Genomic DNA, 57,134 nt, shown 5'->3' with positions numbered 1-57,134 from the left:
AGCGCTGGAAATAGTCTTCCAGACATGCCGCCAGCGTGTCGCCTTCCAGACCCACTACGCCCTGGTAGCGTTCACCTTCTTCTGGCGTGATGGTGATGACCAGATAACCGTTGCCGACCAGCGTTTTCAGATCCGCATTTTCAGGAATATCGCCCTGAACGCGGGCGACGCCACGCATCTGTTGGTTGTTGTTTCCGTTGATCACCGCCAGGCTCATCGGGCCGTCACCCTGCAGTTGCACGGTGATATCACCCGCAAATTTCAGCGTTGCGGTGAGCAGGCTGGTTGCAACCAGCAGCTCGGCCAGCACGGTTTTCACCGGCTGCGGATAACTATGATTCTCGAGGATCTGTTGCAGGGTTTCCGATACGGTCACCAGTTCGCCGCGTACGGCAAAGTTTTCAAACAGATAACGGTGTAATTGGTCATGTTGCGGCATAATCATCTCTCTTGCAGGTGACAGTCACTCACTGTCGCCGTGTTTAAATCGTAACAGGTCGCGGCGTTCTTTTTTATCCGGGCGCCTGTCCGGGTGCGGCATGGTCAACGCATTAAGCTTACGCGCCAGCGCGACTTTTTCGCGTTTTTCTACGCTTTCTACCGTCTCTTCATACAGTGCGACGGCTTCGCTTGCCGGGCGGCGTTGCTCGGTAATCGCTTTGATGATGACCGTGCGCTCGTCATTACCCTGGCGCAGCGTCAGGGTGGCATTCAGCTCGACAATTTTACTCGGCTTACTGCGCTGCCCGTTATAGTGCACCTTACCGCCTTCCACCATTTCACGAGCGATAGCGCGGGTTTTATAAAAACGTGCAGCCCACAGCCATTTATCCAGCCTGACCTCAACAGAGGGTTTCTCTTTCATGGTGACTCCTTCACATCAGCGAGGGGATCAATCGGCGGTAGTCATTCAGTGACGGATGGCGAGTATACTGCTTTTCCGCGATACCGGAGTCGGGATTGGTCACGCCGAGGCAGTAACGAATGCCAAATTGGGCGGCGGCGTCGAGGATCGGCTCGCTGTCATCGATAAACAACGTTTTCTCCGCGTTCATCCCCGTCTCTTCAGCCACAGCGTGCCATAACCGCTGATCCTCTTTGGGATAACCAAATGTGTGGGTAGAAAGTAATAAATCAAGGTGTGAGGCCAGACCGGTATGCTCCAGCTTCACCGCCAGGTTGTGTGGGTGCGCATTGGTGAGCAAAATACGGCGTTTACCGCTTGCTTTTAACGCATCCAAAAACGGAACGGTATCATCGCGCAGAACGGCGCGCGGCCCTTGTTCTGTCGTCATGGCGCAGATATCCAGTCCCAGCCGTTCGCTCCAGTAATCCAGACAGTACCAGTTTAACGTATGCTGTACGTCTTGATACTGCTGGCGGATAAATTCCTGGGCTTCTTGTGGAGAGATACCGTGCTGCGCGCCGTAGGTTTCCGGCACCAGTTTTTGCCAGAAATAGTTATCAAACGCGAGATCAAGCAGCGTGCCGTCCATATCCAGCAAAACGGTATCCACGTCCTGCCAGGCGATATCAATGTGCATGGGTTCTCTCCTGAGTGAAGCAATGTGCGCGACAGGGTAGCATACCCTGTCGCACGAGCGTGTTATCAGATGAGGCTTTCAGGGGAGGCGATCAGTTTCGGATTCAGGCAGCTTTCGTAGTATTCCTGAATTTCAGTCATGCGGGTGCGATTGCGCTGATAGCGTCTGAACGCCTGTACGCCGTTGTAGATCGCACTGCCCAACATGGCCAGCATCAGCAGCGTCGTACCGAGGTAGCGCCAGAGACCTGAGCGGTCTGGAATACGGTGCAGGCTGATATGCTGCGTTCCGTTGGCGTCGGTATAAATACTGGTGACAATCCCTTCAGCGCTAAACGGCGTTTGCATGAGCATTTGGGCCAACCGCTGGAAGGCAGCCCATTGCTCCTGAGCCGGGTGGTCATACAGTGAAACGGCGGGGTAAGTCTGGTCAACCAGATCGCTGCCTTCGTCACTGATAATCAGGAATCCTCCCGGCGCGGGGCTGTTTAGCGACTGGGCAGCACGCGCGGTTTCACGCGAAATAAACGGCGCGGTTGAGGTGGTTACTAGATTATCCAGTGACTCTGCGCTAACGGGGCGCAACAGAACATTGACGCCATTGAGCTTTCCGGCGTTGGCGCGTTTAACCAGCGCATTCCAGTCTTTGCTATTGCCGAGGTTCACCAGGGCATTTTTCAGGCGTACACACTCATCTTCGGCGGAGCACAGGTCAGCCGTTTTCAGCACGATGTCACCGAAGTCATCCAGTAACACCATGCCAGATTTTTGAATCGCCGAGCGTAACGAGGCGCTAACACGCGAATCATCTTCCGGTTTGGGGTGCAATTGTCGGCTGATGGCCTGATTGAGCGCCGTCGCTTTATTGACGAGTTCGGACTCTGGCAGCGGTAAGGTCCTGGCGTCATTCCAGATAATTTGAGAGCAATCAAAGGGCATGAACGGGGAACCCGTCTGCGCGGTCCAGCTCCCTGGCGTATGGATATTGCACATGCCTTTACCGCTCAGATGCAGAGTATCACCCACGCGAACGCCGGCCTCTTCGAGTTTTTTCACACTAGTGGCTTCAATGGTTTGGGCTCCTTTCATCCACGACAGCGTGAATTTGATGGGCATATCCAGTGGGATCCAAAACAGCAGCATCAGCAGCACCAGCAGGGAACCGCCGGAGATGACCAAACTGCGCAACCAGTGCTGTAGCGGGAAGTTTTTGACCTCGTCATGCAGAGATAAAAAGCGGCCCTGACGTACAACGTGGCGATCCAGATAGATATCAATATCGGTTTGCTGACCGAGATCCTGTGCGATGTAAGGCTGCCAGTGAGCCGGGTAAATCAGGTCAATGATCCCCAGTGAGATATTGTTGATTTGTTCCTGGTTGTTTTCACCGAATAGCCCCCAGCGACGCGGGGTGCCTCTTAAACAGTGGATTTCCCGTAGCGCGGTTTTAGAGGGCGGTGCAAGCAATCCCCAGAGACCCGCGGCCGACAACAAAATAGCGCCGCCAGCCATCCACGGAACAAACACATCTGGCGTTATCAGGCAGAAGAAAAACAACAGGAAAGAGGCGACAATCAGCACTGCCTCACGAAGACCCGCCGGACGGCTCAACGCATACTCTTCATGCGTTTCCTGGCGAATGTTCAGCAGTTCAATTTGTTCACTCTCTTCACCGCGGATCGATGCCTGAGTGGAGGCGGTGTGCTGCAATGCATAGCCACGCGTCTCTTGCATGTATTCCTGCAGCGTGTGACCGTTCAGTGAGATAACCAAAGGCAGCTTATCGGTATGGATCAGTTCAACGTTATTTTCGTCATTGATGTACTGTTCCCAGAAAGGCGGCAGATGAACCTCAACCGAGTCGAGATAGTATCGCCATTTATTGGGATCGTCGGTGGTAATGCCGTAACGTGTGATCGAATGCGTCAGAACGATAACGTTGTTGCTCTCGGCATTGAGAGTGAGTGACACAGGCGCGGCACTGGCGCCTGTCGGTCCTGGCACTTGCTGGATTTGGCTGAGATTGTCGAGATAGTTCTCAACGGCGCTGCGCTCTTCGGGCGTCAGCTTACGCGTGGCTGCCTCCGGGAAGGCATTGATCCAGGGCAGGCTCCGCCGCCTGGCGCGTGCTCTGAGTAGCCATCCTGCCAGTAGACAGCAGGCCAGCAAAGCAGCTAAAAAAATCAGAATGGTGCTCATGCTTTCCCCATCTTACTAAGTCTGTCAGGTGTGGTCAGTCGCACCCTGTCCAATAAACGTGATTTTGTGGTTGGCTATCGGCAAGTGTGGAGTTGAACTTGAGCATTTTTAAGCGCATCCCATTGAATGCAAATCATAGCAAAACCACCAAATGCGGAATATCAGCAAATTCCTGGAGTTATTTCAACCTATTGACTTTTAATTTGAAATAAGAATTAATTTTAACTGCGTTGCATAAATGTAAATAAATGGCAATTCACATTGCCGAAAGCGTGCTGCATATCGCACAATGGCGTCAGATTTCACTGCAAAGACTCTCACGATGAGCAAATCATTACAAAAACCCACCATTTTGAAAGTAGAAACTGTCGCACAATCGCGCCTGTTCAACGTTGAAAGCGTGGACCTTGAGTTCAGCAATGGTGTGCGACGTGTCTATGAGCGTATGCGTCCATCCACCCGCGAAGCGGTAATGATTGTACCTATCGTTGATGATCACCTGATTCTGATCCGTGAATATGCGGTGGGAACGGAGTCCTACGAACTGGGGTTTTCCAAAGGGTTGATTGATCCCGGAGAGAATGTGTTTGAGGCCGCGAACCGCGAATTAAAAGAAGAGGTTGGCTTTGGTGCGCAGGATCTGACGTTTTTAAAGAAACTGAGCATGGCACCTTCCTATTTTTCAAGCAAAATGAACATTGTGGTGGCTGAAAGCCTCTATCCGGAATCGCTGGAAGGCGACGAACCCGAACCGTTGCCGCAGGTGCGCTGGCCGCTGGCGCATTTGATGGACCTGCTGGAAGAGCCGGACTTTAATGAGGCGCGTAACGTGAGCGCTCTGTTTCTGGTGCGCGAGTGGTTGAAAGGGCAGGGACGTCTGTAGGCCGTCATTCGGCAGCGCAATGCAGCAAAAATAAAAAAGGCGCCGAAGCGCCTTTTTTGATCAGAACAGTTCCTGCGACTCACCATTATCAATAATGGTTGTTCCCACCTCATGCACCGCGTGCTGTGTTGGCTGGGTACCTTCGATGAAATACTCTTCGCGACTGTTACCGCCATTGGCCAGTTGACCCGTACTGCGATCGATATTGACCGTTACAATCCCTGGCGGCGGCGCCAGCGGCTGCTCAGGTACGCCTTCCAGAACGGATTTCATAAACGCATCCCATGCTGGTTGCGCACTCTTCGCTCCGCCTTCATAGCCGGAGATCTGATCTTTTATCGCGCCGGACGCCGTCGTGCGTCCCAGATCGCGGCGGTGATCGTCAAAACCAATCCACACAGACGTCACGACGCCGGGGCCGTATCCGGAGAACCATGCATCTTTCGAGCTGTTGGTGGTACCGGTTTTACCGCCGATGTCCCGACGCTGCAGGTCGCGACCCGCTCGCCAACCGGTGCCCATCCAACCGGGTTCGCCGAAGATATTGGTGTTCAGCGCGCTTTTTATCAGGAACGCCAGCGGTGTGTTAATCACATGTGGGGCATATTCCTGTGTACCGCTTTGAGCAACTAACGCCTGGTTTGCCTGTTCAAGCTGTGGCATCGGCACAGTGGCGTTTTGCTGCTCCTGAGAAACGGCGACATCTTCGACGTTGCTGTTCTCCAGGACGTTCGATTTTTGCGTATCGCCATAAATGACCGGGATATCACACTCCGGGCAGGCAATTTTCGGCTTCGCTTCAAATATGACGCCGCCCTGGTCGGTTTCAATCTTACTGATGAACCAGGGATCGACCAGGAAGCCGCCGTTTGCCATCACGGCATAGCCTCGCGCTACCTGCATCGGCGTGAAGGATGCGGAACCCAGCGCCAGCGATTCGGTATGTACGATGTTTTGCGCCGGGAAGCCAAAGCGTTGCAGATATTCTGCTGCGTAATCGACACCCATTGCGCGCATGGCACGTACCATGACCACGTTCTTCGATTGACCGAGACCCTGACGTAAACGGATCGGACCGGCGTACTGCGGCGGTGAGTTTTTAGGGCGCCAGTCAGAACCGGCACCGGCATCCCAGCGTGAAATGGGGACGTCGTTCAACATGCTCGCCAGCGTTAAACCTTTATCCATCGCGGCGGTATAGAGGAACGGCTTGATATTCGATCCCACCTGGCGCAGCGCCTGGGTGGCACGGTTAAATTTGCTCTGGTTGAAGTCAAAACCACCGACCAGCGCCATTACCGCACCGTTTTGCGGATTAATGGAAACCAGCGCGGAGTTAACATCCGGCACCTGCGCCAGCCACCAGGCATCACCCACCTGACGAACCCAGACTTGCTGACCCGCTTGTACGGCATCGGTCACTTTACGCGGCGTGGGGCCTTGTAGTGTATCTGAGCGGTACGGGCGCGCCCAACGAACGCCTTCCATGCGCAGTGATACCGATGTGCCATCTGCCAGCGTTGCCGTGGCTTCTTGTGGAGTGGCGCTGGTGATCGCCGCCGGGAGCAAGGGTCCATAAGTAGGCAGCGCTTTCAGCGTGTCGGTAATTTTTTTGCTGTCCCAGGCGGTTTCACCCACTTTCCACAAGACATTTGCCGGGCCGCGATAACCGTGGCGCATGTCGTAGTCCAGTACGTTATTGCGTACAGCTTGTTGAGCTGCCTGTTGGACTTTGCGGGTGATCGTGGTGTAAATGCGATAGCCATCTTCATAGGCATTTTCACCGTAGCGGTTGTACATTTCCTGGCGCACCATTTCTGATAAATAGGGGGCAGAAAACGCGATTTCCGGTGCATGGTAATTTGCATCAATCGCTTCGTTACGCGCCTGATCGTACTGGTTCTGGGTGATATACCCTTCGCTCAACATACGCGACAGAACCACGTTACGTCGCGCTGTGGCGCGATCCATGGAATACAGCGGGTTAAACGTAGAAGGGGCTTTTGGCAGACCGGCAATGACCGCCATTTCACTCAGGCTGAGCTGGTCAACGGTTTTACCAAAATAGACCTGCGCTGCAGCACCGACACCATAGGCACGGTAACCGAGGTAGATTTTGTTCAGATAGAGTTCGAGGATCTCATCTTTGCTCAGAAGTTGCTCAATGCGGATAGCAAGGAATACTTCCTTAATTTTACGCATCAGCGTCCGTTCTGGACTGAGGAAGAAGTTTCTCGCCAACTGTTGAGTAATGGTACTCGCCCCCTGGGACGCATGGCCAGAGAACAGCGCTACGCTTGCCGCACGGAAGATCCCTACAGGGTCCACACCGTGGTGCTCGTAAAAGCGGCTGTCTTCCGTGGCGATGAAGGCTTTCACCATGACGGGCGGCATTTGGTTGAGCGTGACCGGAATTCGACGTTTCTCGCCATACTGCGCGATCAGCTCACCCTCCGCGCTATAAACCTGCATCGGAATTTGCAAACGCACGTCTTTTAACGTCGCGACGTCAGGTAGTTGCGGCTCGATATAGCGATAGAGACCATAAATCGAGCCTGCTCCCAGCAGGATGCAACATACTGCAAGGATCAATAAATACTTTACGAACTTCACTGGAGATTTCCCATTTAGTGTCATTTGGGCAGTTTATAAACAAACGCGCGGTAGTATAAAGGCAAGCCAGACGCATTGATATACCCGTTAGAGTGACGGGTGATAAGGAGATCATCAGCTATGGCTTTCCGGTTCTGGCAAATAGGCCTGCATATTCAGCCACAGGAGATATTGGCGGTTGCCGTTATTCGCGGCGCATCGGGTTGGCTTTTACAACGCTGGTGGCGTATACCGCTCGACCAGCTCGTCCTCAAAGAGGGTTACATTTGCAATCCTGAACAGCTTGCCGCGACACTTCAACCGTGGAGCCGGGAGCTTCCTCATCAGCACGCCATTCACCTCTCATTTCCCTCCAGCAGAACACTACAAAGAAGTTTTCCGCGCCCTGCGATGGCGTTGCGGGAACGAGAACAGACAGCATGGTTAACCGGTTCGATGGCGCGTGATCTGGACATGGATCCAGACTCCTTACGTTTTGACTATAGCGAGGATACGTTAAGTTCGTCGTTCAATGTGACTGCTGCGCAAAGCAAGGAGGTCTCGACATTACTGACACTCATGCAAACGCTAAAGGTGCGGGTGACTGCTGTTACGCCGGATGCCTGTGCGTTACAACGATTTATTCCGTATTTAGCGTCAGGCCAGCAGTGTCTGGTATGGCGTGATAACGTGCAGTGGTTGTGGGCGACACGCTATGCCTGGGGGCGTAAAACCGCCGAAGAGATTAGCAGCCTTGATGCTCTCGCCGCCGCTTTGTCTATGCCTCCCGACACGCTGGTGATGTGTGGCGAAGACGGTTTTGATGCCTGGAAAGCCGTGTCCGTTCGCCAGCCCCCCATTCCGCCGCAAGGGTATGCTTTTGCTATCTCACTCGGCCTTGCGATGGGGGAGATGCGTTGATGAACCCAGCGATCAATTTTATGCCCTGGCGTCGTTCCCGACGGATGGCGTGCCTGCGATGTTGGGCTGTTTTGTTCGGCGGTTCGCTGTTGTTACTCATCGTTATAGCACTGAGTATTTACAGTGTTACGGGGCTGGATGCCCGAACCAACACGGTTCTACTGGAAGCAGAACAAACAAGGGCCGCCGCGCTAATAGTGAGAAAGCGGGGGCTGGAACAACAGCATCAGCAGCGCCAACAGGTATTACAGCGACAAATGCTGCGCGCCCAGATGCGTCGCTGGCAATCGGTTCTTGACGTGATTTCGCACCAAATGCCTGAGTCGGCGTGGTTCACCAGGATGACCTACCAACAGGATACGCTTGAGCTGGAAGGAAATGCGCTGACCTTTTCCGCCTTACGTTCGCTGGAAGCGATGTTGCATCATCTGCCGATGTTCGAGTTAAGCAACACCGGTGCAACACGACAGGACGCTCAGGGGCGCTGGCAATTTCACTATCAGTTAAAAAAGAGCGTGATGCATGAACGCTCTCTTTGATGCCTGGTACGCGCTGGCGCCCCGAACCCGGCTTCTCTGCTGGAGCGCCGGGAACGTCTGCCTGGGAGGCCTGCTCTTTATTTGCCTGTTTTATTTGAATGGACCAGCGCTTCGCGGACAGCGTGACGCGTTGGTTGTGCAGCGGGCCGCCGTGCAACAGCAGTGGAGAGCACAGTACCGCCTGATGACGTCGGTCGGTGAAGCCAGCATTGCTCCAGATGAAAAACGTCTACCTTTTTCTCCGCTGGATTTTCAGGCGTCGCATCGACGTCTTGTTCACTGGTTGCCATCTGCCGAAGGCGGTGAAATGGCGTTGACCTCGACCTGGGAGGCAATTCCTGACGTTTTTGTTCGACTGGCGGAATGTGGAATGAACGTTCGTCGGTTTTCACTGAACGTGGAAATGTCGGCGTTACTACTGACGCTGGAACTGGAGCGTCTGAATGAGCGGTAAACGCTGGCTGTTGGTGTGCCTTTCTCTGTTGACGCTGACCGGTATGCGTGATCCTTTCAAACCACCAGAAGACCGCTGCAAGACAAGTGAACTCTTGCAATGGCGTTTTCAGGGGGCAGTAAGTCAGGGCGAAAAACTGATCGGTATCGTCAAAGACAGTCAGCAGAAATGGCACCGGGTGGAACATGACGAGTCGCTGGATAACGGGTGGAGAGTCTCCCAACTGACCACGCAAACTTTAACGCTCGCACTGGGGGAAGACTGTGAGCCATCACAGTGGCAGTGGCAACGACAAGGAGAAAGGGATGAAGCAATGGATAGCCGCCGCGATGATGGTCATGATGCAGGCAGCGCAGGCGGGAAAAGCGCAAAACGTAACGCTAATGGTGGATGACGTTCCGGTGGCTCAGGTGTTGCAGGCGCTGGCTGAACAGGAGCAGAAAAACATGGTGATCTCGCCGGATGTGAGTGGTTCGGTGTCACTCCATCTGACAGATGTTCCGTGGACGCTGGCGCTGCAAACCGTAGCGAAAAGCGCCGGACTGGTGTTACGCCAGGAAGGGGCGATTTTACATGTTCAGACGGCGGCCTGGCAGCAAGAAATGATGGCACGTCAAGAGGCTGAGCGGGTGCAGAAGCAAGCCACAATGCCACTGGAAAACCGCAGTGTTTCTTTGCAATACGCTGATGCAACAGAGTTGGCGAAAGTCGGTGAAAAACTGCTGAGTACAAAAGGCAGCATCACGGTGGATAAGCGTACCAACAGGCTATTGCTTCGCGATAACACGGTTGCGTTAGCCACGCTAGAGAAATGGGTGGAACAGATGGATTTGCCTGTCGCACAGGTTGAGCTGGCGGCGCATATTGTCACCATTAACGAAAAAAGTTTACGTGAGCTGGGCGTTAAATGGACGCTCGCGGATGCTCAGCAGGCTGGAGGTGTGGGAGACGTGACCACGATGACCAGCGATCTTTCCGTTGCAACGGCGACGACGCGCGTTGGGTTTAACATCGGACGCATTAACGGGCGACTGTTGGATCTTGAGCTTTCGGCGCTGGAACAAAAACAGCAACTCGATATTATCGCCAGCCCACGCCTGCTCGCTTCGCATTTACAACCGGCCAGTATCAAGCAGGGGAGTGAGATCCCCTATCAGGTTTCCAGCGGTGAAAGCGGCGCGACCGCGGTGGAATTTAAAGAAGCGGTGTTGGGGATGGAGGTGACACCGACGGTGTTACAGAAAGGGCGCATTCGTTTGAAGTTACGCATTAGTCAGAATATGCCCGGCCAGGTGCTGCAACAGGCGGATGGCGAAGTGCTGGCCATCGATAAGCAGGAGATCGAAACCCAGGTCGAGGTGAAAAACGGTGAAACGTTGGCGCTGGGCGGTATTTTTTCTCAAAAGAAAAAATCAGGCAAGGATAGTGTCCCGCTGCTAGGGGATATTCCCTGGCTCGGCCATTTTTTTAGCCACGATGGTAAAGAAGATGAACGACGTGAACTAGTGGTATTCATTACACCCAGGCTGGTATCGACAGAGTGAATTATGCATAAAATACAGTTGTTTTTACGCTGAACACGTTTCTGGGATTTGACGTGGGGGTGTATTTAGCATACAAGGAGTACCGATTTGAGAGTCAGTACTTTTCGTTGCTTACGCACCCGTGATTACTCTTCACCATTCAAGCGGCAAATAGTTGGCTGGTTTCGTGTTATCTGACTTCGCGATGCGTCGCTGGGTTCGGTGTTTATGAGACGGCTGGTTTGTCGCGACCGGAAATGCACGGGGCTTGGTAATTTATTCAGTTGCCAAACCAGCTTGAGTATTGAGATAATTTTCAGCCTGACTCTCGCAATATCTTATGAGGTTTCAGTTCATGTCCTGCTGCGCTGGGTATCTGCGAAGCGGGTTTATCATTAACGAATAGTCTTAGTAGTACCGAAAAAATGGCAGAGAAACGCAATATCTTTCTGGTTGGGCCTATGGGTGCCGGAAAAAGCACTATTGGGCGCCAGTTAGCTCAACAACTCAATATGGAATTTTACGATTCTGATCAAGAGATTGAGAAACGAACCGGAGCTGATGTGGGCTGGGTCTTCGATGTAGAAGGTGAAGACGGCTTCCGCGATCGTGAAGAGAAAGTCATCAACGAGTTGACGGAAAAACAGGGTATTGTGCTGGCAACCGGCGGTGGCTCTGTAAAATCACGTGAAACCCGTAATCGTCTCTCCGCGCGTGGCGTCGTGGTCTATCTTGAAACGACGATCGAAAAACAACTTGCGCGTACACAGCGCGATAAAAAACGTCCGCTGTTGCAGGTTGAAGCTCCGCCTCGTGAAGTTCTGGAAGCGTTGGCCGACGAACGCAATCCTCTGTATGAAGAGATTGCAGACGTGACCATTCGTACCGACGATCAGAGCGCCAAAGTCGTAGCAAACCAGATTATTCATATGCTGGAAAGCAACTGATTCTGGCTTAATACACACTTGCCTGCGGGTACAAGCCATTAAGGTGGATATCGCGTCATGGAGAGGATTACAGTCACTCTCGGGGAACGTAGTTACCCTATCACCATCGCGGCTGGTTTGTTTAACGAACCAGCTTCATTCTTACCGCTGAAATCGGGCGAGCAGGTTATGTTGGTGACCAACGAAACTCTGGCTCCTCTTTATCTTGATAAGATTCGCGGCGTACTTGAACAGGCGGGTGTTAACGTTGATAGCGTTATTCTTCCCGATGGTGAGCAGTATAAAAGCCTGACGGTGCTTGATACGGTCTTTACGGCCCTGCTGCAAAAACCACACGGTCGCGATACCACGCTTGTAGCCCTCGGTGGCGGCGTGATTGGCGATCTGACCGGTTTTGCTGCGGCGAGCTATCAGCGCGGTGTCCGTTTTATCCAGGTTCCAACGACCCTGTTGTCGCAGGTTGACTCCTCCGTCGGCGGGAAAACCGCTGTAAACCATCCCCTCGGTAAAAACATGATTGGCGCGTTCTATCAGCCTGCTTCCGTGGTGATAGACCTCGACTGTCTGAAAACGCTTCCTGCGCGTGAACTGGCTTCGGGTCTGGCGGAAGTGATCAAGTACGGCATTATTCTGGATGGGAAATTCTTTACCTGGCTGGAGGAAAATCTGGATGTGCTGTTGCGTCTGGATGGCGCAGCGATGGCGTACTGTATTCGCCGTTGTTGTGAGCTGAAAGCAGAAGTTGTTGCTGCAGACGAGCGAGAAATGGGCTTACGTGCTTTACTGAATCTGGGGCACACGTTTGGCCATGCCATCGAAGCCGAAATGGGTTATGGCAATTGGTTACACGGTGAAGCAGTCGCTGCAGGTATGGTAATGGCTGCTCGCACCTCAGAACGTCTGGGTCAGTTTAATGCAACTGACACACAGCGTATTATTACGCTGCTTGCGCGTGCTGGTTTACCTGTTAACGGACCCCGCGAAATGTCCGCTCAGGCTTATTTACCGCACATGCTGCGTGATAAAAAAGTGTTGGCGGGTGAAATGCGTTTAATTCTCCCGCTGGCAATAGGGAAGAGTGAAGTCCGCGGCGGAGTGTCGCACGAGGTGGTTCTTAGCGCGATTGCTGATTGTCAGCAGGCGTAACAACAAGAAAGGTCAGACCGCAATTATTGGGTCTTTTAGCTTCAGGTTAACTGCAACGTTGTAAGCATTAACCTTTGAGTGGGGTGTTAAATGGATGAATTCAAACCAGAAGACGAGCTGAAACCCGATCCCAGCGATCGTCGTACTGGTCGTTCTCGTCAATCTTCTGAACGTGGTGAGCCGCAGATCAACTTTGATGATGTCGATCTGGATGCGGACGATCATCGCCCGACACGTGCGCGTAAAGACCGCAATGAGGAGCAGGATGTCGAGCCTGAAGAAGATTACGAATCCGATGATGATGTGGTGGATGATGAAGAACGTGTAGAGCGTCGTCCGCGCAAGCGCAAAAAAGCGGTCAGTAAACCTGCTTCCCGTCAGTATATGATGATGGGTGTGGGTGTTCTTGTGCTGCTGCTGCTGATTATCGGAATCGGCTCTGCGCTGAAGGCTCCTTCAACCTCCTCTTCAAGCGAGCAAACTGCTTCTGGCGAGAAGAGTATCGATCTTTCTGGCAATACCGCCGATCAAGCGAATGCAACCCAGCCTGCGCCGGGTGCAACATCCGCTGAGCAAACCGCCGGTAATGCACCGCAAGATGTCTCCTTGCCGCCAATTTCCTCCACGCCGACCGAAGGACAAGCGCCTGCAACGACCGAAGGTCAGCAACGTGTTGAAGTTCAGGGCGACCTGAACAATGCGCTCTCGCAGCCGCAAAACCAGAGCCAGGTTAACAATGTGGTGGTTAACTCCACACTGCCGACAGAACCCGCTACGGTTGCGCCAATTCGTAACGGTAATGCGACGCGTCAGGAGACAACGGAACCTGCGGCTCGTACCACAACCACACGTCCGGAACGCAAACAGGCAGTGATTGAGCCGAAGAAAACGCAGACTACGGTGAAGAATACTGAACCGAAACCTGTTGCTCAGGCGAAACCCACTGCACCGGCAACAGCCACGAAAGCCCCTGTAGCAACATCTGCTCCGGCTGCCACGGTTGCTCCGAAAGCTACCGCCAGCACGACGTCTGCGCCTGTTCAAACGGCACAGCCTGCGCAAACTGCGCCGACGGCTGCTGCGACAACAAGCGCGGCCGGTGGGAAAAGTTCAGGCAACGTCGGATCGTTAAAATCTGCGCCGGGTAGCCATTACACCCTGCAGCTCAGCAGTTCTTCTAACTACGACAACCTGAACAGTTGGGCGAAGAAAGAGAACCTGAAGAACTTTGTGGTGTATCAGACGACGCGTAACGGCCAACCGTGGTATGTTCTGGTCACGGGCGTGTATGCCTCGAAAGACGATGCGAAACGTGCGGTGTCTACGCTGCCAGCCGATGTGCAAGCGAAAAACCCGTGGGCAAAACCGTTGCATCAGGTTCAGGCCGATCTGAAGTAATGTTATTAAAGCGCAGGATGCTGTCGGAGCTTTCTCCACAGCCGGAGAAGGTGTAATTAGTTAGTGTCAGCATGAAAAAAAATCGCGCTTTTTTGAAGTGGGCAGGGGGGAAATACCCCCTGCTTGATGATATAAAACGGCATTTGCCACCTGGTGAGTGTCTGGTTGAACCCTTCGTGGGTGCCGGGTCGGTGTTTCTCAACACCGACTTTTCTCGTTATATCCTTGCCGATATCAACAGCGATCTCATCAGTCTCTATAACATCGTGAAGTCACGCACCGATGAATATGTGCAGGCTTCCCGCGAGCTGTTTACACCTGAGACAAATCAGGCTGAGGTTTACTATCAGTTCCGCGGGGAATTCAACGCGTGTCAGGACCCATTCCGCCGTGCGGTGCTGTTTTTGTATCTGAACCGTTTTGGCTACAACGGGCTGTGCCGCTATAACCTGCGCGGGGAATTTAATGTACCGTTTGGTCGTTATAAAAAGCCCTACTTTCCGGAAGCAGAGTTATATCACTTTGCCGAAAAAGCGCAGAATGCCGAGTTTCATTGCCTCTCATATGAAGAGTGCATGGATCGTGCGGATGCAGACTCTGTGGTCTATTGTGACCCGCCTTATGCACCGCTATCTGCGACGGCGAATTTTACCGCTTATCATACCAACAGCTTCAGCCCCAGAGAGCAGGCGCATCTGGCAGAGATGGCAGAAAAGCTGGTCAGTAAGCGGATCCCAGTGTTAATTTCGAACCATGATACGCCCGATACCCGTGAGTGGTACAAAGCGGCGAAACATTTTCAGGTTAAAGTGCGGCGCAGTATAAGCAGCAACGGCGGCACGCGCAAAAAGGTGGACGAACTGCTGGCTCTGTATCATCCAGGAGTTGTAACGCCTGCGAAAAAATAATTCTCAAGGAGAAGCGGATGAAACAGTATTTGATTGCCCCCTCAATTCTGTCGGCTGATTTTGCTCGCCTGGGTGAGGACACAGCGAAAGCACTGACTGCCGGTGCTGATGTCGTGCATTTCGACGTCATGGACAACCACTATGTGCCGAACCTGACGATCGGACCGATGGTGCTGAAATCGCTGCGTAAATACGGTATTACAGCACCTATCGACGTGCATCTGATGGTGAAGCCGGTTGACCGCATTGTGCCTGATTTCGCCGCCGCAGGTGCCAACATCATTACTTTTCATCCGGAAGCCTCCGAACACGTCGACCGCACCTTGCAACTGATAAAAGAGCACGGTTGCAAAGCCGGCCTGGTATTCAACCCGGCTACGCCGCTCAGCTATCTGGACTATGTGATGGACAAGCTGGATGTGATCCTGTTGATGTCTGTTAATCCGGGCTTCGGCGGCCAGTCCTTCATTCCACAGACGCTTGAGAAACTGCGCGAAGTGCGTCGTCGTATCGATGAATCTGGCTACGACATCCGCCTGGAAGTGGATGGCGGCGTCAAGGTGGACAACATCGGTGAAATCGCGTCGGCTGGCGCGGATATGTTTGTGGCAGGCTCTGCGATCTTCGACCAGCCAGACTACAAAAAAGTGATAGATGAAATGCGCCGTGAACTGGCGAAGGTAAGTCATGGATAAATTGCAGAATATTCGGGGTGTAGCATTTGACCTCGACGGGACGCTGGTCGACAGCGCTCCGGGATTAACCGCTGCGGTGGATATGGCGTTGTATGCGCTGGAGCTGCCGACGGCAGGTGAAGAGCGCGTTATTACCTGGATTGGTAACGGCGCAGATGTGCTGATGGAACGCGCACTGGCCTGGTCTCGCCAGGAACGTGCAATGCAGCGTAAAACAATGGGTAAACCGCCTGTTGATGACGATATCCCTGCTGAAGAACAGGTGCGTATTTTGCGTAAGCTGTTCGACCGCTATTACGCGGATGTGGCGCAAGAGGGGACGTTCCTGTTCCCCAACGTCGCGGATACGCTGGGGGCATTACACGCCAGCGGTTTGCCGTTAGGTCTGGTCACCAACAAGCCGACGCCGTTTGTTGCGCCTCTGCTGGAAGCGCTGGATATCGCCAAATATTTTAGCGTGGTCATCGGTGGTGACGACGTGCAGAACAAAAAACCGCATCCGGACCCGCTACTGCTTGTCGCGAGCCGCATGGGTATTGCGCCTGAACAAATGCTTTTCGTGGGCGATTCACGAAATGATATTCAGGCCGCGGTTGCCGCAGGCTGCCCGTCTGTGGGACTTACCTATGGCTATAACTACGGTGAAGCGATTGACCTTAGCCAGCCAGATGTTGTTTACGACAGTATTAATGACCTTCTGCCCGCTCTCGGGCTTTTGCATAGCGAAAATCAGGAATTGAAAAATGACTAAGCCCATCGTTTTTAGTGGCGCACAGCCCTCAGGTGAATTGACCATTGGCAACTACATGGGTGCGCTGCGTCAGTGGGTGAACATGCAAGATGATTTCCACTGCATCTACTGCATCGTTGACCAGCATGCCATCACCGTGCGTCAGGATGCGCAGCAGTTGCGTAAAGCGACGCTGGATACGCTGGCGCTCTACCTTGCGTGCGGTATCGATCCTGAGAAAAGCACCATCTTCGTTCAGTCCCATGTGCCGGAACATGCGCAACTGGGTTGGGCATTGAACTGCTACACCTATTTTGGCGAACTGAGCCGTATGACGCAGTTCAAAGATAAATCAGCGCGTTACGCAGAAAACATTAACGCCGGTCTTTTTGATTATCCGGTTCTGATGGCAGCGGACATTCTGCTGTACCAAACCAATCAGGTTCCGGTCGGTGAAGATCAGAAACAGCACCTGGAACTGAGCCGCGACGTCGCCCAGCGTTTTAACGCTATCTATGGCGATATCTTCAAAGTGCCAGAGCCGTTCATTCCGAAATCCGGTGCGCGCGTGATGTCGCTGCTGGAGCCGACTAAAAAGATGTCTAAGTCGGACGACAACCGCAACAACGTGATCGGCCTGCTGGAAGACCCGAAATCCGTGGTGAAGAAAATCAAACGCGCGATGACCGACTCCGAAGAGCCGCCGGTTGTGCGTTACGATGTCCAGAATAAAGCGGGTGTGTCTAACCTGCTGGATATCCTCTCTGCCGTGACCGGCCAGAGCATTCCTGAACTGGAACAACGCTTCGAAGGCAAAATGTACGGTCATCTGAAAGGTGAAGTGGCGGACGCAGTTTCCGGCATGCTGACCGAATTGCAGGAGCGCTATCACCGCTACCGCAATGATGAAGCTTTCCTGCAGAAAGTGATGAAGGAAGGGGCCGAAAAGGCCAGCGCCCGCGCTTCCGTCACCCTGAAAGCGGTATATGAAGCGATCGGCTTTGTCGCGAAACCGTAATTCAACGATGCTGTTAAAAACCGGGTAAATCCCGGTTTTTTTTCGCCTGCATTTTAAGCAACCGATAAAAACTGTGAAGCGCTTCGCCGTTTGCACATCTTGCCATTGCGTTATATATTCAATTTAATGAAGATATAAATATTCAATTTAGTGAAAATATATGATGCGTCGGACATTTATCAAAAAAGAAGGGGTTGTATTAACAACTCTGGCCCGTTACCTGTTGGGTGAAAAGTGTGGTAACAGATTGAAAACAATAGATGAGTTGGCAAGTGAATGCCACTCATCTGTTGGATTAACGCAGGCCGCGCTGAAAACGCTGGAATCTTCAGGGGCAATCCGTATCGAGCGTCGGGGGCGTAATGGCAGTTTCCTGGTTGAAATGGATAACAAAACGCTGTTGACGCATGTGGATATCAACAACGTGGTGTGTGCCATGCCGTTGCCGTATACCCGTCTGTACGAAGGGTTGGCGAGCGGTTTGAAAGCGCAATTTGAGGGAATCCCCTTTTATTACGCGCACATGCGTGGGGCGGATATTCGTGTTGAATGTTTACTGAACGGTGTCTATGACATGGCAGTGGTCTCCCGTCTGGCGGCGGACAGTTATCTGGCGCAAAACGGGTTACGTATTGCGCTGGAACTGGGTCCACATACTTATGTCGGCGAGCATCAACTCATCTGTCGCAAAGGTGAGGCGGAACACGTGAAACGCGTGGGACTGGATAACCGTTCGGCGGATCAGAAAATCATGACGGAAGCCTGCTTTGGCGACAGCGACGTGGAGTTGATCAACCTTTCTTACCACGAAAGCCTTCAGCGTATTGTGAAAGGGGACGTGGATGCGGTGATCTGGAACGTCGTGGCAGACGCTGAACTGGCGATGTTGGGATTAGAGGCGACCCCGCTCACCCGCGATCCCCGATTCCTACAGGCAACGGAAGCCGTCGTACTGACGCGCGCGGATGATTATCCGATGCAGCAATTGCTGCGTGCGGTGGTGGACAAACAGGCGCTGCTCGCCCATCAGCAACGTGTGGTGAAAGGTGAGCAGGAACCCAGCTATTAAGTTAAGGGCATTTCGATGGAAAACCGACTTAACCTGCTATGCGAAGCGGGTGTGATTGATAAGGATATCTGCAGCGGCATGCTGCAGGTTGTTGAATGGTTGAGCAATGAGTGGCATCTGCCAGTTCACTCAGAACAAGGGACGATGGCGATGACGCACATGGCGAGCGCGTTAATGCGTAGCCGCCGTGGGGAAGTGATTGGGCCGTTGGATGACGAATTACTGGCTGAAATGGCGCAATCAGACCTCTGGCCAACCATTTTGTTGGTGCACCAGACATTGCTGAAAGAGTTTGCGCTGACGCTTCATGCAAATGAAGAGGGGTACCTGCTGGCGAACCTGTACGGGTTGTGGATGGCAGCAGAAGAAGGCGTTTGAACCAGATGGAATAGCACTGTACTTCACCTTAAATATTCAAAAAAATGAATATTTAAATCAGGGATTGGAAACGAGGCTTAAAGATGTTTACACACGCATTGAAACGTCAGAACCCTGCGCTTATTACCGCTGCGCTCCAGTTATGGCAACAGGGGAAGATTGTTCCCGATAGCTGGGTGATTGATGTTGACCAGGTTCTGGAAAATGGTAAGCGCCTGATTGATGTCGCACAGCAACACGGCATCACGCTGTATCTGATGACCAAGCAAATTGGGCGAAATCCCTGGCTGGCGGAAAAGTTGTTGGCGCTGGGTTACGCCGGGATTGTGGTGGTGGACTATAAAGAGGGACGAACCCTGCGCCGTGCTGGATTGCCTGTTGCACATCAGGGTCATTTGGTGCAGATCCCGTCCCGACTCGTTGAAGCAGCAGTAGAACAAAATACGGATGTCATCACGCTGTTTTCGTTAGAGAAAGCGCGGGAAGTCTCTGCGGCCGCCGTGAAAGCCGGGCAGACGCAGGCGGTGATGCTCAAAGTGTATGGTGAAAACGACTTTCTTTACCCCGGGCAGGAAAGCGGCTTCCCGCTGGTGGTTCTGGATGAGGTTGTCGCCGAAATTCAACGGTTACCGGGTCTGCATCTGAGCGGGTTAACGCATTTTCCCTGTTTGCTCTGGGATGATGCGACAGGTGAAACCGTACCGACACCAAATCTGTACACGCTGGTCGATGCGCGACATCAACTGGAAGCGTCGGGTGTCGCAATCGAACAACTGAATGCCCCTTCTGCGACCAGCTGTGCCTCTCTGCCACTGCTGGCAAAGTACGGCGTTACTCACGCAGAGCCTGGTCATGCGCTAACCGGCACCATCCCTTCCAATCAACAGGGCGACCAGCCTGAGCGCATCGCGATGCTGTGGCTGAGCGAGATCTCCCACCATTTTCGAGGTGACAGTTATTGCTATGGCGGCGGTTACTACCGTCGCGGGCATGCGCGTAATGCGCTGGTGTTTGCCCATGAAAATGCAGCGCCGGTTGAGACGCAACTGAAACCCATTGATGACAGCAGCATTGATTATTACCTGCCTCTTACGGGTGAATTCCCGGTAAGCAGTGCCGTTGTGCTCTGTTTTCGCACACAAATCTTTGTGACGCGCAGTGACGTTGTGCTGGTGTCCGGTATTCAGCGCGGCGCGCCTGAGATTGTCGCCCGTTATGACAGCCTCGGAAACCTTCTGGAGGACTAATGGCTCGATTTGTTGTGTTGGTGATCGATAGCTTTGGCGTCGGGGCAATGAAGGATGTCGCGCAGGTCCGGCCGCAGGATGCTGGCGCGAATACCTGCGGGCACATCCTGAGCCAGCAGCCGCAGCTACGTCTGCCAACGCTGGAAAAACTGGGGCTGATGAATGCGCTGGGGTACTCGCCAGGCGTGATGCAACCGTCCATATCTGCGGTATGGGGCGTCGCGGAATTGCAACATGAAGGCGGTGATACCTTCATGGGGCATCAGGAGATTTTAGGCTCGCGACCCCAGGCACCACTACGCATGCCGTTTAGCGAGGTCATTGGGCGCGTTGAACAGGCGCTGAAAGCCGCAGGCTGGCAAGTGGAGCGACGTGGCGATGGGCTGGCGTTTCTGTGGGTGAATCAGGCGGTCGCGATTGGCGATAACCTCGAAGCGGATTTGGGGCAGGTCTACAACATTACCGCCAACCTTTCCGTCATTGACTTCGACGAGGTGGTGAAAATTGGCCGCATCGTGCGTGAGCATGCACAGGTTGGGCGGGTCATTGCTTTTGGCGGCCTGCTGAAAGACAGCCAACAGATTCTGGATGCCGTTGAGACCAAAAAAGGGCGCTTCATCGGCATCAATGCGCCGCGCTCGGGGGCGTATGAAAACGGTTTTCGGGTGGTTCACATGGGCTATGGCGTTGATGCGCAGGTTCAGGTTCCGCAGAAACTGCATGAGGTCGGTGTACCGACCGTACTGGTCGGCAAAGTGGCCGATATTGTCAGCAACCCACACGGACGCAACTGGCAAAACCTGGTCGATAGCCAGCGCATTATGGATATCACGCGAGATGAATTTAACGCGGAACAGACCGTGTTTATTTGCACCAACATCCAGGAAACCGATCTCGCTGGCCATGCCGAGGATGTCGCACGTTATGCGGAACGCCTGCAGGTCGTCGACAGTAATCTAACGCGCCTTCTTTCTGATATGGGACCGGATGATTGCCTGGTTGTCATGGCCGATCACGGCAACGACCCCACGATTGGGCACAGTCACCACACCCGTGAAGTGGTGCCGGTACTGGTGTATCGGCAGGGGCTGGAACCTGCGCAGTTAGGCGTTTGCGCCACGCTGTCAGACGTGGGTGCCACAGTATGCGAATTCTTTGGCGCCGCTGCCCCGCAAAACGGCACCTCTTTTCTTTCGGCATTACGGCTTACAGGAGACGCGTTATGAGCATTGATACTTCAGGCTACACCTACGCCCACGAGCATCTGCATATCGATCTCTCCGGGTTTAAAAACAATCTCGACTGCCGGTTCGATCAGTACGATCTCATCTGCCAGGAGATGAACGGTCTGATGGCGTTGGGCGTGCGCAACATTATTGAGATGACCAACCGTTACATGGGGCGTAACCCGCAATTTATGCTCGATCTGATGCGTGAGACGGGAATGAATGTGGTGGCCTGTACGGGGTATTACCAGAATGCGTTTTTCCCGGAACATGTCGCCACCCGCAGCGTGGAGCAACTGGCCCAGGAGATGATCGATGAAATTGTCGATGGAATCGATGGCACTGAACTGAAAGCCGGGATCATCGCGGAAATCGGCTCCAGCGAAGGCATAATCACGCCACTGGAAGAAAAGGTCTTTATTGCCGCCGCGCGTGCCCACAATGAAACCGGGCGTCCAATCTCTACACACACCTCGTTCAGCACCATGGGTCTGGAACAACTGGCCTTGTTGAAATCGCACGGTGTCTCTCTCTCGCGCGTGGTGATTGGTCACTGCGATCTCAAAGATAACCTCGACAACATCTTGCGCATGATCGATCTCGGCGCATATGTGCAGTTCGACACTATCGGTAAAAACAGCTACTACCCGGACGAGAAACGTATTGGGATGCTGCATGTGCTTCGCGAGCGCGGTTTGCTCAATCGCGTGATGCTCTCAATGGATATTACCCGCCGGTCACATTTGAAAGCGAATGGCGGTAATGGCTACGACTACCTGTTAACCACCTTTGTCCCACAACTGCGTCAGTCAGGATTCAGTCAGGTCGATGTGGACATGATGTTGCGTGATAACCCTGCTCGTTTCTTCCAGTAGGTCGGTTTGATTGAGACAGCGCGCGTTGAGGGTAGGCGTTTTTAATAACGTATTAGCGATAGAAATATATCAATAAGGAATCAGACAATGAAAATCGTGATTGGTGGTCAGATTGAGAAAGAAAAAATTGCTGAAACAGTTCGCCGTGAGGCTGGGGAACATGCAACCTCAGTCACTGTAATGGGAGACATCGAAGCGGCCATGGCATTAAAAAGCGGTGCTGCAGACTACTATTTCGGGGCGTGTAATACCGGTGGTGGCGGGGCGCTGGCAATGGCGATTGCGATTGCAGGCGCGGGGCAATGTATTACCGTCGGCATGCCGGGAAAAATTCTGTCAAATGAAGACATTATTGCTGGCGTAAAGGCAGGGAAAAAAGCATTCGGTTTTACGGGGCAGGACACTGAAATCGTTGTCCCGGTAATTATCAAGGCAATCCTGGGCGCATAGGAGGAAAAATGGAACATGAGTTTCTGATGCGCCTGTTAACCATCGATCCGATGAAGGCTGGACTTATAGCACTCATTGGTGGGCTGTCGGCAATGATGGCCAACCGGGGGATCGCTGTTTTTCACGATGGCCTGCGACCATTGATGCCTGAATATCTCGAAGGGCGAATGGATCACAAAACGCTGGCGGCAACCAGCTTTGCACTGAGTTTCGGGTTGGTCATCGGGTTTGGGCTGCCATTTTCACTGACCGCGCCAATTATTCTGGTGCATAGCCTGTTGCTGGGAACGGATGTGGTAGGAACATGGTGTAACAACAGTCGCCGTGGCTTCCTGCTCTCCGGCGTCATTGGTGCCGTTTATGGCGTTGCGCTGATGGTTGGACTGCGCTCAGTCGTTGACCTGTTCAACATGATGCCCGTGAATTTCATGAATAATCTGAGTCAGGTGGGGGACCCGATTGTTGTCTGCTTCGCGCTCTTTCCTGCATTGGTTGTCGGTTATCAGTACGGATACAAAAAAGGCATGTGGGTGCTGGTCGCGACACTGGTGGGATATCTGGTCGCCCACTCTTTCGGCAGCATCAGTTTTGGCGGGCGCATTGAAAAACCCGTCAAGCTTGACCCGAACGGTATTGCGCTATTGCTCGCGATGATCGCGATGTTCTATTTCACCATGCAAGAGCGTCCTGCGGCGTCAGAAAATGCGGATGGGGTAAAGACGAAAGGCGCGAATGAGATGCTGGTGGGCCTCTTTTCGGCACGTATAGAACGCATCCAGAAGAACAAATGGCTGTTGGTGTTCAGCGGTGGCTTATGCGCGATGGCCGGTTCGATGTCATTCAGTTTGCTGGCAGAAGGACCGGTTTCTCTGCAACTGATGGCGCAGGGAGAGCAAACCAGTGCCATGCTGGTGGCTCTGGCGCGAGCGATCAGTTTTATCCCTCTGGTCGGGATGACGGCCATTGCGACAGGTGTCTACAGCCCGGAAGGCATGAAGTTTGTTTTTGTTGCCGGCCTGGCGACCAATAACCCTTTGATCGCGTTCATTGCGGGCGGCGTCATTATGTTCCTGGAGATTAGACTGCTCGCCAGAACCGCGATCTGGCTGGACAAATATCCTGGCGTCAAAGCGTGTGGCGATCATATTCGTACCGCCATCACAAGAATGCTGGAGGTGTCGCTGCTGGTGGGCGGAATGATTGCGTCTAATGCCATTTTACCGGGGATGGGATTTATGATCGTTGCAGGTATTTATCTGCTTAACCGAACGTCCCGCCGACCATTGGTAGAAATGTCTATTGGACCGGTCGCCACCATCGCTGTCGGGATACTGGCTAACCTCCTTTACTTTATCGGGATTGTGCAACCCTAAGGTCATCGTCATGGAAACCTATCCATTACAAAGCCTGACGCTGATGGAGGCTCAGGAGAAGCAATTTGCGCTGGTGGACACGCTGTGCCGCCATTTTCCCGGTACTGATTTTTTGGCGGGCGGCGATTTAGGACTCGTACCGGGGCTAAATCAGCCCCGGGCCACGCAGCGTGTCGAGCAGGTCTTGGCCGACGCATTTCATGCCGAAGCGGCCGTGTTGGTGCAAGGCGCGGGTACGGGGGCTATTCGCGCGGGTTTGAGCGCGTTGCTCAAACCCGGTCAGCGGCTACTGGTGCATGATGCACCGGTGTATCCCACCACTGCGTGCATCATTGAACAGATGGGTATTGAACTCATTCGCGCCGATTTCAACACTCCCGGCGCGATAACGCAGGCTATTGAACAGCACCATCCTCAGGCGGCACTGGTTCAGCACACACGCCAGCAACCGCAAGACCGTTACTCGCTGACGGCAGTGTTGGGGGAAATCGCGCAGGGCGGGGTTCCCACGCTGACTGATGACAACTATGCCGTCATGAAAGTGGGCAGCATTGGGTGTGAATGCGGGGCCACGCTCTCTACGTTCTCCTGCTTTAAACTCTTCGGCCCCGAAGGTGTAGGGGCGGTGGTTGGGAAGGCAGACGCTATCGCGAAAATCCGGTCAACTCTGTATTCCGGCGGTAGCCAGATCCAGGGCGCACAAGCGCTGGAGGTGCTGCGTGGACTGGTTTTTGCACCCGTGATGCATGCCGTGCAGGCCGGGGTATCCGAGCGGTTGCTCGCGCGGTTAAATGGCGGGAGTCTGCCGGAGGTGAAGCAGGCAGTCATTGCCAATGCGCAGTCGAAAGTGTTGATCGTGGAGTTCAATCACCCGATTGCCGGGAAAGTGCTGGAAGAAGCGCAGAAACGCGGGGCGCTGCCTTATCCGGTGGGGGCGGAATCAAAATATGAGATCCCACCGCTGTTTTATCGTCTCTCAGGGACGTTTCGCGAAGCAGCACCAGGTCTGGAACAGTACGCGATCCGTATTAATCCCAACCGTAGTGGCGAGGAGACGGTGCTGCGTATATTGCGCGAAAGCATCAGACAGGTCATGGCTGGCTAGTGTCTGACGACGACAGCCATAAAAAAACCGGGAAATTCCCGGTTTTTTTACATTAATGATTCGAGAACCAGTTCAACTTATCGCGCAGAGCGACCACTCTACCCACAATAATGAGCGCCGGGCTTTCAACACGTTGCGCCAGGGAGCCTAACTCCGACAGCTCCCCGTTAACCACGCGCTGCTTCACGGCAGTTCCATTCTCAACCAGCGCAACGGGCATATCAGCCTGCATGCCGAACTCAATCAGTTTCTCCTGAATAGTCGCCGCCTGATTCAGCCCCATGTAGAACACCAGCGTCTGCTTCTCAGCTGCCAGATTTTCCCAATCCAGCTCGCCACCGGTTTTCAAATGCCCGGTGACCAGACGGACGCTTTGCGCATAGTCACGATGGGTCAATGGGATCCCAGAGTACGCTGAACAACCTGAGGCTGCCGTAATCCCCGGTACCACAGAGAACGGGATCCCTGCGTGGCATAAGGTTTCCAGTTCCTCGCCGCCGCGACCAAAAATAAACGGATCGCCGCCTTTCAGACGCACGACACGTTTACCCTGTTGGGCTTCACGCAGCAGGATCTGGTTAATTTCTTCCTGCGGTACGCAGTGGTATCCCGCACGTTTACCCACGAAGACGCGATCAGCATCGCGGCGGACCAGGTTCATGATGTCGTCGGAGACTAAGCGGTCATACACCACCACATCGGCCTGCTGAATTTGCTGCAACCCTTTCAGGGTGAGCAGACCGGCGTCGCCAGGACCGGCACCCACCAGCACCACTTCACCACGGTGATCCAGCGGTTCGCTGAGCATCTGTTCCGTGGTTTGTTCAATCGCCTGGCGATCGTCGTTGGCCAGCGACTGCGCCAGGCGGTCGTTGACAAACAGTTTCTCCCAGAAGCGACGACGTTCGCCCATTGTGGCAAATTGCTTTTTCACCCGGGAGCGTAATTGCCCGGCATACTGCGCAACCTGGCCTAAATGCTGGGGTAGCATGGCCTCAAGCTTCTCACGCAGTAAGCGCGCGAGAACCGGCGATGTGCCGCCAGAGGAGACGGCTACCATCAGCGGCGAACGGTCAATAATCGAGGGCATAATGAAACTGGCGGCTTTCGGCGCATCGACCACATTGCAGAAAATGCGGCGGGTTTCGGCAGCGTGGCTAACGCGCTGATTCACTTCATCATCATCAGTTGCCGCGATGGCCAGCCAGCAGGGGTCAAGGAGCGATTCGTCGAACGGCCCCTCCACCAGGGTCAACATGCCTTCATTTGCCCATACGGTAAACTGCGGAATAAACGCCAGTGCGTTGACCGTGAGTCTGGCACCGGCTTCCAGCAGTAACCGTGCTTTGCGTTCTGCGACATCACCACCGCCGACGATCAGGCAGTCGCGGTCACGTAGTTGACAAAATATAGGCAAATGATCCACGACATTACCCCTTAATTATTGGCTGCAGCCTCAGTTTGGTTGATTTTTGCCGGAGCCGGACGCTCCGATTTCGGCGTAGCATACCAATAACCCAATCCCATGAACACGACACCGGACAAAGTATTACCTAGTGTTACCCACAACAAATTGTGACCGATTCCGGACAGGGTATAGGCGTCACTGTGATGACCAAACCAGGACAGAGCAAACAGAGTCATATTTGCGACAGAGTGCTCATAGCCAGAAGCGATAAACGCCAGCAGACACCACCAGATAGCGATGAACTTTGCCGCGCCTTCGGTACGGATTGCCATCCAGATTGCCAGACAAACCAACCAGTTACACAACGCGCCCTTGAAAAATAGCACGGTGGCCGGGGCGGTCGTTTTAGCGAGGGCAACCGAGTGCACAATGCTGGTATCGACCGGTAGCAAGCTACCGCCGCCCCAGCTATACAGCAGCGCGACGAACACCGAACCCACCAGGTTACCCAACCAGGTTTGCGGCAAAATGGCCCACATTTGCCCGTGGCTGATGGTGCCAGCTTTGACGCCGAGCGTCAGGAACATCGTGTGACCCGTGAAGAGTTCAGAACCGGCAATAATTACCAGCGTTAACGCAATACCAAAGGTTGCACCCATCACCAGCGGGCGGATAGAAGGGTCGAGCAGATTCCCGAGGGTGAAAATAAGGATAATACCGAGACCGACGTAGGCCCCCGCCATTGCAGAGCTAACCCAGAACCCGAGCGGGTTATTCGCCGACAGGCGTGCAATGCGCGCAGCGTTAGCCGCACACTTGTTGATAGTGTCTGTGAACATGTGTTTGATTATCCTTGAAATACAAAAAGTAAAAAAATCGTAACCGTAGGCCGGATAAGTCGCTTGCGACGCCATCCGGCAATACCAATAAAAGGCCTTCAAATACGTCAAATAAGGGAGGCGTTGCACCTCCCGTTAAGATACTAACTGCGCAGCTGTACGATGCCGTCTTTCACGCGGGCTTCGTAATGCTTCACGGAATGACTTTCATCTTCCATGCAAAGGCCATCACTCAGGCGAAAACGCTGTTTTTTCAACGGACTGGCAACCCACAAATCCCCCTGGTGCTCCGCAATCAACCCGCGGGACAACACGCTGGATTCGAAAAAGGGATCGATGTTGCTTATCGCAAAGACCTGGTCGCTATGGTAAGGACGGAAAATAGCGACCTGCTCTTCGCCTAATAGTGCACAGACGCCGGTTGCAGGCAGAATGTCATCGATTTTGCAGATGTTTTTCCACTGGCTCATACGTTCTCCTCCACCAGAGTTACCGGAATGCGTTCGTACGGTGTTGCCGGACGATGCTGTTCACGTTCAGGAACGACCTGGACGTTCGGATCGCGTTTATCGCTGTTGATAAAGTGTTTGAAGCGAACCTGCGCAGATGGCGTATTGACGGTTTCCGTCCACTCGCAGATGACGGCTTCGCGCAGACGCGCCATCTCTTCTTCCAGGTGTTCGTTCAGACCCAGTTTGTCGTCGATGATGACCGACTTCAGGTATTCAATACCGCCTTCCAGGCTATCTAACCACGGTGCTGTACGGGTCAGTTTGTCTGCTGTGCGAATGTAGAACATCATGAAACGATCGAGATATTTGAGCAGCGTTTCGCGGTCAATATCTGCCGCCAGCAGATCCGCGTGGCGTGGTTTCATCCCACCGTTGCCGCAGACGTACAGGTTCCAGCCTTTTTCCGTTGCGATGATACCGACATCTTTACCCTGGGCTTCCGCACACTCACGGGTACAGCCGGAAACGCCGAATTTCATTTTGTGCGGGGTGCGGATGCCTTTGTAGCGATTTTCCAGCTCAACGCCGAAACCGACGCTGTCACCCACGCCGTAACGACACCAGGTGCTGCCCACGCAGGTTTTTGCCATCCGCAGCGCCTTCGCGTACGCATGACCGGTTTCAAAGCCTGCGTCAATCAGCTGACGCCAGATTTCCGGCAGGTCGTCTTTTTGCGCGCCAAACAGGCCGATACGCTGAGAACCGGTGATCTTGGTGTACAGATTGAATTCACGGGCGATACGACCGACGGCCACCAGACCTTCCGGGGTAATTTCACCGCCAGCAGAACGCGGGATCACAGAGTAAGTACCGTCTTTCTGAATGTTGGCGAGGAAGTTGTCGTTGGTATCCTGCAGCGGAGTGTGCTGCGGCTTCAGAATGTATTCATTCCAGCAGGAGGCCAACAGGGAGCCGACAGTGGGTTTACACACTTCACAGCCGTAGCCTTTACCGTGCTTCGCCAGCAACTCTTCGAACGTTTTGATGCCTTCCACCCGGATGAGATGGAACAGCTCCTGGCGAGAGTACGGGAAGTGCTCGCACAGGTTGTTGTTCACTTCAATGCCTTGCTTCGCCAGTTCGGCATTCAGTACCTGTGTGACCAGTGGGATACAACCCCCGCAGCCAGTACCCGCTTTGGTTTCCGCTTTCAGGGCGGCAACGGTGTGGCAACCTTTGTTGATGGCGGCGACCAGCATTCCTTTCGTGACGTCGAAGCAGGAGCAAATCTGCGCGCTGTCCGGCAGTTTATCCACGCCGATGGACGGTTTACCGCTGCCTGCGTGAGCCGGCAGGATCAGTGAATCCGGGTTCTCCGGCAGTTCGATGGCGTTCAGCACCAGTTGCAGCAGATTGCCGTAATCGCTGGTGTCGCCGACCAGAACCGCGCCGAGCAGCGTTTTGTTATCAGAGCTTACAATCAGGCGTTTGTAGACTTCTTTGCTTTCATCAAGGTAGACATAGCTACGTGCGCCAGGCGTACGACCATGCGCATCGCCGATACCGCCCACGTCGACGCCCAGCAGTTTCAGTTTGGCGCTCAGATCTGCGCCTTCAAAGGCGTTTTCGTTGTTAAGAATATGGTCAACGGCGACCTGTGCCATTTTGTAGCCCGGTGCGACCAGGCCGTATACGCGATCGTTCCAACTGGCGCATTCACCAATCGCGTAGATATCCGGGTCAGAGGTCTGGCAGGTGTCGTTAATCACGATACCGCCACGCTGAGCGACGTCCAGACCACACTGGGTGGCCAGCTTATCGCGAGGGCGAATACCGGTGGAGAAGACGATAAAATCGACTTCCAGTTCGCTGCCGTCGGCAAAACGCATGGTTTTGCGCGCTTGGGTCCCTTCCTGAACGATCTCTTTGGTGTTTTTGCTGGTGTGCACGCGCACGCCCATGCTTTCAATTTTGCGACGCAACTGCTCGCCACCCATGTGATCCAGCTGTTCAGCCATCAACATCGGGGCAAATTCGATCACGTGTGTTTCGACGCCGAGATTTTTCAGCGCGCCTGCGGCTTCCAGACCCAACAAACCACCGCCAACAACCGCCCCACGCTTGCTGCGACGGGCGCAGGACTCAATGGCGTTGAGATCTTCAATGGTGCGGTAAACAAAGCAATCCTGAGTTTCAGAACCTTTAATCGGCGGGATCCACGGATAGGAGCCGGTTGCCATGATCAGCTTATCGTAATAGACCGTACGACCTGCGCTGGAGTGGATGACCTTCTCCTGGCGGTTAATGGTGATGGCACGCTCACCCACTAGAACTTTCACACCGTGTTTTTCATAAAACCCTTCACGCACCAGTGACAGCTCTTCAGCCGTGTGGTGGGAGAAGTAAGAAGACAGGTGGACACGGTCGTATGCTTTGCGGGGTTCTTCACAGAAGACGGTAATATCAAACTGGGTCGCATCAGCTTTATCAAGAAGATCCTCAATAAAGCGATGGCCGACCATACCATTACCGATAATAGCGAGTCTGACTTTGCTCATTTTTGCCTCGATTTCTTTTCTATTACTGCCTACCTTAACGATTCAGCAACCCCGCTTATTGATGTAAATCAAATTCACCTTTATATACTCCTTTAGAGGTATATTGCTGATTTGTCAGTATTTTTCTAAGCCACGGAATTGTCTGGCTTTTCGTATTTGGACAAATAACATACAAACCGAAGGGTTTTAGGGGGTTAACCGCGACTTCTGGTGATTTTGAGGTTTACGCCTTCAGGAGGAGGGGGGAAGAAGCCCCTTTTCATGACGAAAAGGGGCAGAAACTTAGTGGGCTGCCGGGATGCTGTGCTGACGATGACGGGTGACGAATCCGAGGATAAAACACATCGCAAAGACGACCGCATACAGACCATTCGCGGTAAGCAACGCCGCCTGCGGGCCACTGTGCGCCACAATCGGCCCCGTAACCACAAAGGTCAACATCGTGCCGATGGTGCCGCAGGTCAGAATAAAGTTAACCAGCTTTGGCGAGGCAACTTTGGTCTGCTGTGAACCGAGTGTGATGATGGAGGTATAGATGGCGCTGGAGAAGAAGCCCAGCGTCAAGATAAACCACGGCATATGTTCTGGCGTGCCGGTAATGAACAGGTACATCAGCACGGTTGCCAGGCCTGCCAGCACCGTCAGAATACGCTGCAGGTCAAAGAAACGCAGAATGAAGCTGAATCCCCACATCCCGAACATGTACGACATCCAGAAATCGCTGACCAGAGTACCGGCATCATTCAGGCTCATGCCCAGGCCTTTGGCGTATTCCGGCACCCAGGAGATAAAACACAACTGACCGAGGATGTAGCACAGGGCTGCAATGGCCAGAAACAGCACGCCGATGCCCCATTTTTCTTTCACCACAGGGGCTTCGGTTTTCGGTGCATGTTTACCCAGCGCCGGGAATTCACAACCGAAGGTCAGAATGAAAATGGCCGTATAGACCAGCCCTATGCAGGCATAAACCCAGTACCACTCAATGCTGCGCGCCAGCAGGAATGCGGCGACCATCGGAAAAATCATCCCAGCCATGCTAAAGAAAGAGTCGGTAAACAACAGTCGTGAGCCACGCTGACGACCTTCGTACATTTGCGTGATCAGGAACGTACCGATCGACATGGTGATACCGCTAACCAGCCCCAGAATAAACATCGCGGCAGAGAACAGCGCCAGGCTATGGCTGAACATCAGCCCGATAATCGCCAGTAACATCAGGATAAATCCAAACCGCAGCTGTGTTTTCAGCGGGACGATTTCCATCAGCCAGGCGTTGAGGAAAATAGAGATCAAAATACCGGTATTGAGGAAGGTGAAGGTGTTGCTCATGCTGGAAACAGGCAGATGAAAGTACTCTGCAATGTTGCCCATCACCATGCCGGTGACAATAACCAACGCCCCTGTCAGGGCGTAGGAGAGAAAGCTAATCCATGTGAGCTTGATACGATTGCTGTTAGTCATGACTGGCCTGTGTATAGAGGTGTAAAGCGCGTTGACAGCGCAATTGGCGGGCAGATTTTAGGTGTTTTAGTGACGTATTTAAATATTTATTGGTAACGGATGAAATTGTTGCAATTTTTAAAGTGATATTTATCACAAAAATCCAGGCGTTCTGGCATGACATAGGGATTCAATACGTAAAATTAAGTAAAGGGATGGCCTTGTCATGGAAGGCTCTTTAGAATCAATCCACTTGCTTTTGTTTCTGCTCTCGTAAAGGAAATCTCATGCTCAAATCGACTCTGGCGGCTGTTGTAGCTGTTCTCGCTCTTTCTGCTCTCTCTCCTGCAGCGCTGGCAGCGAAAGGTGATCCACACGTTCTGCTGACAACCTCTGCCGGTAATATTGAGCTGGAGCTGAATAGCCAGAAAGCGCCTGTTTCAGTACAAAATTTTGTCGATTATGTAAACAGTGGTTTCTACAATAACACCACGTTTCACCGTGTGATCCCCGGCTTTATGGTCCAGGGCGGCGGTTTTAACGAACAAATGCAGCAGAAGAAACCTAACCCGCCAATCAAAAATGAAGCGGATAACGGTTTACGTAACACCCGTGGCACCATCGCGATGGCGCGTACGGCCGACAAAGACAGCGCCACCAGCCAGTTTTTTATCAACATCGCGGACAACGCTTTCCTCGATCATGGCCAGCGTGACTTCGGCTATGCCGTTTTCGGTAAAGTCGTGAAAGGGATGGATGTGGCGGACAAAATCGCCCAGGTCCAGACTCACGACGTAGGTCCTTATCAAAACGTTCCGTCAAAACCGATTGTTATCCTTTCTGCGAAAGTTCTGCCGTAATCGCATTTTGCGCGGGTTGCTGATACCCGCGCTATTCCTGACCTCTGCGTAACCCGAAATTGCTGCTTATACTTGTGGCAAGTGAAGGCGCATTCAGGGAGGTCACGTGAAAAAGCTCACCGATAAACAAAAATCTCGTCTCTGGAAACATCTGCGAAACGCCAATTTCCAGGCCAGTCGCCGTCTTGAAGGTGTTGAAATCCCACTGGTTACTCTGACCACTGAGGAAGCCCTTGTTCGCCTTGAGGCGTTGAGGAGGCACTATGAGCGATAAATTCGGTGATGGACGCGACCCCTATCTTTACGACGGGCTCGATGTCATGCGTAACCGCTTAGGCATCCACCAGGTTCAGCGTCTGGAGCAGGCGGCATATGAACTGACGGCGTTACGCGCTGCGACCATTGAACTGGGGCCGCGGGTTCGTGGTTTACCCTACCTGTGCGCCATTCATCGCCAGCTTTATCAGGATATTTTCGACTGGGCGGGAAAGTTACGCGAAGTGGATATTTATCAGGGGGACACGCCATTCTGCCATTTCGCCTGGATTGAAAAAGAGGGCAATGCCCTGATGCAGGATCTGGAAGAAGAAGGGTATCTGGAGGGCTTGCCGAAAGAGAAATTCGTCGCCAGGCTCGCGCATTACTATTGTGAGATTAATGTGCTGCATCCATTTCGTATTGGCAGCGGTCTGGCGCAGCGAATCTTCTTTGAACAACTGGCGATTCATGCCGGCTACACGCTGACCTGGAACGGTATTCAGGTGGATGAGTGGAATCAGGCAAACCAGAGTGGCGCAATGGGCGACCTTTCGGCATTGCAGGCAATATTTCGGAAAGTGGTGAGCGAAGCTGAGGAAACTGAGTAGAATAGCGCGGTTCTAACGTACCGGAGCCGCCATGATCCTGCTAATCGACAACTACGATTCCTTCACCTGGAACCTCTACCAGTATTTTTGCGAGCTTGGCGCTGACGTCCTGGTCAAACGGAATGACGAGTTAACGCTGGCGCAAATCGACGCGCTCAACCCGCAAAAAATTGTGATTTCTCCTGGCCCCTGCACGCCGAACGAAGCCGGAATTTCGCTGGACGTGATTCGCCATTATGCCGGACGGCTGCCCATCCTGGGCGTATGCCTGGGCCACCAGGCAATGGCGCAGGCGTTTGGCGCGACCATCGTTCGGGCAGCGAAAGTCATGCATGGCAAAACCTCACCGGTAATCCATACCGGACAGGGTGTTTTCCGGGGATTACCGATGCCATTGCGTGTGACGCGTTACCATTCTCTGGTGATTGACCCTGCCACGCTTCCGGCCTGTTTTGACGTTACCGCCTGGAGTGAAACCCAGGAGATTATGGGCATTCGTCATCGGGAATGGGATCTGGAAGGCGTACAGTTTCATCCAGAAAGCATTCTCAGCGAGCAGGGACATCAGTTACTGGCAAATTTCCTTCAGCGCTGATTTGTGGTTGCTATCTAATGATTTTTTATGCATATTTTGTGATTATAATTTCACATTAATTCCTGCATAACTGGGTGGTCATAAGATGGCAACTGAACAAACTGCAATTACGCGCGCGACTTTTGATGAGGTTATCCTGCCGATTTATGCACCGGCGGAGTTTATTCCGGTAAAAGGCAAAGGTAGCCGCGTCTGGGATCAACAAGGAAAAGAATACGTTGATTTTGCTGGCGGGATTGCAGTAACAGCGTTAGGGCATTGTCACCCGGCACTGGTTGAGGCGCTGAAAACCCAGGGCGAAACGTTGTGGCACACCAGTAACGTCTTCACTAATGAACCGGCGCTACGGCTGGGGCGTAAGCTTATTGACGCGACGTTTGCAGAACGTGTGCTGTTCATGAACTCGGGTACAGAAGCGAACGAGACGGCATTCAAACTGGCGCGTCACTATGCCTGCGTGCGTCACAGCCCGTTCAAAACCAAAATCATCGCCTTCCATAACGCATTTCACGGTCGTTCCCTGTTCACCGTAACGGTTGGCGGCCAGCCGAAGTATTCCGATGGTTTTGGGCCAAAACCGGCCGACATCGTCCATATTCCTTTTAACGATCTCCATGCGGTGAAAGCCGTGATGGATGACCATACCTGCGCGGTGGTGGTGGAGCCCATCCAGGGGGAAGGGGGATTAACGGCGGCAACGCCTGAGTTCCTGAAAGGGCTGCGCGAATTGTGTGACCAGCATCAGGCATTGCTGGTCTTTGATGAGGTGCAGTGCGGTATGGGGCGTACAGGCTCCCTGTTTGCGTATATGCACTATGGCGTGACGCCAGATATTCTGACCAGCGCCAAGGCGCTTGGCGGCGGTTTCCCGGTGAGCGCTATGCTGACCACGCAAGAGATTGCCTCTGCGTTTCACGTTGGTTCTCACGGTTCCACTTACGGTGGCAACCCGCTGGCCTGTGCGGTTGCGGGCGCAGCGTTCGATATTATTAACACGCCAGACGTGCTGGACGGCATTCAGGCGAAACGGCAGAAATTTGTTAAGCATTTGCAGAAAATTGACGAGCAATACGACGTCTTCAGCGACATTCGCGGGATGGGATTGCTGATTGGGGCGGAGTTGAAGCCGCAATATCAGGGACGAGCGCGTGAGTTTCTTTATGCGGGAGCGAATGAAGGCGTGATGGTGCTGAATGCCGGTCCGGATGTGATGCGTTTCGCCCCATCGCTGGTGGTGGAAGAGGCGGATATCGACGAGGGAATGCAGCGTTTCGCCCAGGCCGTCGCGAAAGTCGTTAATGCTTAATATCCCGTAACCGACGGCTGAGCCAGATCCCGTGGTGAGGCCGTTGACGCCAGGCAACCGACGAAATGGTGTGCATGGTTTTCAGGTGGCCCAGTATGCGCTGCAGGTGCTGTTCCAGGGTACTTAATGGCCCATGGGAGAGCATCTCTGGCGCTTCCAGAATATTCACATCGCCAGAACTGCCCGGCCCGTCATACTCCAGACGCTGCTGGCAGCGCTGGAGCGCAATTTCACAGGACTCCAGATAACGTTGCGCAAGGTCTGGCGTCAGCATTGTGTGTTCCCGCGCCAGCGTAGTCATCGCATTGATGTGCTCGACAATAAACTGGCTGTGCGTCACCCACAGTTTCATATCTGCCAGATAGTGCGCGTTAAAGCCGGGTTCCTGCATGGCCTGATTCAGTGAGTTGTACAGCGTGTTGTGTGCCTGATTGACACGCATACGCTGATACGCGAGCGGCGTTGCCTGCGGATTGTTGCTGAGGATCAGGCGTATGGCTTCCTGGTCGGATTCCAGCGCATCGTGGGCGTTTTTACGTAACAGACCGCTCTGCCACTGCGGCCAGAGCCAGACCGTTCCGCCAAACGCGATCAGGCAGCCCATCACCGTATCAATAAATCGTGGCACAATGAACTCTTCGCCGTTTAACGTCAGCAATTGCAGGGTATACACCGCAGTGACTGTAAACCCGACCGTTGCCCAGCCGTAGTTTTTACGAATGATCAGATAGCTCACCAGCGTAATGAACAGCATGCCCACCAGTGTGAATCCTTCGGGGATGTGAAAGTGTAGCGTCACGCCCGCAATCACCAGCCCGACCAGCGTACCCGCCGAACGGTGCAATATGCGGACCCGCGTTGCGCCATAGCCATTTTGCGTCACAAAGAGAACTGTCATCAGGATCCAGTACGGTTTCGGCAGATGCAATGCGCTGCCCATCAGACTGGCGATACTGAGCATGACGCTGATGCGCCCGGCATTTCGCAGCGCGGGCGACTTAAATGACAGATAATTTTTTAGCGCCGGGATCAGTGGAAGTCGACGTTGCTTATCTGCCATCAGGTCACGGGCATAAAGTGGGCGTTGGGTCCGCAACACACGGGCAATGCGGCTAAAGTGCCAGTAACAGAACTGACCCACCGGGTTATCGGGATGCTGTCTGGCGATCTTCTCCAGCGCGCCAATCTGTTTTTCCATGCTAAAGCGAGTCGGCAGGCGGTGATACAGAATATCGTCCGCCAGAATACGTAAGCGCGCTGCGACTGTTTGCGCGTTCCAGCGAATTACCTGCTCCGCATGGCTGCGTTCGACCAGCTTTTGTACCTCTTCCGGCTGATGCAGACTGACGGAGATATGTTCCTGTAAGTCCAGCGCTTCCTGGAAGGCCCGCAGCAGGCGTTTATATTCATTGTTGTGATGCGCCGACAGCATGTGCATTTGCTGGTAACACTGGGTGATGAGATCCACTGCTTTCTGTTGGCGAACCAACAAGGGCGGCAGCGCTTTTTCAGGATCAGCATGCTGGGTGAGCAGACTGTATTTGGCTTCGCAGTAGTCGGCCAGCTCACGGTACAACAGACTGAGCGACTCGCGCAGCGGTTGTTCACGCCAGAGCCAGAACCAAAACCAGTTAAAAAGCCCGTACCACAGGGTACCCAGTGCATAGATCAGCAACGGCTCCCAGACGGGCATGTTACCGGCAAGGCTGAGTGTGAAAATGGCGGCGATCAGTGAGGCTGGCAGCAGTCGGGCGTGCAAAGGGCTGAGTTCAGCCGTTACGCCAAGAATCAGCGTTAAACCCGTCAGAATCAGCGGCAGCGGTATGGCTTGCGCGAGCAGAAGCTGCATTATCAGGCTGCATCCGGCAAACAGAGACGCGCCAATGATTAAGCGTTTGAAGAAGCGTTTGTGGGGAGTATCAAGCCCGGCGACGTTGCAGCAGGCGGGAACGAGAGAAAAGAGCAATCCCAGATGCAACTGACCAATGATAAGGCCAATCGCCACAGGTAAACACAGCACCAGCGTTTGCCGCAGTGCGTAGTTGATTTCAGGGTGATAGATCAGTCTTCGCCACATCGGTGCCAACAAAAATGGCGCATTACAGGGTAATACGCCATTTCGACGGGGTTAACGAGTGCCGTAGACGACGATGGTCTTACCGTGTGCGGAGATCAGGTTCTGATCTTCCAGCATTTTCAGAATACGACCAACGGTTTCGCGGGAGCAACCCACGATCTGGCCGATCTCCTGACGGGTGATTTTGATTTGCATGCCGTCCGGGTGAGTCATCGCATCGGGTTGTTTCGCCAGATTCAGCAGAGTCTGAGCGATACGACCGGTTACGTCGAGGAAGGCAAGGTTGCCGACTTTTTCAGACGTAACTTGCAGGCGACGAGCCATCTGAGAAGACAGGCGCATCAGAATATCCGGGTTCACCTGGATCAATTGGCGAAATTTTTTGTAGGAGATTTCAGCAACTTCACAGGCCGTTTTTGCACGAACCCATGCACTGCGCTCCTGGCCTTCTTCAAACAGGCCTAATTCGCCAATAAAATCGCCCTGATTCAGATAAGAAAGGATCATCTCTTTCCCTTCTTCGTCTTTAATCAGCACAGCTACTGAGCCTTTAACGATGTAGTACAACGTTTCTGCTTTTTCACCCTGGTGAATCAGCGTGCTCTTCGACGGGTACTTATGAATGTGGCAATGAGACAAGAACCATTCGAGAGTCGGGTCTGTTTGCGGTTTGCCAAGCACCATGCGCGGTTATCCTCTGTTATAAGCTGTCTCCAGAGCCAGAAAACGACGCTGTCTCTGGGGTTGCCAAAATATGCTTCCCGCTGCCAGGGAAGGGGGCTGCTAAAAATGGACTGCAGCCTGTAATGTGATGTTCTCTGCATACATGCAGTACGTCAATGTATTACTGTAGCATCCTGACTGTTTTAGCATAGCTTTCGCCGTGTGTCTCCTGGTGTCTCGCTTCAGCTTGACGCAGGTCGCCTTCCATTGCGAGATTTGTTATGTCCGCGTAATCTGTCAGGAAAATTGAAACATTGGAGTTACGAAATATGCAAGCGCGTGTGAAATGGGTTGAAGGGTTAACCTTCCTGGGAGAGTCCGCTTCTGGCCACCAGGTATTGATGGATGGTAACTCCGGTGATAAAGCGCCGAGTCCGATGGAAATGGTGTTAATGGCTGCGGGTGGCTGTAGTGCGATTGATGTGGTGTCTATTTTGCAAAAGGGACGCCAGGATGTGACGAACTGCGAAGTGAAGCTCACGTCCGAGCGTCGTGAAGAGGCGCCGCGTCTGTTTACACATATCAATCTGCATTTCATTGTGACCGGCAATGATCTGAAAGACGCTGCCGTTTCGCGCGCTGTTGATCTTTCTGCTGAAAAATATTGTTCCGTTGCGTTGATGCTGGAAAAAGCGGTGAATATTACGCACTCATACGAAGTGATTGCCGCGTGACATATGCTGCCGGATGGCAGCTTTGCCTTATCTGCCTACAGAATGACAGCGATTCGTAGGCCCGATAAGCGTAGCGCCATCGGGCACTTCCCACACATCACTCGATCTTCTTCCCTTCCATCAGTCGCTGAACCAGCGGCAGCATGATCAGCTCCATCGCCAGTCCCATTTTGCCGCCCGGCACGACTAATGTATTGATGTGTGAAATAAATGAGCCCTGCAACATCGCCAGCAGCCAGGGAAAATCGATCCCTTCCAGATTGCGAAAATGAATCACGACAAAGCTCTCGTCTAATGACGGGATCCCTTTTGCCGCGAAGGGATTCGAGGTGTCTACCGTGGGAACGCGCTGGAAGTTAATATGCGTACGGGAGAACTGCGGGGTGATAAAGTTGATGTAATCATCCATTGAGCGAACCACCGAATCCATCACCGCCTCGCGGGAGTGCCCACGCTCGCTGGTGTCGCGGATCAGTTTTTGTATCCACTCCAGGTTCACGATCGGTACTACGCCAACCAGTAAATCCACATGGCGCGCAACGTTATGGTGCGGCGTCACGACACCACCGTGCAGCCCTTCATAGAACAGGACGTCGGTCGGTTCAGGCAAGGGTTGCCATGGTGTAAAGGTTCCCGGCACCTGATTCCACGGTACTGCTTCATCGTAGGTATGCAGATATTTCCGTGACTGGCCTTTGCCCGCTTGCCCGTACTCGCTGAACGTTTGTTCCAGCAGCCCAAAATCATTGGCTTCGGGACCGAAATAACTGATATGTCGCCCGGCGTCGCGTGCTTTGCGGATCGCCATGTCCATTTCCGGACGGGTATAGCGATGAAAACTGTCGCCTTCCACCTCGGCGGCGCGCAGATTTAACTGTGCAAAAATTTTACGGAACGCGAGGCTGGTGGTAGTAGTCCCCGCGCCGCTGGACCCTGTTACCGCGATCACCGGATGTTTGGCAGACATAACAACTCCATGAATAAACACTCGTTTTAGTATAGTCGGCCCTCAGCGGCGGATTACTCGTGCAACTGCTTTTTGGGCATGATGTTGACCGTTTCGTGAAGTTCAGACCACACCAGAACGGCCTCGCCACACTGTAGCTGACGTTTCACGTCGGCGACTTTTTGCGCAAGCGATCGTTCATGTTCACCATAATCGGTGCCTTCGCGCAATACAAAGCTTTCAATCAGGTTATCCAGCGTTTCAGGGGACAACTCCTGCCAGGGGATCATCATGATTATGCTTCCAGATACGGGGTGAGCCAGTCAGGGATGCGCGATTCTAGCCACATCTCCGGGCGACGCAGCGTCCCGCCGATAAAGCCGACGTGCCCGCCATGCTCGGTTAATTGATACTCTACCTGCGGCGGCAGATTCTCGGGTTTCGGGATCACATGATGGTCCATAAACGGATCGTCTTTCGCGTGAATAATCAGCGTTGGCTTGGCGATCTGACTGAGCAACGGCATGGCGCTACATTGTCGATAATAGTCTATCGCATCCGCAAAACCGTGAATTCTGGCGGTAATAAGATCATCAAAATCACGGATACGCCGTACCGCTTTTAACTGCGCGAGGTTGACAGGAAGCGTGCCGGGATAAGCCGCCAATTTGCGTGACGCGTTGGCTTTGAGCAGATTGAGCAGATAGCGCTGGTAAACGCGCGAAAACCCTTTTTCCATGTGATAGCTACAGGCTTCCAGCACGAACGGTGCGGAGACAATCACTGCCGCATCGATCGGAATATCCCGGCCTTCTTTCGCCAGCAGACAGGCCAGCATATTGCCGCCGAGCGAATAGCCAACCGCAGCGGTAGGAGCACGACCAAACTCGCGTTGTAACCACTGTAGAAACCAGGTGCCGTCTTCCGTTTCCCCGGAATGATAAATGCGATTCAGGCGATTGGGTTCGCCGCTGCAACCGCGAAAGTGCATCACGACACCCAACCATCCACGCTTTTGTGCGGCCTCGATGAGTCCGTGGGCATACGGGCTGTTCAGACTGCCTTCAAGCCCATGAAACACCACCAGACGCGGTTTGTGTTTCGCCTGATGCGGGTCTTCACTCCATGCCAGATCGACAAAATCGCCATCGGGCAATTCCAGGCGCTGCCAGTGTGGGCTGAACTGCACTTTACGGCGGATCAGTCGTGGGAGCATCGTTTGCAGATGGCGATTGCTGATGCCGCGCAACGGGCGGAACTCATACGAATCAGCGTCGGGCGGGGTCATTTCTGTGGGGGTGATTTCAACCATAGCACCAGAGCAATTAATCATCGGAAAGAATAACTATACCGCGCACACGGCTGGCAGGTTAGCCAATATGTGATTTTACGCTTAGTCAGTCAGGAGGTTACGTGAGAAAAGATGGATGTCCACGCCGGGTTTACGCCGCCAGAGACGGGCTTTACGCGTGCCTGTCGCCGCACTTTCCCCTGTCTCTTCAAACATGCCCGACGCCTCAAAACGGCGAATCAGACTTTTACGCTGAATGGCCTGACCCAGAATGATTTCGGTCGCCTCCTGCAACTGACCTTGGGTAAACGACTCCGGCAGACAATAAACGGGCAGTAACGAGTACATCGTTTTTTGCCGTAGGCGATGCAGCGCTGAGGCAATGATTTTCTCATGGTCGAACGCCAGGGGATATTCGGCAAGCTTGTCGAGCGGCACCCAGCGGGCGTCGCTAACGCTGGCGATGTGCGGCGCGCAGTCCGCCCAGGCGATCAGCGCGAACCAGGTGACGGTCAGGCTCCAGCCGCGCGGGTCGCGGTCAGGTCCGGAGACGGTATCCAGTTGCTCCAGCCATGAAGGGGAAACCCCTGTTTTTTCTGTCAGCTTACGTAGCGCCGTCGCGCGGGTGGAATCATCGCGTGCCATATCAATAAAGCCGCCAGGCAATCCCCAGCGCCCTTTCTGCGGCTGCTTTGCCCGTTCGACCAGCAGTACGCACAACGTCTGTTCATGCAGGGTGAACAACACGCTATCCACTGTGACCAGGGGAGAAGGAAAGCGGCTGGCATCGTACTGGTTCAGATAGTCGGCTTCAGTTGTCATAAGGCACTCACGGTGATGTTGGAACGCTCACAAGTGTACCAGCACGACATCAGGCGGCAAGGCGCGTTTTTTTCCATTACTTATCAGCTGATTAACTTCTCTGTGAAAAATTAATCAATTTTGCGCTTGCTTAATATGTGTCTTAGGGACATTATTAATTGTGTCGACGGGACACAATTAAGGGCGGGATGAGATATGAGCGAAAAATTGACATTAACGCTGGATGAGCAGGTCTACGCCATTGCCAGCGGTGTTTTTCCGGATGGCGCCGTCTGGTTGAAGGTGGCGGAGACGTTACCGCCCTCTGCCCGTTTGATGCGCATCCGCGCAGTGGCGATGCGCGATATGAACGATTTTATGCTGCTGGCGCAACTGGTTGAGGCGGTACGCCATCAGACGGATGTGCTGGTGAGCCATCTTGAACTTCCCTGGCTGCCGTGGGCGCGTCAGGATCGCCATATGGTTGCCGGTGACAGCTTTGCGCTGAAAGTCTTTGCCCGTCAGCTCAACACGCTGAAATTTGACAAGGTGAAAGTGCTCGACCCGCATAGCGACGCTGCAGCGGCGGCGATAGATAACATGGTCGCTGTGCCACAGGAAGCCTGTCTGCTGCAAAGCGCGACTCTGCGTCGTCAGTTCCAACAACATGCGTTGATGCTGGTGGCACCGGATGCCGGGGCGCTGAAGAAAATCGATGCGGTGGCCAGAGCCGCAGGGGTAGCGGAGTACGCCATTCTGAGTAAAAAACGCGATGTGGCAAGCGGCAATCTGACCGGCTTCGCGCTGGTGGCAGGGAACGTGAAGGACAGGGATGTGCTGATTGTCGATGATCTGTGCGACGCAGGTGGCACCTTCATTGGTTCGGCGCAGGTATTACGTGATGCCGGAGCGCGCAGTGTCAGTCTGTACGTGACGCATGGCATCTTCTCGAAAGGTGTGGAGCACCTGTTTGCCAATGGCATTGATGCCCTCTACACCACCACTTCGTTGGCTGCGCCGACGCTGGCGCATCCGCAGCTTGAACTTATCGACATCGACACGATTTACCGCTGAGAGAGACAACATAATGAAAATGAATCCAATTCTGGCTATCGACGGCTATAAAGTCTCCCATCGCGTACAGTATCCGCAGGGAACCACCCGGGTGTATTCCAACTTCACGCCGCGCAGCGATCGCTATTTTCAGTCGCCGCTGCCGGACGGCAAGCTGGTGTTCTTTGGTTTGCAGGGCTTTTTGCAGTGGTTTCTGGTCGATCTGTTTAACGAGGCTTTCTTTGCCCGCCCGGAAGACGAGGTGGTCAACGAATATAAGCAGGTGATGGACAGTTATCTCGGGCGTGATGCTGTCGCGGTTGATCATATCCGCGCGTTGCATCAGTTGGGTTATCTGCCACTGCACATTAAGGCGCTGGATGAAGGCACTAAAGTGCCGATGGCGGTACCCGTTCTTACCATTATCAACACCAAACCTGAGTTTTTCTGGTTGGTGAACTACCTGGAAACCGTACTGTCAGCGGAACTCTGGAAAGCCTCAACGAACGCCACCATTGCCCACCATTACCGCAAAATTTGCGAACGTTGGGCACAGAAAACCTGTAGCGACCTGACGCATCTCGATTTTCAGTGCCATGATTTTTCGTTTCGCGGCATGGCCGGTCTTCAGGACACCATGCAGGCGGGCAGTGGGCATCTGTTGAGTTTTAAAGGGACTGATAGCATTCCGTCGCTGTTGTATGCCCGTGATTACTACACTGACGGCGACGCGTATTTTATCGGCGCCAGTATTCCGGCGACCGAACACAGCGTGATGTGCATGGGCGAACGTGAACATGAGATTGAAACGTTCCGTCGGTTGATTGTCGATCTCTACCCACAGGGTTTTGTGTCAATCGTTTCTGATACCTGGGACTACTGGCAAGTGCTGACGGAGTATACCCGTGAACTCAAAAATACCATTCTGGCGCGGGAAGGGAGGGTGGTCTTTCGCCCCGACAGCGGTGATCCGGTAGAGATCCTTTGCGGCACCGGCATGGATGAGGATGATCGCGCTAACCGCAGCCCACAGGAGAAAGGATCGGTGGAAGTGCTGTGGGACATTTTCGGCGGCACAATCAATGACAAAGGTTATAAGGTACTCGACCCGCATGTAGGACTGATTTATGGCGACTCCATCACCCTTGAACGGGCGAATGAGATTCTGCGTCGTCTGGAGGCTAAAGGTTTCGCCAGTTCAAACGTGGTCTTCGGGGTCGGGTCTTTCACCTATCAGTACAACACGCGCGACACCTTTGGTTTTGCGATGAAAGCCACCTGGGGAGAAGTTGACGGCAACGGACGGACAATCTTTAAAGCGCCGAAAACCGATAATGGACTGAAACGTTCTGCCCGCGGTTTGCTGCGCGTGGCGCGTGATGAGCAGGGCGAGTTACGCCTGCACGATGAACAAAGCTGGGAGCAAGAGCAGAAAGGGGAGCTGAAAACCCGTTTTCTCAACGGTAAACTTTTTAACCGCGAGCACTTCGACGATATCCGCCAGCGTCTGGCGACGCAGCGGTAAGTTGTCATTTTGCTGCGGGGGCGTTCGATACCGTTTGTATGCCTGATAAGACGCGTGAGCGTCGTTATCAGGCATCATCGGCTCCGGTACCGGATGGCGCTTCGCCTTATCCGGTAATCACGGTTACTCAGCCAGCATCTGTTCGAGCTGTTCCTGTATTTCAAGCCAGGCCATTTCACACTCTTCCAGCCCTGATTTGGCGCTGGCTTGCTGTTGCAGACAGGCGGTGAGCTCGGCTTTTCTGCTCTGATCGTACAATTCGCTGTCGCCCAGTTTTTCTTCCGCCTGCGCCAGTTGCGCGTTCAATTTCTCCATCTCTTTTTCCAGTCGCGCAATTTCTTTACGCAGCGGCTGAGTTTGCGTGCGTAGCTCAGCTTCACGACGTTTCTGATCTTTACGCGCCTGCGCGCTATTGGCGTTGTCTTTTGGTGCCTCATCAGGCTGACTTTCCTGTTTCTGCACATCACTCAGCCATTGTTGATAATCTTCCAGATCGCCATCGAACGCTTCGACTTTTCGGTCGTGAACCAGATAGAGATCGTCAGTGGTTGAGCGCAGCAGGTGACGGTCGTGCGAAACGACAACCAACGCCCCTTCAAAATCGATCAAGGCTTCGGTCAGTGCCTGACGCATGTCCAGATCCAGGTGGTTGGTCGGTTCATCGAGCAGCAGCAGATTCGGGCGCTGCCAGACGATCAGCGCCAGCACCAGACGGGCCTTTTCACCGCCGGAGAAACGTTGGGTCTCTTCTGTGACTTTATCGCCCTGGAAACCAAAGCCGCCGAGATAATCCCGCAGCTTCTGTTCCAGTTCCTGCGGCGCCAGTCGCGTCAGATGTTGCAACGGTGATTCGTCTGCGCGCAGGAACTCCAGTTGATGCTGGGCGAAATACCCCAGTTTGATGCCTTTTGCCAGACCGATCTCCCCGCTGATGGGGTCGAGCTCGCCCGCCAGAAGTTTGATCAGCGTCGATTTCCCTGCGCCGTTGCGTCCTAACAGTCCGATACGTGAGCCGGGAACCAGATTGAGTTTGATGGAGTCGAGGATCACGCGCTCGCCGTATCCGGCACTCACTTTCTCCATTTTCAGCAGCGGGTTAGGCAGACTTTCCGGCGCCCGGAAGCTGAAGCGGAACGGGTTGTCGACGTGTGCCGGGGCGATAAGCTCCATGCGTTCCAGCATCTTGATGCGGCTCTGTGCCTGCTTCGCTTTGGTCGCTTTGGCGCGGAAACGGTCGATATAGCTTTGCAAGTGCGCGACACGCTCCTGCTGGCTTTCGTACATCGCCTGCTGTTGCGCCAGGCGCGTGGCTCGCTGAATTTCAAACGCGCTGTAGTTGCCGGTGTACTCGAACATCGTTTGTTGTTCGATATGAATAATTTTATCGACCACCGGATCAAGAAAATCGCGGTCGTGGGAGATAAGGATCAGCGTCCCCTGATAGCTCTTTAGCCATTTCTCCAGCCAGATGACGGCGTCGAGATCCAGGTGGTTAGTCGGTTCATCGAGCAGCAGTAAATCTGAACGGCAGATCAGAGCCTGGGCCAGGTTAAGACGCATGCGCCAGCCGCCGGAGAAGTCGCTGACCGGGCGCTCAAGTTGCTCGTTGGAGAAACCGAGGCCGTGAAGCAGGCTGGCGGCGCGGGAGCGCACGGTCCAGGCGTCGATGGCGTCCAGTTTGCCATGCACGGTGGCAATCGCGTGTCCGTCGTTACGTTCGTTGGCGTCGTTCAGTTGCGCTTCCAGCTGGCGATACTCACGGTCGCCGTCAATGACGTATTCCAGCGCAGGCTGAGGAAGCGCAGGCGTTTCCTGATTCACCCACGCCAGTTGCCAGTTACCGGGGAAGGAAAAACTGCCGCCATCGGCGCTGATTTCATTTTTAAGCAATGCCAGCAGGGTAGATTTTCCGCAGCCATTTTTACCCACCAGACCGACTTTCTGACCCGGATTGATGGTCGCTGTCGCATTGTCCAGCAAGACGCGTACGCCGCGGCGAATTTGTAACGAGGAGAAAACAATCATAAGGCGCCGTATGTTCAGACTATGTTAATTTATCATTATGATAATGTAGTGTGTGTGGGCGTACTGCCGCACTGGAGCGCAATGGTAGCCCAAAACAACGACTATACACAAAAACCGGGAGGGGGATGATGTCCCAGCCAGCGAAAGTTTTGCTGCTGTATGCCCATCCGGAATCTCAGGACTCGGTCGCCAATCGGGTTCTGCTTAAGCCGGCCATGCAGCTCAGTAATGTGACGGTGCACGATCTTTACGCGCACTACCCTGATTTTTTTATCGATATTCCGCATGAGCAGGCGCTATTGCGTGAACACGACGTGATTGTTTTTCAGCACCCTTTGTATACCTACAGTTGCCCGGCGCTGCTCAAAGAGTGGTTCGACCGGGTATTGAGCCGCGGTTTTGCCAGCGGTCCCGGAGGAAATCAATTGGCGGGAAAGTACTGGCGAAGCGTGATCACCACCGGTGAGCCGGAAAGTGCTTACCGCTATGACGCGCTGAACCGTTATCCGATGAGCGACGTGTTGCGCCCCTTTGAACTGACGGCGGCGATGTGTCGTATGCATTGGATGAGTCCGATCATTATTTACTGGGCCAGGCGACAAAGTGCGCAGGAATTAGCCAGTCATGCCAGGGCGTATGGTGAGTGGCTGGCAAACCCTGTAGTTGCGGGAGGTCGCTAATGGAAGGTTCCGGTTTATTACTGGCAGGTGTGCTGTTTCTCTTCGCGGCAGTGGTTGCGGTACCGTTGGCCGCGCGGCTGGGCATCGGCGCGGTCCTGGGCTACTTGCTGGCCGGGATCGCTATCGGTCCGTGGGGACTGGGGTTCATCAGCGACGTTGATGAGATCCTGCATTTCTCTGAGCTGGGCGTTGTCTTCCTGATGTTTATTATTGGCCTGGAGCTGAATCCCGCAAAACTCTGGCAGTTGCGACGCTCTATTTTTGGCGTCGGGGCGGCGCAGGTGATGTTGAGCGCGGCGGTGTTGGCGGGGCTGCTGATGCTGACCCGCTTCTCGTGGCAGGCGGCGGTGGTTGGGGGGGTTGGTCTGGCAATGTCGTCAACCGCGATGGCGCTCCAGTTGATGCGTGAAAAAGGGATGAATCGCAGTGAGTCCGGGCAACTGGGTTTTTCTGTGCTGCTGTTTCAGGATCTGGCGGTGATCCCGGCGTTGGCGCTGGTGCCGCTGTTGGCGGGCTCCGCAGATGAACATTTTGACTGGATCAAAGTGGGCATGAAGGTGCTGGCATTTGCGGGCATGCTGATTGGCGGACGTTATTTGCTGCGCCCCGTGTTTCGCTTTATCGCCAGTTCGGGAGTGAGGGAGGTTTTCACAGCCGCGACCCTATTGTTGGTGCTTGCGTCAGCGCTGTTTATGGATGCGCTGGGACTGTCGATGGCGCTGGGGACGTTTATTGCCGGTGTGTTACTGGCGGAAAGCGAATATCGCCATGAGCTGGAAACCGCCATCGATCCCTTTAAAGGTTTGCTGCTGGGGCTGTTCTTTATTTCGGTAGGGATGTCGTTGAATCTTGGCGTGCTTTACACCCATCTGCTGTGGGTCGCGATAAGCGTCGTCATTCTGGTGGCCGTCAAGACGTTGGTGCTCTATTTGCTGGCGCGAGTGTATGGCGTGAGGAGTTCGGAGCGCATGCAGTTTGCGGGCGTGTTGAGCCAGGGGGGCGAGTTTGCTTTTGTGCTCTTTTCTACCGCGTCCTCTCAACGACTGTTTCAGGGCGATCAGATGGCATTGCTGTTGGTGACCGTCACGCTGTCGATGATGACGACGCCTATGTTAATGAAGCTCATCGATAAATGGCTTTCCAGACAGCTCAATGGCCCGGAAGAGGAAGACGAAGCGCCCTGGGTGGATGATGATAAGCCGCAGGTGATAGTGGTGGGGTTTGGGCGATTCGGTCAGGTGATTGGGCGTTTGTTGATGGCGAACAAGATGCGTATTACGGTGCTTGAGCGGGATATCAGTGCCGTCAACCTGATGCGCAAGTATGGCTACAAAGTGTATTACGGTGATGCCACCCAAGTAGATCTCCTGCGTTCGGCAGGGGCGGAAGCGGCGGAATCGATCGTAATCACCTGTAACGAGCCTGAAGACACTATGAAGCTGGTGGAACTGTGCCAGCAGCATTTCCCGCATTTACATATTCTTGCGCGGGCGCGCGGACGTGTAGAAGCCCATGAGTTATTACAGGTAGGGGTGGCGCAGTTTTCTCGTGAAACCTTTTCCAGCGCGCTGGAGCTGGGGCGTAAGACGCTGGTGTCATTAGGAATGCATCCGCATCAGGCGCAGCGAGCGCAACTGCACTTTCGTCGCCTGGACATGCGTATGTTACGGGAGTTGATTCCGATGCATACCGATACGGTTCAAATCTCTCGCGCCAGGGAAGCCCGACGCGAGCTGGAGGAGATCTTCCAGCGCGAGATGCAGCAAGAACGGCGCCAGCTGGATGGCTGGGATGAATTTGAGTAGGGGATCAGTATGGCAATTCGTAAACGTTTTATTGCAGGTGCAAAATGCCCATCTTGCCAGGCGCAGGATTCTCTGGCGATGTGGCGCGAAAATAATGTTGATATTGTTGAATGCGTTAAGTGTGGTCATCAGATGCGTGAAGCCGATAAGGCGGCGCGCGAGCATGTTCGCAAAGAAGAGCAAGTGATCGGGATTTTTCATCCGGACTAGCGATATGTCGCAGGTTTTTTTAAGCTAGTGGGTACACGCGTGCAGAATTCCGCTACAATCTGCGCCACTATTCTTCCCATGCTCAGGAGATATCATGAAAGTAGCAAAAGACCTGGTGGTCAGCCTGGCCTATCAGGTACGTACAGAAGACGGTGTGTTGGTTGATGAGTCTCCGGTGAGTGCGCCGCTGGACTACCTGCATGGTCACGGTTCCCTGATCTCTGGCCTGGAAACGGCGCTGGAAGGTCACGATGTTGGCGACAAATTTGACGTTGCTGTAGGCGCTAACGACGCTTACGGTCAGTATGACGAAAACCTGGTGCAGCGCGTTCCTAAAGACGTGTTCATGGGTGTTGACGAACTGCAGGTTGGCATGCGCTTCCTGGCGGAAACCGATCAGGGTCCAGTACCGGTAGAAATTACCGAAGTGGAAGACGACCACGTTGTGGTTGACGGTAACCACATGCTGGCTGGCCAGAATCTGAAATTCAACGTGGAAGTTGTGGCGATTCGTGAAGCGACCGAAGAAGAGCTGGCTCATGGCCACGTTCACGGTGCAAACGGTCACGACCATGACCACGATCACGAAGGTTGCTGCGGCGGCCACGGCCATGACCACGGTCATGAGCACGGCAAAGGTGGTTGTGGCGGTAATGGCGGTTGCGGTTGCCATTAATCGGCATGCTGGTCCGGTAAGCGTAGCGATACCGGGCACAAAAAAAGCGGGGGAACCCGCTTTTTTTATGTCTTAATAATGCGGTGGCGGCGTCTCTTCGGACTGAGAGGCAATGTTTGACGGTTGGCTGGCTTTGAGTTTATCCGTCAGCAAACGCAGATGATCGCGTAATTTAGCCATTTCCATTTCATGAGCGGTCACTGTCACATTGAGTTCTTCAATGGTGATCTCCTGAAAAGCCAGGCGACTCTCCAGTTCAGCCAGGCGAGCTTCCATTGTTATATCCTGCATGATTCACCTCTTTTGTTGTCCCCGGGCGCGGATTCTACTTAACTTTACGGGATTGCACAGTACTCATTCGTCTTCCACGAAACTAAATTAAACAAAAAGAGTCTGAAAAGGGGTGATAATAGGGCGTGTTCGTATGTTGATTTGTTCTACAACGCTTTATAGTACGTTTCTTGTGTAAGCTAACCCTGGGGTGAGATGCCCCGGCCCTGGAGATATGGATGAAATCACTGTTTAAAGTAACGCTGCTGGCGACCACAATGGCCGTTGCTCTGCACGCTCCGATCACTTTCGCTGCGGATGCTGCAAAACCTGCGGCAACTGCCGACAGCAAAGCTGCGTTCAAAAATGACGATCAGAAATCAGCCTATGCGCTGGGTGCTTCTCTGGGTCGTTACATGGAAAACTCCCTGAAGGAACAGGAAAAATTAGGTATTAAGCTGGACAAAGATCAGCTGATCGCAGGTGTTCAGGATGCGTTTGCAGACAAGAGCAAATTGTCTGACCAGGAAATCGAACAAACTCTGCAAGCGTTTGAAGCTCGCGTGAAGAGCTCCGCTCAGGCGAAGATGGAAAAAGACGCGACTGAAAACGAAACCAAAGGCAAAGCATTCCGCGAGAAATTCGCAAAAGAGAAAGGGGCTAAAACCTCTTCTACTGGCCTTGTCTATAAAGTAGAAAAAGCCGGTACTGGCGATGCGCCGAAAGACAGCGACACTGTGGTAGTGAATTACAAAGGTACGCTGATTGACGGTAAAGAGTTCGATAACTCTTACACCCGTGGTGAGCCGCTCTCTTTCCGTCTGGATGGTGTGATCCCTGGCTGGACTGAAGGCCTGAAGAACATCAAGAAAGGCGGTAAGATCCAACTGGTTATCCCACCGGATCTGGCTTACGGCAAAACTGGCGTTCCGGGCATCCCTGCTAACTCTACACTGGTATTCGACGTAGAGCTGCTGGACATCAAACCGGCACCGAAAGCGGATGCCGCAGCGCCAGCAGAAGCTGACGCCAAAGCAGCAGATGCTGCTAAAAAATAAAAACTGAGAACCGCCGCCATATTGGCGGCGGTTTTTTAATTGCAGGCCGGATATAATTAGTACTGGAAAGCGGAACCTCCGCTGTATTAATTTAGTTGTCCGCGTAAATAATGAGCCTGCCCTGAAAACATACCGACAGGCTCCTGAAAAGGAGTGTTTTTTTTCATGTCCAGGTCGCTTTTAACCAACGAAACCAGTGAGCTTGATTTGCTGGATCAACGTCCTTTCGATCAAACTGACTTCGATATTCTGAAATCCTACGAAGCGGTGGTGGACGGGTTAGCGATGCTCATTGGTTCCCATTGTGAAATCGTATTGCACTCTTTGCAGGATTTGAAATGCTCGGCAATTCGCATTGCTAACGGTGAACACACGGGCCGCAAAATTGGCTCGCCGATTACTGACCTTGCGTTGCGCATGCTGCATGATATGACGGGTGCGGACAGCAGCGTGTCGAAGTGCTACTTCACGCGCGCGAAAAGCGGTGTCTTGATGAAGTCGGTGACGATTGCTATTCGCAACCGCGAGCATCGTGTAATTGGTCTGCTGTGCATCAACATGAACCTTGATGTACCGTTCTCACAGATTATGAATACCTTCATTCCTCCAGAAACACCGGAAGTGGGTTCTTCAGTTAACTTTGCCTCCTCGGTAGAAGATTTGGTCACGCAAACGCTGGAGTTCACGATCGAAGAAGTGAACGCTGACCGAAACGTGTCTAACAATACGAAGAACCGCCAGATTGTGCTCAACCTTTACGAGAAAGGCATCTTTGATATCAAAGATGCGATTAACCAGGTGGCTGACCGCCTGAACATCTCAAAGCACACGGTATACCTCTACATACGTCAGTTCAAAAGCGGCGATTTTCAGGGACAGGATAGCAAGTAATGCGTTTCGCCATTTTGGTCACTGGGCCCGCTTACGGCACACAGCAGGCGAGCAGCGCCTTGCAGTTTGCCCACGCGGTGCTCAATGAAGGGCACGAGCTGGAAAGTATCTTTTTCTACCAGGAAGGTGTGTATAACGCAAACATGCTGACTTCGCCTGCCAGTGACGAATTCGACGTGGTACGTGCCTGGCAACAACTGAATCAAACTTATGGTGTGACGTTAAACATCTGTGTTGCGGCGGCGTTGCGTCGGGGGATCGTGGATGAGACGGAGTCCGCCAGACTGGGGTTGGCTGCGGCTAATTTACAGCCAGGATTCATTCTCAGTGGGCTTGGGGCTCTTGCGGAAGCGTCGCTGACCTGCGATCGCATGGTGCAATTTTAATGAAACGCATTGCATTTGTATTTTCAACTGCGCCGCACGGTAGCGCATCGGGTCGTGAAGGGCTGGATGCGTTGCTGGCAACATCTGCATTAACAGAAGCGCTTGGCGTCTTTTTTATTGGTGATGGCGTTTTTCAGATACTGCAGGGGCAAAAACCTGATGTGGTGTTGGCGCGCGACTACATTGCCACCTTTAAATTGCTGGAACTCTACGACATTGAGCAGTGTTGGCTCTGCGCCGCCTCTTTGCGTGAACGTGGCCTGTCAGAAGACTCGCGCTTCGTCATTGATGCGACACCTCTTGAGTCAGAAGACTTGCGCAATGAGCTTGACGGCTATGACGTTATCCTGAGGTTCTGAGACGCTTATGTCTATATTGCACACTTTACATCGCTCTGCGTGGCATTCGGATCTCTCCTCTCTCCTTCGTCTGCTCAAAGAAGGAGATGAGCTTTTGTTGCTACAGGATGGTGTGATGACCGCTATCGAAGGCAGCCGCTTCCTTGAAAGTTTGCTGAATGCCCCCATTAAGATATACGTGCTGGAAGAAGACATTAAAGCTCGCGGTTTGGGTGGTCAAATTTCAGACAGCGTCGTCAGGGTTGACTATACTGACTTCGTCAGACTTGTGGCGAAACATCCCCGCCAGATGACCTGGTAATTGCGGGATTGTTGTATATTTCTTGACACCTTTTCGACGTCGCCCTAAAATTCTGCGTCCTCATATTGTATGAGGGCGTTTTATTACGTGTTTACGAAGCAAAAGCTAAAACCAGGAGCTATTTAATGGCAACAGTTAACCAGCTGGTACGCAAACCACGTGCACGCAAAGTTGCAAAAAGCAACGTGCCTGCGCTGGAAGCATGCCCGCAAAAACGTGGCGTATGTACTCGTGTATATACTACCACTCCTAAAAAACCGAACTCCGCACTGCGTAAAGTATGTCGTGTTCGTTTGACTAACGGTTTTGAAGTGACTTCCTACATCGGTGGTGAAGGTCACAACCTGCAGGAGCACTCCGTGATCCTGATCCGTGGCGGTCGTGTAAAAGACCTCCCGGGTGTTCGTTACCACACCGTTCGTGGTGCGCTTGACTGCTCCGGCGTTAAAGACCGTAAGCAATCACGTTCCAAGTATGGCGTGAAACGTCCTAAGGCTTAATGGTTCTCCGTTAAGTAAGGCCAAACGTTTTAAATTAATGTCAAACTAAACTCGTAGAGTTTTGGACAATCCTGAATTAACAACGGAGTATTTCCATGCCACGTCGTCGCGTCATTGGTCAGCGTAAAATTCTGCCGGATCCGAAGTTCGGATCAGAACTGCTGGCTAAATTTGTAAATATCCTGATGGTAGATGGTAAAAAATCTACTGCCGAAACTATCGTATACAGCGCGCTTGAGACCCTGGCTCAGCGTTCTGGTAAAAATGAACTGGAAGCTTTCGAAGTAGCTCTCGAAAACGTGCGCCCGACTGTCGAAGTTAAGTCTCGCCGCGTTGGTGGTTCTACTTATCAGGTACCAGTTGAAGTCCGTCCGGTTCGTCGTAATGCTCTGGCAATGCGTTGGATCGTTGAAGCTGCTCGTAAACGCGGTGATAAATCCATGGCTCTGCGCCTGGCGAACGAACTTTCTGATGCTGCAGAAAACAAAGGTACTGCAGTTAAGAAACGTGAAGACGTTCACCGTATGGCAGAAGCCAACAAGGCGTTCGCACACTACCGTTGGTAATCCCTTCGGAGTAATAGTCACCAGGCGGGCGCTTCTTGCAAGCAGCCCGCTTTGGGCTACTTAAATTGAACGCCTAAAAGATAAACGAGGAATCAAATGGCTCGTACAACACCCATCGCACGCTACCGTAACATCGGTATCAGTGCGCACATCGACGCCGGTAAAACCACCACTACCGAACGTATTCTGTTCTACACCGGTGTAAACCATAAAATCGGTGAAGTTCATGACGGCGCAGCTACCATGGACTGGATGGAGCAGGAGCAGGAACGTGGTATTACCATCACTTCCGCAGCGACTACTGCATTCTGGTCAGGTATGGCTAAGCAGTATGAGCCGCATCGCGTAAACATCATCGACACCCCGGGGCACGTTGACTTCACTATCGAAGTAGAACGTTCCATGCGTGTTCTTGATGGTGCGGTAATGGTTTACTGCGCAGTTGGTGGTGTTCAGCCGCAGTCTGAAACCGTATGGCGTCAGGCAAACAAATATAAAGTTCCACGCATTGCGTTCGTTAACAAAATGGACCGCATGGGTGCGAACTTCCTGAAAGTTGTTGGTCAGATCAAAACCCGTCTGGGCGCGAACCCGGTTCCGCTGCAGCTGGCAATTGGTGCTGAAGAAGGTTTCACCGGTGTTGTTGACCTGGTGAAAATGAAAGCCATCAACTGGAACGAAGCAGACGCAGGTGTAACCTTCGAATACGAAGATATCCCGGCTGACATGCAGGAACTGGCTGAAGAATGGCACCAGAACCTGATTGAGTCTGCTGCGGAAGCGTCTGAAGAGCTGATGGAAAAATACCTGGGCGGCGAAGAGCTGACCGAGGAAGAAATCAAGAAAGCTCTGCGTCAGCGCGTTCTGAACAACGAAATCATCCTGGTAACCTGTGGTTCTGCGTTTAAGAACAAAGGTGTTCAGGCGATGCTGGATGCGGTAATCGATTACCTGCCGGCTCCGACTGATGTTCCTGCGATCAACGGTATCCTGGACGACGGTAAAGACACTCCGGCTGAGCGTCACGCAAGTGATGACGAGCCGTTCTCTGCGCTGGCGTTCAAAATCGCTACCGACCCGTTCGTAGGTAACCTGACTTTCTTCCGCGTGTACTCCGGTGTGGTTAACTCTGGTGATACCGTACTGAACTCCGTGAAATCCGCACGTGAGCGTTTCGGTCGTATCGTTCAGATGCACGCTAACAAACGTGAAGAGATCAAAGAAGTTCGCGCAGGCGACATCGCTGCTGCGATCGGTCTGAAAGACGTGACTACTGGTGATACTCTGTGTGATCCGGACAACCCGATCATTCTGGAGCGTATGGAATTCCCTGAGCCGGTAATCTCCATCGCCGTAGAACCGAAAACCAAAGCTGACCAGGAAAAAATGGGTCTGGCTCTGGGCCGTCTGGCTAAAGAAGACCCGTCTTTCCGCGTATGGACTGACGAAGAATCTAACCAGACCATCATCGCCGGTATGGGTGAACTGCACCTCGACATCATCGTTGACCGTATGAAGCGTGAATTCAACGTTGAAGCGAACGTCGGTAAACCTCAGGTTGCTTACCGCGAAGCGATTCGTGCGAAAGTTACCGATATCGAAGGTAAGCACGCGAAACAGTCTGGTGGTCGTGGTCAGTATGGTCACGTCGTTATCGACATGTACCCGCTGGAGCCGGGCTCTAACCCGAAAGGTTACGAGTTCGTCAACGACATCAAAGGTGGTGTAATTCCTGGCGAATACATCCCTGCCGTTGATAAAGGCATCCAGGAGCAGTTGAAGTCTGGTCCGCTGGCTGGTTACCCGGTAGTAGACATGGGTATTCGTCTGCACTTCGGTTCTTACCATGACGTTGACTCCTCTGAACTGGCGTTTAAACTGGCTGCTTCTATCGCCTTTAAAGAAGGCTTTAAGAAAGCAAAACCTGTTCTGCTTGAGCCGATCATGAAGGTTGAAGTAGAGACTCCGGAAGAGAACACTGGTGATGTTATCGGTGACTTGAGCCGTCGTCGCGGTATGCTGCGCGGTCAGGAATCTGAAGTAACTGGCGTTAAGATCCACGCTGAAGTTCCGCTGTCTGAAATGTTCGGATATGCAACTCAGCTGCGTTCTCTGACCAAAGGTCGTGCATCATACACGATGGAATTCCTGAAGTATGATGATGCGCCGAACAACGTTGCTCAGGCCGTAATCGAAGCCCGTGGTAAATAAGCCCCGGGGTTAAAACCTAAGTCCCGTGCTCTCTCCTGAAGGGGAGAGCACTATAGTAAGGAATATAGCCGTGTCTAAAGAAAAATTTGAACGTACAAAACCGCACGTCAACGTTGGTACTATCGGCCACGTCGACCACGGTAAAACTACTCTGACCGCTGCAATCACTACCGTACTGGCTAAAACCTACGGCGGTGCTGCTCGCGCATTCGACCAGATCGATAACGCACCGGAAGAAAAAGCTCGTGGTATCACCATCAACACTTCTCACGTTGAATATGACACCCCGACTCGCCACTACGCACACGTAGACTGCCCGGGCCACGCCGACTATGTTAAAAACATGATCACCGGTGCTGCGCAGATGGACGGCGCGATCCTGGTTGTTGCTGCGACTGACGGCCCGATGCCGCAGACTCGTGAGCACATCCTGCTGGGTCGTCAGGTAGGCGTTCCGTACATCATCGTGTTCCTGAACAAATGCGACATGGTTGATGACGAAGAGCTGCTGGAACTGGTAGAAATGGAAGTTCGTGAACTTCTGTCTCAGTACGATTTCC

The 57,134-nt window shown here is 53.2% G+C and carries 59 protein-coding genes and 1 pseudogene (1 of these 60 running past the window's edge); 42 read left to right on the top strand and 18 right to left on the bottom strand.

Annotated elements, in window-relative coordinates; translation table 11 throughout:
- From hslO to igaA, 4 genes are all read right to left on the bottom strand, one after another.
- Positions 1-439, bottom strand: partial view of an Hsp33 family molecular chaperone HslO gene (gene hslO, locus NNO04_RS06690; RefSeq protein ID WP_271444007.1) — the 5' end (the start) only. The gene continues 440 nt to the left of window position 1, outside the view; the window shows 439 of its 879 coding nt (coding positions 1-439); it begins with the start codon at positions 437-439; its stop codon lies beyond the left edge, outside the window.
- A gap of 24 nt (positions 440-463) precedes the next feature.
- Entirely contained in the window at positions 464-865 is a 402-nt protein-coding gene (hslR, locus tag NNO04_RS06685) for a ribosome-associated heat shock protein Hsp15 (RefSeq protein ID WP_271444006.1), read from the bottom strand.
- Between the two features lie 10 nt (positions 866-875).
- A complete protein-coding gene (gene yrfG / locus NNO04_RS06680) occupies positions 876-1,544 on the bottom strand; it encodes a GMP/IMP nucleotidase (RefSeq protein WP_271444005.1) in 669 nt (222 codons plus the stop codon).
- A gap of 65 nt (positions 1,545-1,609) precedes the next feature.
- Positions 1,610-3,742 (bottom strand): intracellular growth attenuator protein IgaA, encoded by a 2,133-nt coding sequence (gene igaA / locus NNO04_RS06675; RefSeq protein WP_271444004.1) that lies wholly within the window; start codon positions 3,740-3,742, stop codon positions 1,610-1,612.
- 322 nt (positions 3,743-4,064) lie between these two features.
- Here igaA and nudE point away from each other — a divergent pair, with 322 nt between their 5' ends.
- Positions 4,065-4,625: an ADP compounds hydrolase NudE gene (gene nudE, locus NNO04_RS06670; protein ID WP_271444003.1), complete on the top strand. Its 561-nt coding sequence runs from the start codon at positions 4,065-4,067 to the stop codon at positions 4,623-4,625.
- 60 nt (positions 4,626-4,685) lie between these two features.
- On the opposite strand, the gene mrcA is transcribed toward nudE, so the two are convergent.
- Positions 4,686-7,238, bottom strand: a complete 2,553-nt coding sequence (gene mrcA / locus NNO04_RS06665) for a peptidoglycan glycosyltransferase/peptidoglycan DD-transpeptidase MrcA (protein ID WP_271444002.1) — start codon at positions 7,236-7,238, stop codon at positions 4,686-4,688.
- A 120-nt stretch (positions 7,239-7,358) separates the two neighbouring features.
- Here mrcA and NNO04_RS06660 point away from each other — a divergent pair, with 120 nt between their 5' ends.
- The 20 genes from NNO04_RS06660 (at position 7,359) to NNO04_RS06565 (ending at position 25,219) form a co-directional block, all read left to right on the top strand.
- Positions 7,359-8,138, top strand: a complete 780-nt coding sequence (locus NNO04_RS06660) for a DNA utilization protein HofM (RefSeq protein WP_271444001.1) — start codon at positions 7,359-7,361, stop codon at positions 8,136-8,138.
- A complete protein-coding gene (locus NNO04_RS06655) occupies positions 8,138-8,677 on the top strand; it encodes a PilN domain-containing protein (RefSeq protein ID WP_271444000.1) in 540 nt (179 codons plus the stop codon). Before NNO04_RS06660 ends, NNO04_RS06655 begins: the two co-directional genes overlap by 1 nt.
- Complete coding sequence (locus NNO04_RS06650; protein ID WP_271443999.1) at positions 8,661-9,131, top strand: HofO family protein; 471 nt, start codon at positions 8,661-8,663, stop codon at positions 9,129-9,131. The genes NNO04_RS06655 and NNO04_RS06650 overlap by 17 nt, the downstream gene beginning before the upstream one ends.
- Positions 9,121-9,525, top strand: coding sequence for a HofP DNA utilization family protein (locus tag NNO04_RS06645; protein WP_271443998.1), 405 nt, complete (start codon positions 9,121-9,123; stop codon positions 9,523-9,525). The genes NNO04_RS06650 and NNO04_RS06645 overlap by 11 nt, the downstream gene beginning before the upstream one ends.
- Positions 9,437-10,675, top strand: coding sequence for a DNA uptake porin HofQ (gene hofQ, locus NNO04_RS06640; protein WP_271443997.1), 1,239 nt, complete (start codon positions 9,437-9,439; stop codon positions 10,673-10,675). Before NNO04_RS06645 ends, hofQ begins: the two co-directional genes overlap by 89 nt.
- 404 nt (positions 10,676-11,079) lie before the next feature.
- Entirely contained in the window at positions 11,080-11,601 is a 522-nt protein-coding gene (aroK, locus tag NNO04_RS06635; protein WP_042322869.1) for a shikimate kinase AroK, read from the top strand.
- Positions 11,602-11,658: 57 nt separating this feature from the next.
- The gene (gene aroB / locus NNO04_RS06630; protein WP_271443996.1) at positions 11,659-12,747 is read left to right on the top strand and encodes a 3-dehydroquinate synthase; all 1,089 of its coding nucleotides are present in this window, start codon (positions 11,659-11,661) and stop codon (positions 12,745-12,747) included.
- Positions 12,748-12,837: 90 nt separating this feature from the next.
- On the top strand, positions 12,838-14,145 hold the full coding sequence (gene damX, locus NNO04_RS06625) for a cell division protein DamX (RefSeq protein ID WP_271443995.1): 1,308 nt from the start codon (positions 12,838-12,840) through the stop codon (positions 14,143-14,145).
- Between the two features lie 71 nt (positions 14,146-14,216).
- Positions 14,217-15,053, top strand: coding sequence for an adenine-specific DNA-methyltransferase (gene dam, locus NNO04_RS06620; protein WP_271443994.1), 837 nt, complete (start codon positions 14,217-14,219; stop codon positions 15,051-15,053).
- 17 nt (positions 15,054-15,070) lie between these two features.
- Entirely contained in the window at positions 15,071-15,748 is a 678-nt protein-coding gene (gene rpe, locus NNO04_RS06615; protein ID WP_162380530.1) for a ribulose-phosphate 3-epimerase, read from the top strand.
- Positions 15,741-16,499, top strand: a complete 759-nt coding sequence (gene gph, locus NNO04_RS06610) for a phosphoglycolate phosphatase (protein ID WP_271443993.1) — start codon at positions 15,741-15,743, stop codon at positions 16,497-16,499. The genes rpe and gph overlap by 8 nt, the downstream gene beginning before the upstream one ends.
- Positions 16,492-17,496: a tryptophan--tRNA ligase gene (gene trpS, locus NNO04_RS06605; RefSeq protein WP_271443992.1), complete on the top strand. Its 1,005-nt coding sequence runs from the start codon at positions 16,492-16,494 to the stop codon at positions 17,494-17,496. Before gph ends, trpS begins: the two co-directional genes overlap by 8 nt.
- A gap of 163 nt (positions 17,497-17,659) precedes the next feature.
- Positions 17,660-18,565 (top strand): GntR family transcriptional regulator YhfZ, encoded by a 906-nt coding sequence (yhfZ, locus tag NNO04_RS06600; RefSeq protein ID WP_271444045.1) that lies wholly within the window; start codon positions 17,660-17,662, stop codon positions 18,563-18,565.
- A gap of 15 nt (positions 18,566-18,580) precedes the next feature.
- Entirely contained in the window at positions 18,581-18,943 is a 363-nt protein-coding gene (locus tag NNO04_RS06595; RefSeq protein WP_271443991.1) for a PRD domain-containing protein, read from the top strand.
- A gap of 83 nt (positions 18,944-19,026) precedes the next feature.
- Positions 19,027-20,190 (top strand): YhfX family PLP-dependent enzyme, encoded by a 1,164-nt coding sequence (locus NNO04_RS06590; protein WP_271443990.1) that lies wholly within the window; start codon positions 19,027-19,029, stop codon positions 20,188-20,190.
- Positions 20,190-21,416, top strand: coding sequence for a phosphopentomutase (locus tag NNO04_RS06585; RefSeq protein WP_271443989.1), 1,227 nt, complete (start codon positions 20,190-20,192; stop codon positions 21,414-21,416). Before NNO04_RS06590 ends, NNO04_RS06585 begins: the two co-directional genes overlap by 1 nt.
- Complete coding sequence (locus NNO04_RS06580) at positions 21,413-22,291, top strand: phosphotriesterase-related protein (protein WP_271443988.1); 879 nt, start codon at positions 21,413-21,415, stop codon at positions 22,289-22,291. The genes NNO04_RS06585 and NNO04_RS06580 overlap by 4 nt, the downstream gene beginning before the upstream one ends.
- A gap of 87 nt (positions 22,292-22,378) precedes the next feature.
- The gene (locus NNO04_RS06575) at positions 22,379-22,741 is read left to right on the top strand and encodes a DUF2620 family protein (RefSeq protein ID WP_271443987.1); all 363 of its coding nucleotides are present in this window, start codon (positions 22,379-22,381) and stop codon (positions 22,739-22,741) included.
- 8 nt (positions 22,742-22,749) lie between these two features.
- Complete coding sequence (locus tag NNO04_RS06570) at positions 22,750-24,114, top strand: YhfT family protein (RefSeq protein WP_271443986.1); 1,365 nt, start codon at positions 22,750-22,752, stop codon at positions 24,112-24,114.
- A 10-nt stretch (positions 24,115-24,124) separates the two neighbouring features.
- Positions 24,125-25,219, top strand: coding sequence for an aminotransferase class I/II-fold pyridoxal phosphate-dependent enzyme (locus NNO04_RS06565; RefSeq protein WP_271443985.1), 1,095 nt, complete (start codon positions 24,125-24,127; stop codon positions 25,217-25,219).
- Positions 25,220-25,271: 52 nt separating this feature from the next.
- On the opposite strand, the gene cysG is transcribed toward NNO04_RS06565, so the two are convergent.
- From cysG to tsgA, 5 genes are all read right to left on the bottom strand, one after another.
- On the bottom strand, positions 25,272-26,645 hold the full coding sequence (gene cysG, locus NNO04_RS06560) for a siroheme synthase CysG (RefSeq protein ID WP_271443984.1): 1,374 nt from the start codon (positions 26,643-26,645) through the stop codon (positions 25,272-25,274).
- A gap of 11 nt (positions 26,646-26,656) precedes the next feature.
- On the bottom strand, positions 26,657-27,466 hold the full coding sequence (nirC, locus tag NNO04_RS06555; RefSeq protein WP_271443983.1) for a nitrite transporter NirC: 810 nt from the start codon (positions 27,464-27,466) through the stop codon (positions 26,657-26,659).
- Positions 27,467-27,609: 143 nt separating this feature from the next.
- Complete coding sequence (gene nirD / locus NNO04_RS06550; RefSeq protein WP_271443982.1) at positions 27,610-27,936, bottom strand: nitrite reductase small subunit NirD; 327 nt, start codon at positions 27,934-27,936, stop codon at positions 27,610-27,612.
- Positions 27,933-30,476, bottom strand: coding sequence for an NADPH-nitrite reductase large subunit (gene nirB, locus NNO04_RS06545; protein WP_271443981.1), 2,544 nt, complete (start codon positions 30,474-30,476; stop codon positions 27,933-27,935). Before nirB ends, nirD begins: the two co-directional genes overlap by 4 nt.
- 282 nt (positions 30,477-30,758) lie before the next feature.
- Positions 30,759-31,940, bottom strand: a complete 1,182-nt coding sequence (tsgA, locus tag NNO04_RS06540; protein ID WP_271443980.1) for an MFS transporter TsgA — start codon at positions 31,938-31,940, stop codon at positions 30,759-30,761.
- Between the two features lie 266 nt (positions 31,941-32,206).
- On the opposite strand from tsgA, the gene ppiA reads away from it, so the two are divergent.
- The 5 genes from ppiA (at position 32,207) to argD (ending at position 35,546) form a co-directional block, all read left to right on the top strand.
- A complete protein-coding gene (ppiA, locus tag NNO04_RS06535) occupies positions 32,207-32,779 on the top strand; it encodes a peptidylprolyl isomerase A (protein ID WP_271443979.1) in 573 nt (190 codons plus the stop codon).
- Between the two features lie 106 nt (positions 32,780-32,885).
- On the top strand, positions 32,886-33,053 hold the full coding sequence (locus NNO04_RS06530) for a YhfG family protein (protein ID WP_271443978.1): 168 nt from the start codon (positions 32,886-32,888) through the stop codon (positions 33,051-33,053).
- Entirely contained in the window at positions 33,043-33,645 is a 603-nt protein-coding gene (locus tag NNO04_RS06525; RefSeq protein ID WP_271443977.1) for a putative adenosine monophosphate-protein transferase Fic, read from the top strand. Before NNO04_RS06530 ends, NNO04_RS06525 begins: the two co-directional genes overlap by 11 nt.
- Before the next feature lie 31 nt (positions 33,646-33,676).
- Complete coding sequence (gene pabA / locus NNO04_RS06520) at positions 33,677-34,240, top strand: aminodeoxychorismate synthase component 2 (protein ID WP_271443976.1); 564 nt, start codon at positions 33,677-33,679, stop codon at positions 34,238-34,240.
- Between the two features lie 85 nt (positions 34,241-34,325).
- Entirely contained in the window at positions 34,326-35,546 is a 1,221-nt protein-coding gene (argD, locus tag NNO04_RS06515; RefSeq protein WP_271443975.1) for a bifunctional acetylornithine/succinyldiaminopimelate transaminase, read from the top strand.
- Here argD and NNO04_RS06510 read toward each other — a convergent pair.
- Together NNO04_RS06510 and crp are read right to left on the bottom strand one after the other, a co-directional pair.
- Positions 35,536-37,623: a YccS/YhfK family putative transporter gene (locus tag NNO04_RS06510; protein WP_271444044.1), complete on the bottom strand. Its 2,088-nt coding sequence runs from the start codon at positions 37,621-37,623 to the stop codon at positions 35,536-35,538. The two genes, argD and NNO04_RS06510, sit on opposite strands and share 11 nt — an antisense overlap.
- Positions 37,624-37,674: 51 nt before the next feature.
- Entirely contained in the window at positions 37,675-38,307 is a 633-nt protein-coding gene (crp, locus tag NNO04_RS06505) for a cAMP-activated global transcriptional regulator CRP (RefSeq protein WP_000242758.1), read from the bottom strand.
- A 308-nt stretch (positions 38,308-38,615) separates the two neighbouring features.
- Between crp and NNO04_RS06500 the strand changes: the two genes are divergently transcribed.
- The gene (locus NNO04_RS06500) at positions 38,616-39,020 is read left to right on the top strand and encodes an OsmC family protein (RefSeq protein ID WP_271444043.1); all 405 of its coding nucleotides are present in this window, start codon (positions 38,616-38,618) and stop codon (positions 39,018-39,020) included.
- A gap of 97 nt (positions 39,021-39,117) precedes the next feature.
- Here NNO04_RS06500 and NNO04_RS06495 read toward each other — a convergent pair whose 3' ends face one another.
- The 4 genes and pseudogenes from NNO04_RS06495 to NNO04_RS06480 form a co-directional block, all read right to left on the bottom strand.
- On the bottom strand, positions 39,118-39,987 hold the full coding sequence (locus NNO04_RS06495) for a phosphoribulokinase (RefSeq protein ID WP_271443974.1): 870 nt from the start codon (positions 39,985-39,987) through the stop codon (positions 39,118-39,120).
- Between the two features lie 53 nt (positions 39,988-40,040).
- Positions 40,041-40,259, bottom strand: coding sequence for a YheU family protein (locus NNO04_RS06490; protein ID WP_203359758.1), 219 nt, complete (start codon positions 40,257-40,259; stop codon positions 40,041-40,043).
- Between the two features lie 2 nt (positions 40,260-40,261).
- Positions 40,262-41,324, bottom strand: a pseudogene (locus NNO04_RS06485) (hydrolase).
- Between the two features lie 35 nt (positions 41,325-41,359).
- On the bottom strand, positions 41,360-42,079 hold the full coding sequence (locus NNO04_RS06480; RefSeq protein WP_192610760.1) for an NUDIX domain-containing protein: 720 nt from the start codon (positions 42,077-42,079) through the stop codon (positions 41,360-41,362).
- 195 nt (positions 42,080-42,274) lie between these two features.
- On the opposite strand from NNO04_RS06480, the gene prs reads away from it, so the two are divergent.
- Together prs and NNO04_RS06470 are read left to right on the top strand one after the other, a co-directional pair.
- Positions 42,275-43,132: a ribose-phosphate diphosphokinase gene (prs, locus tag NNO04_RS06475; protein WP_271443972.1), complete on the top strand. Its 858-nt coding sequence runs from the start codon at positions 42,275-42,277 to the stop codon at positions 43,130-43,132.
- Positions 43,133-43,145: 13 nt separating this feature from the next.
- Positions 43,146-44,636 (top strand): nicotinate phosphoribosyltransferase, encoded by a 1,491-nt coding sequence (locus NNO04_RS06470; protein WP_271443971.1) that lies wholly within the window; start codon positions 43,146-43,148, stop codon positions 44,634-44,636.
- Between the two features lie 123 nt (positions 44,637-44,759).
- On the opposite strand, the gene NNO04_RS06465 is transcribed toward NNO04_RS06470, so the two are convergent.
- On the bottom strand, positions 44,760-46,661 hold the full coding sequence (locus NNO04_RS06465; RefSeq protein ID WP_271443970.1) for an ABC transporter ATP-binding protein: 1,902 nt from the start codon (positions 46,659-46,661) through the stop codon (positions 44,760-44,762).
- Positions 46,662-46,789: 128 nt separating this feature from the next.
- On the opposite strand from NNO04_RS06465, the gene kefG reads away from it, so the two are divergent.
- The 4 genes from kefG (at position 46,790) to slyD (ending at position 50,032) form a co-directional block, all read left to right on the top strand.
- On the top strand, positions 46,790-47,341 hold the full coding sequence (kefG, locus tag NNO04_RS06460) for a glutathione-regulated potassium-efflux system ancillary protein KefG (RefSeq protein ID WP_162383517.1): 552 nt from the start codon (positions 46,790-46,792) through the stop codon (positions 47,339-47,341).
- A complete protein-coding gene (kefB, locus tag NNO04_RS06455; protein WP_271443969.1) occupies positions 47,341-49,146 on the top strand; it encodes a glutathione-regulated potassium-efflux system protein KefB in 1,806 nt (601 codons plus the stop codon). The genes kefG and kefB overlap by 1 nt, the downstream gene beginning before the upstream one ends.
- 9 nt (positions 49,147-49,155) lie before the next feature.
- Positions 49,156-49,356: a YheV family putative zinc ribbon protein gene (locus NNO04_RS06450; RefSeq protein ID WP_192610765.1), complete on the top strand. Its 201-nt coding sequence runs from the start codon at positions 49,156-49,158 to the stop codon at positions 49,354-49,356.
- Positions 49,357-49,450: 94 nt separating this feature from the next.
- The gene (gene slyD / locus NNO04_RS06445; protein WP_192610766.1) at positions 49,451-50,032 is read left to right on the top strand and encodes a peptidylprolyl isomerase; all 582 of its coding nucleotides are present in this window, start codon (positions 49,451-49,453) and stop codon (positions 50,030-50,032) included.
- Between the two features lie 72 nt (positions 50,033-50,104).
- Here slyD and NNO04_RS06440 read toward each other — a convergent pair whose 3' ends face one another.
- A complete protein-coding gene (locus NNO04_RS06440; RefSeq protein ID WP_162383486.1) occupies positions 50,105-50,323 on the bottom strand; it encodes a protein SlyX in 219 nt (72 codons plus the stop codon).
- A gap of 218 nt (positions 50,324-50,541) precedes the next feature.
- On the opposite strand from NNO04_RS06440, the gene fkpA reads away from it, so the two are divergent.
- The 9 genes from fkpA to NNO04_RS06395 all read left to right on the top strand — a co-directional run.
- Positions 50,542-51,360, top strand: coding sequence for an FKBP-type peptidyl-prolyl cis-trans isomerase (fkpA, locus tag NNO04_RS06435; RefSeq protein ID WP_271443968.1), 819 nt, complete (start codon positions 50,542-50,544; stop codon positions 51,358-51,360).
- A gap of 165 nt (positions 51,361-51,525) precedes the next feature.
- A complete protein-coding gene (locus NNO04_RS06430; RefSeq protein ID WP_271443967.1) occupies positions 51,526-52,251 on the top strand; it encodes a helix-turn-helix transcriptional regulator in 726 nt (241 codons plus the stop codon).
- Positions 52,251-52,637 carry a sulfurtransferase complex subunit TusD gene (gene tusD / locus NNO04_RS06425; protein WP_271443966.1) on the top strand — a complete coding sequence of 129 codons (387 nt, stop codon included), beginning with the start codon at positions 52,251-52,253 and terminating at the stop codon, positions 52,635-52,637. Before NNO04_RS06430 ends, tusD begins: the two co-directional genes overlap by 1 nt.
- Positions 52,637-52,996, top strand: a complete 360-nt coding sequence (gene tusC, locus NNO04_RS06420; protein WP_271443965.1) for a sulfurtransferase complex subunit TusC — start codon at positions 52,637-52,639, stop codon at positions 52,994-52,996. Before tusD ends, tusC begins: the two co-directional genes overlap by 1 nt.
- A gap of 13 nt (positions 52,997-53,009) precedes the next feature.
- A complete protein-coding gene (gene tusB, locus NNO04_RS06415; protein WP_192614278.1) occupies positions 53,010-53,297 on the top strand; it encodes a sulfurtransferase complex subunit TusB in 288 nt (95 codons plus the stop codon).
- A gap of 125 nt (positions 53,298-53,422) precedes the next feature.
- Entirely contained in the window at positions 53,423-53,797 is a 375-nt protein-coding gene (rpsL, locus tag NNO04_RS06410; RefSeq protein ID WP_003023654.1) for a 30S ribosomal protein S12, read from the top strand.
- Between the two features lie 95 nt (positions 53,798-53,892).
- A complete protein-coding gene (gene rpsG / locus NNO04_RS06405; protein WP_003023657.1) occupies positions 53,893-54,363 on the top strand; it encodes a 30S ribosomal protein S7 in 471 nt (156 codons plus the stop codon).
- A 96-nt stretch (positions 54,364-54,459) separates the two neighbouring features.
- A complete protein-coding gene (fusA, locus tag NNO04_RS06400) occupies positions 54,460-56,574 on the top strand; it encodes an elongation factor G (protein ID WP_271443964.1) in 2,115 nt (704 codons plus the stop codon).
- A 70-nt stretch (positions 56,575-56,644) separates the two neighbouring features.
- Positions 56,645-57,134 (top strand): GTP-binding protein (locus NNO04_RS06395; protein ID WP_001675954.1); only part of this gene is annotated, 490 nt, incomplete at its 3' end.

The organism is Citrobacter sp. Awk 4 (genome assembly GCF_028069725.1).
In the GTDB taxonomy this organism is placed as follows: Bacteria; Pseudomonadota; Gammaproteobacteria; order Enterobacterales; family Enterobacteriaceae; genus Citrobacter_D.
Note: the sequence above shows the minus strand (reverse complement) of the source record. Positions and strands in the feature narration are given on the sequence as shown.

Coding starts and splice junctions, on each gene's coding strand:
- argD (WP_271443975.1), top strand. CDS start 34,326: ATGGCAACTGAACAAACTGCAATTACGCGCGCGACTTTTGATGAGGTT.
- NNO04_RS06590 (WP_271443990.1), top strand. CDS start 19,027: ATGTTTACACACGCATTGAAACGTCAGAACCCTGCGCTTATTACCGCT.
- NNO04_RS06465 (WP_271443970.1), bottom strand. CDS start 46,661: ATGATTGTTTTCTCCTCGTTACAAATTCGCCGCGGCGTACGCGTCTTG.
- NNO04_RS06575 (WP_271443987.1), top strand. CDS start 22,379: ATGAAAATCGTGATTGGTGGTCAGATTGAGAAAGAAAAAATTGCTGAA.
- pabA (WP_271443976.1), top strand. CDS start 33,677: ATGATCCTGCTAATCGACAACTACGATTCCTTCACCTGGAACCTCTAC.
- hslR (WP_271444006.1), bottom strand. CDS start 865: ATGAAAGAGAAACCCTCTGTTGAGGTCAGGCTGGATAAATGGCTGTGG.
- nirB (WP_271443981.1), bottom strand. CDS start 30,476: ATGAGCAAAGTCAGACTCGCTATTATCGGTAATGGTATGGTCGGCCAT.
- hofQ (WP_271443997.1), top strand. CDS start 9,437: ATGAAGCAATGGATAGCCGCCGCGATGATGGTCATGATGCAGGCAGCG.
- NNO04_RS06585 (WP_271443989.1), top strand. CDS start 20,190: ATGGCTCGATTTGTTGTGTTGGTGATCGATAGCTTTGGCGTCGGGGCA.
- NNO04_RS06645 (WP_271443998.1), top strand. CDS start 9,121: ATGAGCGGTAAACGCTGGCTGTTGGTGTGCCTTTCTCTGTTGACGCTG.
- NNO04_RS06580 (WP_271443988.1), top strand. CDS start 21,413: ATGAGCATTGATACTTCAGGCTACACCTACGCCCACGAGCATCTGCAT.
- nirD (WP_271443982.1), bottom strand. CDS start 27,936: ATGAGCCAGTGGAAAAACATCTGCAAAATCGATGACATTCTGCCTGCA.
- NNO04_RS06480 (WP_192610760.1), bottom strand. CDS start 42,079: ATGACAACTGAAGCCGACTATCTGAACCAGTACGATGCCAGCCGCTTT.
- aroK (WP_042322869.1), top strand. CDS start 11,080: ATGGCAGAGAAACGCAATATCTTTCTGGTTGGGCCTATGGGTGCCGGA.
- aroB (WP_271443996.1), top strand. CDS start 11,659: ATGGAGAGGATTACAGTCACTCTCGGGGAACGTAGTTACCCTATCACC.
- slyD (WP_192610766.1), top strand. CDS start 49,451: ATGAAAGTAGCAAAAGACCTGGTGGTCAGCCTGGCCTATCAGGTACGT.
- igaA (WP_271444004.1), bottom strand. CDS start 3,742: ATGAGCACCATTCTGATTTTTTTAGCTGCTTTGCTGGCCTGCTGTCTA.
- fusA (WP_271443964.1), top strand. CDS start 54,460: ATGGCTCGTACAACACCCATCGCACGCTACCGTAACATCGGTATCAGT.
- NNO04_RS06440 (WP_162383486.1), bottom strand. CDS start 50,323: ATGCAGGATATAACAATGGAAGCTCGCCTGGCTGAACTGGAGAGTCGC.
- NNO04_RS06510 (WP_271444044.1), bottom strand. CDS start 37,623: ATGTGGCGAAGACTGATCTATCACCCTGAAATCAACTACGCACTGCGG.
- kefG (WP_162383517.1), top strand. CDS start 46,790: ATGTCCCAGCCAGCGAAAGTTTTGCTGCTGTATGCCCATCCGGAATCT.
- rpsL (WP_003023654.1), top strand. CDS start 53,423: ATGGCAACAGTTAACCAGCTGGTACGCAAACCACGTGCACGCAAAGTT.
- ppiA (WP_271443979.1), top strand. CDS start 32,207: ATGCTCAAATCGACTCTGGCGGCTGTTGTAGCTGTTCTCGCTCTTTCT.
- trpS (WP_271443992.1), top strand. CDS start 16,492: ATGACTAAGCCCATCGTTTTTAGTGGCGCACAGCCCTCAGGTGAATTG.
- dam (WP_271443994.1), top strand. CDS start 14,217: ATGAAAAAAAATCGCGCTTTTTTGAAGTGGGCAGGGGGGAAATACCCC.
- yrfG (WP_271444005.1), bottom strand. CDS start 1,544: ATGCACATTGATATCGCCTGGCAGGACGTGGATACCGTTTTGCTGGAT.
- NNO04_RS06595 (WP_271443991.1), top strand. CDS start 18,581: ATGGAAAACCGACTTAACCTGCTATGCGAAGCGGGTGTGATTGATAAG.
- damX (WP_271443995.1), top strand. CDS start 12,838: ATGGATGAATTCAAACCAGAAGACGAGCTGAAACCCGATCCCAGCGAT.
- nirC (WP_271443983.1), bottom strand. CDS start 27,466: ATGTTCACAGACACTATCAACAAGTGTGCGGCTAACGCTGCGCGCATT.
- NNO04_RS06525 (WP_271443977.1), top strand. CDS start 33,043: ATGAGCGATAAATTCGGTGATGGACGCGACCCCTATCTTTACGACGGG.
- NNO04_RS06565 (WP_271443985.1), top strand. CDS start 24,125: ATGGAAACCTATCCATTACAAAGCCTGACGCTGATGGAGGCTCAGGAG.
- yhfZ (WP_271444045.1), top strand. CDS start 17,660: ATGCGTCGGACATTTATCAAAAAAGAAGGGGTTGTATTAACAACTCTG.
- rpsG (WP_003023657.1), top strand. CDS start 53,893: ATGCCACGTCGTCGCGTCATTGGTCAGCGTAAAATTCTGCCGGATCCG.
- NNO04_RS06490 (WP_203359758.1), bottom strand. CDS start 40,259: ATGATGATCCCCTGGCAGGAGTTGTCCCCTGAAACGCTGGATAACCTG.
- NNO04_RS06660 (WP_271444001.1), top strand. CDS start 7,359: ATGGCTTTCCGGTTCTGGCAAATAGGCCTGCATATTCAGCCACAGGAG.
- NNO04_RS06470 (WP_271443971.1), top strand. CDS start 43,146: ATGAAAATGAATCCAATTCTGGCTATCGACGGCTATAAAGTCTCCCAT.
- NNO04_RS06495 (WP_271443974.1), bottom strand. CDS start 39,987: ATGTCTGCCAAACATCCGGTGATCGCGGTAACAGGGTCCAGCGGCGCG.
- fkpA (WP_271443968.1), top strand. CDS start 50,542: ATGAAATCACTGTTTAAAGTAACGCTGCTGGCGACCACAATGGCCGTT.
- crp (WP_000242758.1), bottom strand. CDS start 38,307: ATGGTGCTTGGCAAACCGCAAACAGACCCGACTCTCGAATGGTTCTTG.
- NNO04_RS06570 (WP_271443986.1), top strand. CDS start 22,750: ATGGAACATGAGTTTCTGATGCGCCTGTTAACCATCGATCCGATGAAG.
- tusD (WP_271443966.1), top strand. CDS start 52,251: ATGCGTTTCGCCATTTTGGTCACTGGGCCCGCTTACGGCACACAGCAG.
- tusC (WP_271443965.1), top strand. CDS start 52,637: ATGAAACGCATTGCATTTGTATTTTCAACTGCGCCGCACGGTAGCGCA.
- NNO04_RS06430 (WP_271443967.1), top strand. CDS start 51,526: ATGTCCAGGTCGCTTTTAACCAACGAAACCAGTGAGCTTGATTTGCTG.
- gph (WP_271443993.1), top strand. CDS start 15,741: ATGGATAAATTGCAGAATATTCGGGGTGTAGCATTTGACCTCGACGGG.
- NNO04_RS06450 (WP_192610765.1), top strand. CDS start 49,156: ATGGCAATTCGTAAACGTTTTATTGCAGGTGCAAAATGCCCATCTTGC.
- kefB (WP_271443969.1), top strand. CDS start 47,341: ATGGAAGGTTCCGGTTTATTACTGGCAGGTGTGCTGTTTCTCTTCGCG.
- prs (WP_271443972.1), top strand. CDS start 42,275: ATGAGCGAAAAATTGACATTAACGCTGGATGAGCAGGTCTACGCCATT.
- NNO04_RS06650 (WP_271443999.1), top strand. CDS start 8,661: ATGAACGCTCTCTTTGATGCCTGGTACGCGCTGGCGCCCCGAACCCGG.
- NNO04_RS06655 (WP_271444000.1), top strand. CDS start 8,138: ATGAACCCAGCGATCAATTTTATGCCCTGGCGTCGTTCCCGACGGATG.
- rpe (WP_162380530.1), top strand. CDS start 15,071: ATGAAACAGTATTTGATTGCCCCCTCAATTCTGTCGGCTGATTTTGCT.
- tsgA (WP_271443980.1), bottom strand. CDS start 31,940: ATGACTAACAGCAATCGTATCAAGCTCACATGGATTAGCTTTCTCTCC.
- NNO04_RS06500 (WP_271444043.1), top strand. CDS start 38,616: ATGCAAGCGCGTGTGAAATGGGTTGAAGGGTTAACCTTCCTGGGAGAG.
- nudE (WP_271444003.1), top strand. CDS start 4,065: ATGAGCAAATCATTACAAAAACCCACCATTTTGAAAGTAGAAACTGTC.